Source organism: Actinoplanes sp. NPDC089786 (assembly GCF_040684855.1).
Taxonomy (GTDB): domain Bacteria; phylum Actinomycetota; class Actinomycetes; order Mycobacteriales; family Micromonosporaceae; genus Actinoplanes.
Map to the genome: position 1 here is coordinate 1 of NZ_JBFBGU010000032.1, position 56,975 is coordinate 56,975.

The window sequence follows — 56,975 nt, forward strand, 5'->3', positions numbered from 1 at the left end:
GGAACTACGTCATCCATCCTGGACCGATCCCAGAAACCCTACGAGACCAGACAATCAACCTCGAACCGACCAGCTAATTCATCGTCAGGCCCTAAGCGCAACGAGCTGGACCGGCATCAGTGTCAGCCCGTGGCCGTACCCTCAGGCCCGGCCCTGAACCGCGGTATTCGCGTCGAACCAGCCGCCGGGGTCGTCCATCGGGCCGAGCTTCAGCCCGTCCAGCAGTTTGAGCGCCTCCCGATCGGAGAGCCGGTCGAAGCTGACGACGTCGATCCGGGTCCGTCCGTCGCCGGTCCACAGGTAGCAGAACCCGTCCAGGCAGCCCGACGCACCGACCTTGTGCTGCGTCCCGAGGGCCACCGAGACCAGGAAGTTGTTCTTGATCGGGCTGCGCGCGCCCTCGCTCTTCGGATCCCAGGGCCGGAGCAGGCCGGTCGGCTTCGGCGCGGGCCCGGCGAACACCACCGCGGCGGGCTGGGCGTCGCCGTACTGCGCCGGGCTGGCCGCACCGGTCTCGACCTGGGTGCCGACCTCCACCGCCTGATAGCCCTTGGGCACGTAGGTCAGCCGGAACGGCAGCCGGGCCACCACCGACCCGCCGGTGCGCAGGCCGCCGGCCAGGGAGCGCAGCTGGTCGAAGGACGGCTGACCGTCCCGGACGGTCTGGATGGTCGCCCACGCGTTGTCGGCGTACTGCCAGGCGAGCATCCGATCGGTGTTGTTCGGCGTGGTGGGGTAGGTCTCGTCCCATCGGGCCGGGCGGCCGCCCACGGTGACCCGCTCGGTGCCGTCGAGGCCGGCCGGGTCGAAGGCGCCCGGCCGGTAGACCGTCAGGGTCCCGGCCGGTTCGTCGCCCAGCAGCACGTTCGCCGTCTGGTACGCGGTGGAGACCGAGGTCGGGTCGGTGACCCGCAACCGGCCGCCGGACCAGCCCCGCACGGTGAACACGAACGCCGGCCCGGAGGCGATGGCCCGGGGTGGCGTGCTGGGCGGCCGGGACGGCGCGGCCGTGGTCAGCTGTTCACCGGCCCGTCGCGGGCCGTCCCAGGGTGCGAGCGCCAGCACGGCGCCCGCGCCGACGAGCAGCAGCAGCGCGGCGGCCGCGGCGGCGGCGGCCACGCCGAGCCGGCGGGTCCGCCGCCGCGGGCCCGGGGCCGGCCGCAACGGCTGGACCTGCCCGGTGACGAAGTTCTGGAGTTCGAGCCGATGGGTCGGCGGGCCGAGGCCGGCCACCGCCGCGGACACGTCGGCCGGGCGGTTGCGCGGAAGCAGCAGGTCGAGCAGCTCCCGGGCGGTGGGGCGCAGCCGCGGATCCTTCTGCAGGGCGCGTTCGAGCAGCCCCCGCAGCGACGCCGGCACGCCGGTCAGGTCGGGCGGCTGGGTGAGGATGCGGACGGCGGTGCCCTGCACCGAGTCGGTGTCGAAGGGCGCCCGGCCGGTCGCCGCGTAGGCGACCACCGCGGCCCAGGCGAAGACGTCGCTCGCCGGGTCGGCGGGGGCGCTGCCGACCGACTCGAAGCGTTCCGGCGCCATGTACGCGACCGTGCCGACCATCTGGCCGGTGCGGGTGTGCGCGCTGGTCATCTCGAGCCCACGCGCGATGCCGAAGTCGATCACCTTGACGCCGCCCATGGCGAAGAGCACGTTGTCCGGCTTCAGGTCGCGGTGGATGACACCGGCGCCGTGGATCGCGGCCAGCGCGGTGGCCGTACCCAGCGCCACGCTGTGCAGGTCGGCCTGGCCCATCGGCCCGTGCTCGGCCACCCGGCGGGTCAGGCTGGGGCCGTCGACGAACTCCACCACCAGGTACGGCGGGTCGTGGTCGGGATCGGCGTCGAGCACCGCGGCCGTGCAGAACGGGGGCACCTGCCGGATCCGGCTGATCTCGCCCCGGAACCGGCCCCGGAACTGGTCGTCGTAGGTGAGCTCCTGGCGTAGCACCTTGACCGCGACCAGCCCGCCGGCCTCGTCCCGGCCCAGGTAGACCACGCCCATGCCGCCCTGACCGAGCCGGGCGACCAGGGTGTAGCGGCCGATCCGGCGCGGGTCGCTCTGGCGTAACGGGAACTGCACGGAACGTCGTCCCAATCGCTCGGGGCCCAGGTAGGCGCGCCGGTATCCTAGCAGCGATTGAACACGTTCAATCGCGGCCGGAAACACTTGCGTGGCCAGCGGCATGTTGGGGTGTGAGAGAGATCCGAGAACGACCTCAGCGGGAGCGCTACGTGGAGGTGTACGCCTCCACGTACACCGACCTCGTCCGGTTCGTGGTCCGGCGCCGGCCCGCCACCGACCAGGCCGAGGACATCGTGGCCGAGGCCTTCGCGGTGGCCTGGCAACGCCTCGGCGACCTGCCCGGCGACCCGGGCGAGGCCCGCGCCTGGCTGTTCGGCATCACCCGGCGGCTGCTGATGGCCCAGCATCGGGCCGACCACCGCGGGCAGGCCCTGTCGGTCCGCATCGCCGGGCAGGTCGCCGTGGCCGGGCCGACGCTCGAGCACGACGACCTGGTCGCCACCTCGGTCGATCTGTCCAAGGCCTGGACCAGGCTCACCGCGATGCACCAGGAGGCGTTGAGCCTGTCGGTCTGGGAGGGGCTGACCGGGTCGCAGGCGGCGCAGGTGCTGGGCATCTCGGCGGTGGCCTACCGGATCCGCCTGAGCCGCGCGCGCCGGCTTCTCAAGCACCACCTCGCACACCCGGTCGGCGAACCCTCGGCCGACGGTCGCCGGATGCCCGCCAGCAGCGAAAAGGGACTCGCGTGATGAACCTCGACGATCAGCTTCGACGCCACGACCCCGCTCGCGACGTTCCCGCCGGCCTGGGCCGCTCGCCCCGCGCGGTGGCCACGCTGGCCCGATTGACCGCGAACGACCCCGGCGGCCGGTCGTCGTCCGCGATGTCCGCCCGCCCGGCCCGCCGCCGGCTCCTCCGGTACGCGATGGCCGCGATCGTGGCGGCGGCCGGTGTGGTCCTCGCCCCGATCCTGGGCACCGACGACGACGCGGCCCTCGCGACCTGGGACGCCAAGCCCCATCCGGTCACGGCCGAGGAGGCGGAACGCTACGCGAAGGACTGCGCGAGCTGGACGCAGGTCGGCTACCCGCCCCAGATCATCGAGGTACGCGGGACCTGGGTGATGACCTACCTCGCGTCCGCCGGCGGCGAGGCCCAGTGCCTGCGGTCGCTGACCCGTTCGGCCGAGTTCCCCGACGGTGAGGGCCAGGCGCAGTCCAGCCCGCTGACCCAGACGCCGGCCGCGGACGCCCTGGCCACGGTCGGTGTCATGGAGACCTCGGGCGGGGTCACGAACACCCAGTTCCTGGTCGCGGGCAAGGTCGGCGCCGAGGTCACCGCGGTCGTCTTCCGCACACAGGGCATGCGGGTGCAGGCCACGGTCAAGAACGGTCGCTTCACGGCCTGGTGGCCGCGGCGGAAGCCGGCCAGCCTCTACGGCCGGCTGATGGACAACACCGGGTGGAACGGCTCGCCCAATCCCAAGGTGACGATCACCCTCAGCGACGGCCGGACCATCACCAAACCGGTCAAGGAGTACGACGTGAACCACTGAGCGCGGGACGTGACGCACGTCCCAGTTCCCGGGGCGAGTGCACAGAATCGGGACGGCGTGCGTCACGCGTGCGTGAGCTTTACTCGTACCAAAGCACTGATCGTCGTGGGAATTCTCGCCCTGGCCGCGATCGTCGTCGTGGTGGTCACGCTGGTCCGCGACAGCCAGAGCGACAGCGCGGCCGGCCAGGACTGCCCGCCCGGCATGGTCCAGGCGAACGTGACCCTGCCCGCCGCGGCCGACGAGGTGAAGCTCCGGGTGCTCAACGGCACCCGGACGGCCGGCGTCGCCGAGCGGGCCAGCGAGGAGTTCAAGAACCGCGGGTTCACCACGCAGCCGCCCGCGGAGAGCAAGAGCAGGTACGCCAAGACCGCGATCGTCCGGTACGGGCCGAAGGCGGTCGGCGACGCCCAGTGGATCCGGGCGTTCTTCCTCGGCGAGGCGGTGCCGCAGTACGACCCGAAGCGGACCACCGACGTGATCGACATCGTGATCGGCGACCAGTACCGGCAGCTCGCCACCGACACCGAGGTCAACCAGTCGATGGCCCAGCTCAGCGAGCCGAAGCTGCCACCGGGCACCTGCGCCGCGCCAGGTCAGCCCTCCAGGTAGGCGAGGACGGCCAGGATGCGCCGGTGGTCGTCCTCGGACGGCCTGAGCCCGAGCTTGGTGAAGATCTGGTGGCTGTGCTTGCTGACGGTCTTCTCGGTGACGAACATCCGGCCGGCGATCGCGGCGTTGGAGTGGCCCTCGGCCATCAGCGCCAGGACCTCGTGCTCACGTGGGCTCAGCTCCAGCAGCCGCGGGTCGGTGGAGCGGCGGGTGAGCAGGGCGCTGACCACCTCGGGGTCCATCACCGTGCTGCCCGCGGCGACCTGCCGCACGTTGGTGACGAACTGGCCGACGTCCATCACCCGGTCCTTCAGCAGGTACCCCACCGCGCCGGCCCGGTCCGACATCAGCTCCCGGGCGTAGAGCTGCTCGACGTACTGCGAAAGCACCACCACGGGCAGCCCCGGAATCCGCCGGCGGGCCTCGATCGCGGCGCGCAGGCCCTCGTCGGTGAAGGTCGGTGGCAGCCGGACGTCGACGACCGCCACGTCGGGCCGATGCGTGGTCAGGGCCCGGATCAGCGCGGGACCGTCGTCGACGGCGTCCACCACCTCGCAGCCGTTGGCCCGGAAGATCCGGATCAGGCCCTCGCGGAGCAGGGTGAGGTCTTCGGCTACGACGACGCGCACGGCAGCGACATCCTTATCTCGGTGGGCCCGCCCGGCGGGCTGTCCACGGTCAGCGTGCCGTCGAAGGCCGCGAGCCGGCGGGCGATGCCCCGCAGGCCGGTGCCCCCGTCGACGGAGGCGCCCCCGCGGCCGTCGTCGGTCACCCGCACCGTCAGGTTCCCGGTCGGGCCGGCCTGGTGAGGGGCGAACTCCACGGTGATCCCGATGTGGCCGGCCCCGGCGTGCTTGATGGCGTTGGCCAGGGCCTCGGTGACCGCGAAGTAGGCCGCTGACTCGACCGGCGCCGACAACCGTTCCGGCAGCCGGGTCACCACGGTGGTCGGGATCGGGTTGGCCAGGGCCAGGGCCCGCAGGGCGCCGTCCAGGCCGCGGTCGGCCAGGACCGGCGGGTGGATGCCGCGGACCAGGTCACGCAGTTCGGTCAGCGCGCCGGCGGTCGACTCGCGGGCCTCGGCCAGCAACCGCGGCACGGCCAGGGGATCGTCGTGCAGCAGTTGTTCGGCCAGGCCGAGGCTCATGCCCAGGGACACCAGCCGGGCCTGGGCCCCGTCGTGCAGGTCCCGTTCGATCCGGCGCAGCTCGCCGGCCTGGGTGTCGACGGTCTCGGCCCGCGAGGTCGCCAGCTGCTCGACCCGGGCCCGCAGTCCCGCCTGCTCGGTCGAGCCGAGCAGCGCGCGGATCACCCGGGCGTTGAGGTTCGCCAGCCGCGGCGCGGTCGCGTACCAGAGCACGAACAACACCGGGCCGAGCGGGACCAGCACGAACGACTGGGTGACGCTGTGCAGCCGGAAGGCGTCACCGAGCGGGGTGCGGAACACCTCGGACGGGGTGAGCGCGTAGACCAACGGGTAGAGCAGGTAGAAGAAGCCGCCGAGGAAGAGCAGCAGCGACAGTCCCGAGGTGAACCAGCCGGTGACCGCGTTGGCCACCAGCCAGGCCCAGTCCCGCCAGCTCGCCGGGTCGCGCACGATCGCCCCCAGCCGAGGCAGCCATCCGCCGTCCGGCGCCGGAATGTAGGGCCGGGGCACCGGTTCGCCCAGCCGGTCGGCGGCCCACCGGCGGTGCAGGTCGGCGAACCAGCGGACCAGCACGGTGGCGAGCAGCGTCAGCGGGATCCCGGCGCCCAGCGCGACCGACGGCACCGAGGTGATCCAGAGCGTGGCCAGCCCGGCGCCCACGACCGAGCCGGCCAGCAGCGCCACCGACCCGCCCAGCAGGCTCATCCGCAGTTTCACGGTGTTGATGATGACGGGTCGGCCGGTGCCGGCGCGGTGGGGTTGACTCCACCCCCCACGGGATCCAGCCGCAGTGTTCCCGGCTCCCGGCCCGCCCAGGCTGGTGCCATGAAGCTGAAGCTGAACCCCTTTCCGGCGCTCCTGGCCGTCATGGCGCTGACCGCCTGCGGAACTCAGGCCGTACCCGTCTCGGCCGACCAGACCCATGCTCCGCCGACTTCGCTGGCCACGCTGGCCCAGCAGGTCGTGGACGCCGGCGCGCCCGGGGTGATCGTCCGCGTCGACGACGGCCGCGGGAAGGTGGTCGAGATCGCCCGGCAGGCACCCTGGACCAGGGCCGATCACACCATGGCGGCGAGCGACCGGTTCAGGATGGGCTCGAACACCAAGACGATGGTGGCCACCGTCGTCCTGCAACTGGTGGCCGAGCACCGGGTCCGGCTGACCGACCCGGTCGAGAAGTGGCTGACTGGCCTCATCCCGAACGGGAACGCCATCACCCTGCGGATGCTGCTCAACCACACCAGCGGCCTGTTCAACTACACCTTCGACCCCGAGGTGCTGCGGGCGTTCACCGGCCAGGACACCCGGGCCTGGACACCCCGGGAGCTGATCGCCGCCGGCGTCCGGCACGACCCGATGTTCGCGCCCGGCGCGGGCTACTCGTACAGCAACACCAACTACGTCGCGCTCGGCCTGATCGCCGAGAAGGCGACCGGGCGCCACCTGGACGACCTGATCCGGGCGCGGATCACCCGGCCGCTGCGCCTGACCGACACCTACCTGGTCACCGGGGCGGACACGCCGAGGACGCGCGGCCTCGCGCACGGCTACGAACCGGACGCCGCCCGCATCGGCCCGCTGCTTCCCCCGGGCGTACCCGCCGGAACCGCGTTCGCCGGCCCGGCCCGCCCCGCCGGGTACGTCGACACCACCACCATCAACGCCAGCACCGAATGGGCCGCCGGCGGCATGATCTCCTCGGCCCGGGACTGGGCCCGCTTCGACCGCGCGCTGCTGTCCGGCCGGCTCCTGCCGGCCGCCCTGCTGAAGGAGATGCGGACAACCGTCGCCGAGGAGACCGAGTTCCCGAACCGCCGGTACGGGCTCGGGCTGGAGCAGGTGACGACTCCCTGCGGGACCGTCTGGGGTCACAACGGCCAGGTCCCCGGCTACTCCGGCGAGACCTACACCGACGCCACCGGCCGGCGAACGGTCGCGGTGCTCACCACCACGATCTTCGGCCTGGCCGTCCCGAAGGCCGGCGCGGCCAACAAGGCCCTGGTGGACGCCGCGGTCTGCGCGATGCTCGATTAGCAGCGGGTGGCGGCGGCGTCCAGCTCGCGGTTCTTGTGCAGGGAGCTCAACCGGAGGCGGCGGGACTCGGCGCAGTACTCGGCCGGCGCCAGGTCGTACTCGGCGTGCAGCACCGCCTTGCCGGCCTGGATGAACGGCTTCAGGGCCTGGCACTCGTCGAACGCGGCGCACTCCTCGTTGACCGTGAAGTCGAAGTCGCCGACCAGCTCGGCCGCCTGATCGACGTCGTTCTTCAGCGCGACCGACAGCCCGCGTTCGTGGGCCAGCCGCGCGACGAAACGGTTGAACCGGAGCTGATGGGCGGCGGTGAGCGGGAAGCCGGTGTCGGCCTCGTACCCGTCCATCAGGTCTGGTTCGACCGCGTCGAAACCCTTCGCCGCGCACATGTCGAATCGCTTGGCCAGCACCGGTTCCAGCTTGGCCGGGTCGCGGATGTCGAGCCACCGCTCGCCGGGCCAGCCGTTCGCCCGGCCCAGCAGCTCGCGCGGCCAGTCGCGGTAGTCGGGGCGGAAGTCCTCGGCCGCGCCGACCTCCACGTAGCAGACCGCTTTCCGGCCGCGGCGGTGCAGGTCGGCGACGACGGCGGCGCTGTTGAGGAAGCCGTCGATGTCGTAGACCGCCGCGTCCACGCTCAGGTCGAGCGGAGTGGTCAGCTGCCACTGCCAGGTGATGCCGGGTGCCGGCACCCAGCGCTTCGCCGGCTTCCGGGACGGAGACGCGGAAGGAGAAACGGAGGGAGACCGAGAGGGCCGCACCGTAGGCGTGGGTGACGGGGAAGCCGCCGGGGAAGGAGAGGACGGCGGCGGGGAGACAACCGGCGGCGAGGAAGCGATCGGCTGCGCGGCGGTTCCGCAGGCGGCAAGCACAAGCAACGCGACCAGCGCGATGAGGAGGCGACGGACGGTCATCGGGCGAGCGACTCCAGATAGGTGGGTACGCCGTCCCACGGGTTCACCCCGGTCCGGTCGGTCACGTAGACGACGCCGGCCCCGGCCTCGGCGGCGCGGGACAGGGCCGCCGGCAACAGCGCCGACGGGGTGTCGTAGACCAGGTGCCAGATGCGTTCGGCCGGCATCGAGCGGATCCAGGCGGGCACCTGGATCTCCCGGTGCCAGGCGTACGGGCCCTCGAAGGTCACCAGCGCGTCGGCGAGCTCACCGTACCGGGGGTGCGGGTGGGCGCCGTGGTTGAACACCACCGTGCCGGCGGTCCGCCGCCGGATCTCCGACAGCACCACGTCGTACCAGATCAGCAGATCCGGAGAAGTGGACACGCGGTCGAGGAACAGGCCGCTGGTCGGATACCAGTCCTGCCAGCGGTCCACGTCGGCGAGCACCTCATCCGGGTCACGCCGCCCGTAGTCGGTGTCGACGTAGCCGAGCAGCGGCCGCCCGGTCGCCACCCCGGCCGCGATCAGCGACCGCTCGGGTGCCGGGCCGGGCCCGTTGAACGAGTTGAGGATCACCGCGCGGACCGCGGATCCGTGGGTGGCCAAGGCTTTCCAGTCGGCGCCGGCCACGGCGGGATGGAAGTACGCGGGTACGACCAGAGCGCTCATCAAGCCGCCACGAGGGAGCGCACGGAATCCGAGAGGGAGTACTCGGGCCGGAAGCCAAGCACCGACCGGGCCAGCGTGATGTCCGCCTGCTGCCAGGTGACCGCGGCCGAGCGGGCCGAGCCGATGGTCTCCTCGATCGGCTGCGGAACCCCGGTCATCCCGGCCGCCAGGGCCGCCAGGTCACGCAGGGCGGCGGCGCGGCCGCTGCCGATGTTCACGACGCCGGGCAACGCGCCCGTGACCCAGCAGGCGACCTCGACCGCGGCCGCGACGTCCCGGACGTCCACGAAGTCGCGGTGCCCGTCGAGCGGGCCGAGCCGGATCGCCGGGTCCCGCAACGCGGCCACCAGCCGTCCCGGCAGCAGCGTCGACGGCGTACCCGGACCGATCGGGTTGAAGACCCTCAGCACGGTGGCGGTCAGGCCGTCGCGGCGGGCGGCGAGGACCAGCTCGGTGCCGGCCAGCTTGCTCATCCCGTACGCCGAAACGGGTTGGGGGGTGAAGGTCTCCCCCACCGAGCGGCCGTCGGGCACCACGCCGTATTCCGCCGCCGAGCCGAGGTGGACGAGCCGGCACCCGATCGCGGCGGCCGCCGTCACCAGCCGGGCCACCGCGACCACGTTGCCGCGGGCCAGCGACGCGGGCGAGCCGTCGATCGCGCCGGCGCAGTTGACCACCACGTCCGGGGCCAGGTCGCGCAGCCGGGCGGTCAGGCCGGCGTCATCGAGGTCGAGCCGCAGGGGCCCGGACCGCCCGGCCGCGATGACGGTCACCGCGGGGTCGGCGGCCAGGCGCGCCCGCACCTGACCACCGAGGAACCCCGAGGCGCCGATCAGCAGACAGCGCATCAGGCGGCCAATCGTTCCCGCAGCAGGATCGGGCCCAGCACCCCGAACTCGGCGTTGGCCCGGTCGTAGTCGTCCGGCCGGCCGATGTCGAGCCAGTTGCCGTCGAACTCGTACTCGGCCGGCCCGCTCCCCTGGGCCAGCATGTCCAGCACCAGCTCGTCGAAACCCAGGGGCAGGCCCGGGGTGTACGGGCGGAGCGCGCCGGCCGACATGCCGTACACGCCCATGCTCACCCGGTAGTCCATGGTGGGCTTCTCGGTGAAGTCGACGATCCGGCCGCCGACCGAGGTCAGCACCCCGAAGTCGATCTTCACCTGGCGGGCGTAGGTGGCCACGGTCAGCTCGGAGCCGCCGGCGCGGTGCCGGTTCAGCAGGTCGGCGTAGTCGAGGTCGGTCAGGATGTCGCCGTTCATCACCACGAAGTGCTCGGGCAGCCGGTCCCGCATCTGCAGCAGCGGGCCGATGGTGCCCAGCGGCGACTCCTCTTCGGCGAAGTCGACCCGCTCCATGCCCCACTGGCTGCCGTCGCCGACGTAGGCCCGGATCAGGTGCCCGAGGTGGCCGATGGCCAGCGTCACCGAGCGGAAGCCGCAATGCGAGAGCTGACGCATGATGATTTCCAGGATCGAGTACTGGTCGCCGATCGGCACCAGGGGCTTCGGCAGAGCCGTCGTGTACGGCCGCAGCCGCACCCCTTTGCCACCGGCCAGAATGACTGCGTGCATGGGTGTTCTCCTCAACGCGCGTAGGTGCCGGGGCGGTACTTGGCGAGGTTGGCCGGGTCCAGGAACCAGTCGATGGTCAGCTTCACCCCGGAGGCGAGGTCGTGGGCGGGGGCCCAGCCGGTGGCCGTCCGCAGCTTGGTGTTGTCACAGACCAGCCGCATGACCTCGGAGTTGGCCGGGCGCAGGCGCTCGTTCTCCAGGCGGACCGGCACCGGGCGGCCCATCAGCGCGCAGATCATCTCGGCCGTGGCGCCGATCGAGATCTCGTCGCCGGTGCCGGCGTTGAACGACTCGCCGACGACCTGCTCGGCCGGCGCGGTCCCGACGGTGGCGAAGGCCTCGGCGGTGTCGTGCACGAACAGGAAGTCGCGGGTCGGGTCGAGCGCGCCCAGCCGGATCTCGTCCGCGCCGGCGGCGATCTGGCTGATCACCGTGGGGATGACCGCGCGGGCCGACTGCCGGGGCCCGAACGTGTTGAACGGCCGCATGATCACCGCGGGGGTGCCGAAGCTGGCGTGGTAGCTGTCCACCAGCTTGTCGGCGCCGGCCTTGCTGGCCGCGTACGGCGACTGCGCCTGCACCGGGTGGGTCTCGCTGATCGGCACGGTCCGCGCGGTGCCGTAGGTCTCGCTGGTCGAGGTGTGCACCAGCCGGTCACAGCCCTGCTCGCGGACGGCCTCCAGCACGTTCAGGGTGCCGATCACGTTGGTGTTCACGTAGGAGCGGGGCGCCCGGTAGGAGTGCGGGATCGCGATCAGGGCGGCCAGGTGGTAGACGGTGCCCGCCCCGCTGATCAGGTCGCGGACGGTGTCCTGGTCGGTGACGTCGCCGGCGACCACCTCGACGTTGGCCATCACGTCGGGGCTGAGCGTGTCCAGCCAGCCCCAGGTGCCGAGCGAGTTGTACTGGGCCATGGCCCGGACGTGGTGGCCCCGGGCGACCAGGTTCTCGACCAGGTGGGAGCCGATGAAGCCGTCGGCACCGGTTACTGCGACCGTCGTCGTCACGATGTTTCTCCTTGGGGGACGCTGTCTTTCGGGGGACTTCAGAGGTGGAGCTGGGCCCGGCGCAACGTCAGGTGGGCGTACGCGTAGAGGGCGATCAGCAGGCCGGCCGCGGTGCCGGCCTGGATGGTTTCGGGGGACGCGAAGGGCATCAGGGCCAGGCTCGCCACCAGGGCGGCCAGGCAGGCCAGCACGACCGGGCCGCGGATGCCGAACGACATCAGGAGCAGGGCCAGGAACAGCGCCGGCCCGATCAGGGCCGGTTCGGCCCGGGGCAGCTCGCCGGTCAGGACGGCCCCGGCGGCGAGCAGCACGGCCAGGACGGCCACGTAGGTCGCCGACGCCCGGAGGAGGGCGGCGTTGGCCCGCCGGCGGAAGACCCGGAAGGTGCGGCTGACGGCCATCGCGTGGTGGGTCGCCGCGCGGTAGCGGTAGAGCAGCCATTCGGCCGCGCCCATGCTGACCGACAGGGGCAGCAGGACGGCCAGCGTTCCGGTGGCGCCCGGCTGCGGGTCCAGCGCCCGCAGCGCCGGCGTGAAGATCAGCAGTCCGCCGACGACCGCGCCGAACGCCACGGCGGGGAGCGCGGCGGCCAGTTCGGCCCGGGCCGGCCGCTCGGGTCGGACACCCCGCACCGACCAGCCCGCGACGACGACCGCGGCCAGCGGGGCGGCCGGCCCGGCGGCGAGCGCCGCCAGCAACCACCACTCCCGGCCGAGGACCAGGGCGACGGTGGCGGCCAGCACGTAGACCAGCTGACCGGCGGCGATCAGCGTGACCACGGCCGGGACGCCGAGGGCGAACCCGAGCGCGGCCACGACCGCCACCGCGGGCACTCCGACGGCCAGGGTGGCGCCGCTCAGCACGGCGGCGGCGCCGTTCCGGCCGGTCCGGCTCAGCCGGGCGTGACCCAGGTGGGCCAGGCCCTGCCCGGCCGACCAGGACAGCAGCACCGACACGACCAGCAGCACCGCGGCGCGCGGGCCGGTGATCCGGTCGGCGACGGTCAGGTAGGCCAGCGCCGGGAGCCCGAACAGCACACCGCGCAGCACGTGGGTGACCGGCTTGGCCCGCCACGGGCCCTCGGCCGGCACGTTCGGCTGCGGCTGCCGCGGCGTCTGCCGGAACAGCCGGTCGGCCAGGTCGAAGACGTCCTCGGCGCCGTGCCGTTCGCGGGCCGTCACGTCGGTGACCCCGTCGGCCTCCAGCACCGCGGCCACCTCGTACGAGTCGACCGCCGCCTCGGCGTGGGCGCTGTTCATCGGGCCTCCGCCGGTTCGAGGACCTCGGCGGCCGCCTCGCGCGACATCCGGAAGACCAGGTCGTGGTAGATCGCGTCGTAGCTGTCCACCGCCTTGTCCACGGTGAAGTTGGCCAGCGCCCGTTCCCGGGCCCGCCGGCCCAGGTCGTGCCGCCGCGCCTCGTCGCGCAGCAGCTCCAGGCAGGCGGCGGCCATCGCCGCGGGTTCGCGCGGCGGCACCACCAGGCCGGTGTCGCCGACCGCCTCGCCGACCCCGCCGACGTCGGTCGACACCGTGGCCCGGCCCGAGGTCATCGCCTCGATCAGGGTGTACGGGAACCCCTCGGAGATGCTCGACAGCGCCACCACGTGACCGGCCGCGTAGGCGTCCCGGATCTCCGCCACCCGGCCCTCGAAGGTGACCGACCCGGCCAGCCCCAGCTCGGCGACCAGCGCCTCACAGCTCGCCCGGTAGGCCTCGCCGCCGGCCGGCACGCCGCCGAAGACGCGCAGCCGCGCCTCCGGCAGCTCGGCGCGGACCAGGGCGAAGCTGCGGATCAGCGTCTCCAGGTCCTTGATCGGGTCGATCCGGCCGGCCCAGGTGATGGTGGGCGCCGCCGGCTCGGGCCCGGCCGCCGGGAAGTCCTCGGGGGCCACGCCGTTGTAGACCGTCTCGATCCGCTTCGGGTCGGCGCCGAACCTGGTCTCCCAGCGGCGGTTGTACTGGTTGCCGGGGGCGATCAGGTCGGCGTTGCGGTAGGCCGTGACGCAGACCAGCCGCAGGAAGGCGGCGAGCGTCGCCTTGACCGGCCAGCTGTAGCCGGCGGCCCGCAGTCCGAGGTAGCGCTCGCGGAGGTAGACGCCGTGCTCGGTGAGCAGCAGCGGCGTGCCGTGCCGCCACCTGGCGGCCAGCCCGGGCAGGGTGGCCAGGCCGTTGGTCACCGCGTGGGTGAGGTCGGCCCGCGGCGCCGGCTGCAGCAGCGGGCGCAGCGAACGCTCGATGACGTCCACCGCGGTCAGCGCGTCCAGCACCGACGGCGCGGCGACCTGACGGAGCGCGGTGTTGGCCGGCCACGCGTCCATCAGCCAGCCCGCCGCCTCCTGGCCGTAGGGCGCCAGGCTCGCGCCGTCCGCGCACTCGGCCATCTCGCGCAGCGCCGCCGCGAACTCCTCGCCGGAATCCTTGGCCACGAGCGACAGGATCATTCTGCGGTACGCCGAGACGAGCCGTTCCGCGTTCCCGCCCCGGCCCGGCCGTGGCCGCCGCGTGAACGGCGGCCACAGCGCGATGCCGTGGACGGTGACGTTCGCCGGCAGCTCCCAGGCCGCCGGCTCGGTGCCGGTGGCCTGGATCGCGTACACGTCGAACTCGTGGTTCTTCAAGCCACGCACCAGCTGGTCACACCAGACGCTGACCCCGCCGAACGCCTGGGGGTAGGTGCCCTCGGTGAGCATGGCGATCTTCACGGAAGCACCAGGTCCACGGTGCCGCCGGCGGCCGGGGTGGTCCAGGCTGAGCGCAGCCCGGCGTACGCGTCACCGAAGACGGCCGTACCCCGCTTGGTCCCGGTGATCGCCGTGACCGGCACCACGACCGACGCCGGCGCCTCGATGTGCACCGCCTTGTCCTGCACGTAGCCGGTGACCTGGCCGCCCGCGACCGCGGCCCGCCAAGCGTTCTGCCGCTGGAGTTCGAGACCGGCCGCGCTCATCCGCGGGTTGACGAACGGCGCGTTGTCGGCCACCAGCGACCGGTACCGGGTCAGGATGCCGTCCATCATGGTCAGCAGGATCCGGTCCTCGGCCAGGTTGCCCTGGTGCGCGTAGTACGGGCGCGGGTCGTTGTTCAACATCCGGCCCAGGGCCAGCCGGGTCTCCAGCGGCACGATGTAGTTCTGGAAGCCGGTGGTCGTGTTCAGCGGCGCGATGCAGGTGGTGGTGGCCGGGTTGTCCTCGCAGATTCCGCTGCCGCCGTCGGCCCGGGACGTGTAGATCCAGTTGTACTCGTCGGCCATCTCGGTGCGCCGGCCGGCGTTGAAGTACACCGTCATCGGGTACCGCGGCACGGTCAGCGCCGAGCCGACCTGGATCTGGTCGGGCATCCGGGAGTTGTCCGCGGCCAGCCACTTGATGCCCTGGCCGGTCAGCGCCGGGGCCAGGTTCGGGTTGGTCTGCGGCTGCTGCGGCAGGATGTAGAGCCCGGAGTGCTCACCGGTGACCAGCTCGGTCCGGTCGATCGGCAGCTTGCGCACGGCGTTGCCGGCCCAGGTGACGTTCTTGCTGATCTCCGAGGTGATCAGGGCCTGCGTCGCCCAGCTGTTCGTGCACCTCCAGGGAATGACCGTGGTGTCCCGCACACAGCCCAGGTACTCGTGGTTCCAGGTGTGGTTGGTCCACCGGAAGTTCCCCTTCGACAGCAGGAACGCCAGGGTCAGCGGGTCCAGGCGCAGGAACGCGGCCGACGAGGCCTCGGCGCTGCCGTTCCCGTTGAAGACCATGTCGAAGACGAAGTTGCGGCTGGTCTGCCAGGACGAGACGGCCGACACGTCGGCGGCGCTCATCCGGATGTCCTTGGTCGTGATGCCGGCCTTGCAGTCCTCACCCGGGGTGCAGTTCCCGGTGGTGCTCCACCGGGCGTCGCCCATGAAGACGTCGTCCACCTGCACCGACAGGAAGTTGCGGCTGAGGCCGAGGTGCACGCCCCCGGTCATCCAGGTGACGATGCCCGGGGCGAGCAGCCGGAACTGCTGCTGGGCGCTGTTGTAGACGAAGTTCAGCGACAGCTGCCGCCGGTTGCCGGCCCTGGACTCGGCGACCAGCGTGTTGCCGGCCGACCCGTCCGGCGCGGTGGCGGTCAGCAGGGACGTGGTGGTGGCGTCGGCGGTTTTCTCGGCCGGGGCAGCGAGGTAGCCGTACGACTCGGCGACGGCCGGCGAATTGTCCTCGAACGGCACCGAGCCCTTCAGGTAGCCGAAGACGCCCTTGCCCGCCGCGGTCAGGGTCGCGGTCACGCCGTCCAGCGAGCCGGCCCAGGTCGGCGTCTGCATGCCCACCCCGGCGCCCGGGTAGACGTAGGCGTTCACCTGCGGGATGTCGAACTTCTGCTGGTACGCGGTGAGCGCGGCCAGCTCGGTGGCGTTGCCGAGCGCGTCCGGACCGGGCATCACCACGGCCTGGAAGTGGGCCCGGTCGATCAGCCGGCCGGCGCTGGTGACGGTGTCGGCCAGGAACGCGGCGTCGATCGCCGGGCGGGCCGCGTCACCGAGGTTGACCTCCTGGTAGGGCACGCCCTCGGACTTCAGCTCGGCCGCGATCGCCGAGGTGGCCGGCCCGCCGTCGGTGACGACCAGGACCTTCAGCTCGACCCGGCTGCCGGCCGGCGCCGCCGCGAACGACGGCGTGACGACCAGCGCCACCGCCGCCGTCGCGGCCACCGCCGTGATCACTGTGGAGCGCCAGACGCGCACCATGTTGCCTCCCAAGATGTCCGATCCAGGGGGCAAACGCTAAGTGACCGAAACGGAGATTTGAATACCCTCTCGACATATGCGGACCGGCCCGGCAAACACCACGAGTCACGCTCCGGACAACCAGCTCAATTACTCCGCGTAATAACGGTCATTATTGCGGAGAGTTACGTGGCGGGTCGGCCGTTCGGTGGCCGGAAATGCCCGGACGGCCCACGGTCGAACGGTTCGCCACGACCGGCCGCAGGGCTCTGGCCGCCTCGGCGAGAAGTGATCTCGTCAGGTCGACATCACTGAGGGTGATCTGGCTCCGGTTCAGCTGCTCTCAGTGGCGCGGTGTTCGCCCGGCGCCCGGCCGGCCGCCCGAGCTCGCCTGACCGCCCGGGGCTCGATCGAGTCCGCCGCCATCGTCACCACCTGTGACTTCAACGTGTGCGCGCGCTGGGCCGACCAGCACTGGTCCGCCTGACCGCGGCCGGGTCCGGGACCCGGTGGGATCGCGCGGGAGGGCGAGCGGGCACGGACGTGGAGGCGTAGCGGAGCGAGCCGACCCTCGGCGGGAGCAGCGGTCGGTAGCACCCACGAAGCTACGACAGTCGTTCGATCTTCGATCATTTCGCCGCTGTGGTCAGGTCGAGCGTGGCGGGCGGGGTGGCGAGGCCGTTGGCCTGAAACACGACAGGATCTCCTCCCTAGGCGTCCTGCTGCTCCCGGGAGCTCGAGCGGCGGCGGATCAGGGCGCGGGCGGCCGGCAGCACCGCCACGACGAGGAGACAGGCGAGCAGGACGCCGGAGATCGGGCGGGTCAGGAAGCCGGCCGGGTTGCCGTCGAAGAGCAGCAGGGAGCGGCGCAGCGAGGTCTCCAGCAGGGAGCCGAGCACGAAGGCGAGCACCAGCGGGCCGGGGTCGAACCCGGCCTTCTTCATGAGGTAGCCGACGACGCCGAAGAAGACGACCAGGCCGATGTCGAAGACGTCGTTGCGGACGGTGTACGCGCCGATCAGCGTGATCAGGGCGGTGATCGGCGCCAGGATCGCCGGGCGGACCCGCAGGATCCGGACGAAGAGGCCGACCAACGGCATGCTCATGATCAGCAGCAGGACGTTGCCGAGGTACATCGAGTTGACGACGCCCCAGAACAGGTCGGGGTGCTCGGTGACCAGTTGCGGGCCGGGCGTGATGCCCTGGATGAGCAGCGCGCCGAAGATCACGGCCATCGTGGCGTTGGCGGGAATGCCCAGCGACAGCAGCGGGATGAACGACGAGGTGGCGGCCGCGTTGTTGGCCGTCTCGGGCGCGGCCACCCCCTCGATGGCGCCGTGGCCGAAGCGCTCGGGGTGGCGGGACCGGCGCTTCTCCAGCGCGTACGCCGCCAGCGAGGAGAGCACGGCGCCGCCGCCGGGAAGGATGCCCAGGAAGAACCCGAGGACACCGCCCCGGCCGATGGCGCCGGAGGCCTGCCGCAGATCGGCCCGGCTCGGCCAGATGTCGTTGACGGCGGCCGGCGCCTGGGTCGCGCGGTGGCGCTCTTCCAGGTTGTAGAGGATTTCGCCGAGACCGAACAGACCCATGGCGATGGGTACGAAATCGAGCCCGTCGGCCAGCGACAGGTTGCCGAAGGTGAACCGTTCCACGCTGATGAAGTCGTCGCGGCCCACCGTGGCCAGCAGCAGACCGGTGGCGGCGGCGATCAGGGCCTTGAGCTTGCCGCTGTTCGAGACGGTGGCGACCAGCAGGATGCCGAGCAGGGCGAGCGCGGCGTACTCGGGCGGGCCGAAGTCGAGCGCGAACCCGGCGACGAACGGCGCGACCAGGGTGAGCGCGATGATCGACAGGGTGCCGCCGACGAAGGAGCCGATCGCGGCGATGCCCAGGGCGGTGCCGGCCCGCCCCTGCCGCGCCATGGCGTGCCCGTCGAAGACGGTGACCACCGACGACGCCTCGCCGGGCAGGCGCAGCAGGACCGAGGTGATGGTGCCGCCGTACTGGGCGCCGTAGAAGATGCCGGCCAGCATGATGATCGACGTGACCGGCTCGAGGCCGAAGGTCATCGGCAGCAGGATCGCGATCGTCGCGGCCGGGCCGAGACCGGGCAGCACGCCGATGAGCATGCCGATGACCACGCCGAGCAGGCAGTAGAGCAGGTTCTTCGGCTCGAGGACGACGGCGAAGCCGTCGAGCACCGGGGACAGGGTGTCCAACGGTTCTCCGATCGCGGGTCAGAACAGGTGCGGGATGGTGACGCCGAGCGCTCCGACGAACAGCAGGTAGAACGCGGCGGTGGCGGCCAGGCTGACGACGGCCGAGAGCCCCCACGACTCCCGGCCGAGGAAGCGCAGCCAGACGAAGGCCAGCAACGCGGTCGGGATCTCGAAGCCGATGACGCCGACCACCACGACGAAGACCACCATGGTGGCGGTCGCGGCGAGCACCAGGAGCCCGGCCCGGGTGAACCGCTCGGCGTCCGCGGTGCGCCGGGCCCGCGTCGCCAGGACGACGCCGAGGACCGCCAGAACGGCGCCGACGAGCCCGGGCCACAGCCCGGGGCCGGGCGCGGAGGGACTTCCCAGCCCCAGCCGGACGGCGCCGGCGACCGCCGCGCCACCGAGGACGACGACGATCGCGGCGGTGACGAGGGCCGTCAGCGGTCCGGCGGCCGGCGGACGCTCGGGCTCGGTCACGACGTGCCGCTCAGATCGATCTTGTACTGCTCGGTGAGCTGCTTGTACGTGTCTCGGGACTGGTTCCACTGCTGCCGGAGCGTGGCGCCGTCGACCTCGTTCGGGGTGAGCATCCGCTGGACGTTGAAGTCCCGGTAGGTCTGCTCGGCGAAGGCTTTCCGGAACGCCGCCCGCAGCCGGTCCAGCACCTCCTTGGGGGTGCCCTTCGGGGCCACGATCGCCCGCGACTGCTGCACCAGGGCCTGGTAGCCGGCCTCCTGGGCGGTGGGCGTGTCCGGCATGTAGGCCGGCCGCTTGCTCGCGAACGTGACGATCGGCGTCACCTTGCCCGCCTTGATCTGCGCCTGCCCCTCCCCCAGCTGCACCGAGGCCACGTCGACCTGCCCGCCGAGGACGGCGGTGAGCGCGGAGGCGCCGCCGTTGAACGGCACCGCGGTGGCGTTGATGGACGCCTGGGCGAAGAGCAGTTCCTGGCTGAGCTGGCTGCCGGTGCCGACGCCGGTGGTGGCGAACTTGATCGGCCGTTTGGCGTCCACGATGTCCTTGACCGTCTTGAATCCCGTCTCCGGGTTGGCGACGAGGATGTAGTCGTCCTGCGAGACGCCGGTGACCACCTCGTAGTCGTTGATGTCGACGGCCTGGTCCGCGGCGACGGCCAGTGGGGTGATGTAGGCCAGCGACCCGTTGAAGACCATCAGCGTGTAGCCGTCGGCCTTCGCCCCGGCCAGTTCCTTCGCGGCCACCCCGCCGTTGGCGCCGGCCTTGTTCAGCACGGTGACCGGCTTCGTCAGGTCGGCCGAGGCCGGGTCGGCCAGGGCGCGGGCGATGAGGTCGGTGCTGCCGCCCGCGTCCTGGCCGACGAGCACGCTGACCGCCCGCTCGGGGAACGACGAGCCGGCTTCGCTCGTGGAGTCGTCGAGGTTGCCGCCACACGCGCTCAGCGCGAGGACGGCGACTGTGGAGGCACCCAGAACCCTGCTACGCATGGAGTCTCTCCAGAATGTGAGGCGGGTCACGAGCGTATGACCGGGCATTCATGCCTGTCCAACTCTCTTATGGCATTGATTGATACCTTTCTGGCATGACATACACCCTGGATCAGCTCCGTGGTCTGGTCGCGGTCGCCGAGGAACTGCACTTCGGGCGGGCCGCCGCCCGCCTGCGGATGACCCAGCCGCCGTTGAGCCGTCAGATCCAGAAGCTCGAGGCCGCGATCGGCGTGCACCTGCTCGACCGGGACAACCGCCGGGTCGCCCTGACCCCGGCCGGCGAGGCGTTCCTGCGCGAGGCCCGGCGGATCCTGGCCATCGCCGAGGCGGCGCCCGGCCTGGCCCAGCGGATCTCCTCGGGCACCCGGGGGCTGGTGCGGGTCGGGTTCACCGCGGCGTCGACCTTCGGCATCCTCGGCCGGCTGCTCAACGAACTCGAGCGGCGCCTGCCCGAGGTGCGCGTCGAGCTGTTCGAGATGGTCACCCGGGAGCAGGTCGCCGCGCTCGCGGCCGAGGATCTCGACCTGGGCCTGGCCCGGCCGCCGTTCGACCCCGACCTGTTCGACTCGCGGCTGCTGCACCGCGAGGCGCTCCTGCTGGCCGTGCCCGAGGGTCATCGGCTGACCGGTCTCGACCGGCCGGCCGCACCCGGCGACCTGGCCACCGAGCCGCTGATCTTCCACTCCCAGCAGCGGGCCCGCTACTTCTACGACCTGGTGGTCAGCATGGTCCCGCTGGCCCAGGAGCGGGTGGTGCAGAGCGTGAGCCAGATCCTCACCATGCTCTGGCTGGTCTCCGCCGGTCGTGGCCTCGCCTTCGTGCCGGCCTCGGCCACCCTGCTCGGCATTCCCGGCGTGGCCTTCGTGCCGCTGGCCACGCCGATCCGCGAGCCCGTCGAGCTGCACCTGCTGTGGCCGCGCCGATCGCCGAACCCGGCCCTGGCCAAGGTGCTGAACGTGCTCGATGCTCTGACGGTATGACGCGATGCGCAAACACTCTTGGACACGCATCGTGGCGGCTGCCTACCGTGACCGGGGTGACGCCGACTCCGCCCGATGAACTCGCCGCCCGTCTCGCCACCGGTCTGCTGTCCTTCCCCGTGACCCACTTCGACGACGACCTCGCCCTCGACGAGACCCGCTACCGCGACCACCTCGCCTGGCAGGCCGGGTTCGGCGTCGCCGGGCTGTTCGCGGGCGGCGGCACCGGCGAGGGCTTCTCGCTGACCTCGGCCGAGATCGACCGCGTGGTCCGGGCCGCGGTCGGTGAGGTCGGCCATCTGGTGCCGGTCGTCGCCCCCGCCACCGGCGGCACCGCGCAGGCCTCCGCACAGGCCGAGGCGGCCCAGCGGGCCGGGGCCGCGGGACTGCTGCTGCTGCCGCCCTACCTGACCGAGGCGACCCAGGCCGGCCTGGTCGCCCACATCAGCGCGGTGTGCCGGTCGACCGAGCTCGGCGTCATCGTCTACAGCCGGGCCAACGCCGTCCTGGACGACGTCACCGTGGCCGAGCTGGCCGACCGCAACCCCAACCTGGTCGGGCTCAAGGACGGCGTCGGCGACATCGAGCGGATGACCCGCACGTACGCCCGGCTCGGCGACCGCCTCATCTACATCGGCGGGCTGCCCACCGCCGAGACCTTCGCGCTGCCGCTGCTCCAGCTCGGCATGAACACGTACTCGTCGGCGCTCTACAACTTCGTGCCCGAGTTCGCGCTGCGCTTCTTCGCCGCCGTCCGGGCCCAGGACCGCGTCACCGTCTACCAGCTGCTCAACGAGTTCGTCATCCCGTACCTGGACATCCGCGACCGGGCCCGCGGCTACGCCGTCTCGATCATCAAGGCCGGCCTGACCGTGGTCGGCCGGGACGGCGGCCGGGTCCGGCCACCGCTCACCGACCTGACCGGCGCGGACCGGGCCGACCTGGCCGCCCTGGTCGACAAGGTGCGGGTGGCGACATGAGCGCGCCGGCGCCCACCGTCGCCCGCGTCGAGGTCATCCCGGTCGCCGGGCACGACAGCATGCTGCTGAACCTCAGCGGCGCCCACGGGCCGTTCTTCACCCGTACCGTCGTGGTGGTCACCGACAGCGCCGGCCAGGTCGGGGTGGGCGAGGCGCCCGGCGGGGAACCGATCCGGCGCACCGCCGAGGCCGCCGGTGAACACCTGATCGGCCGGTCGATCGCGCGCTTCGGCACGGCGCTGCGCGAGATCGGCGCCAGCTACGCCGTTCTCGACGAGCGGGGCCGCGGGCCACAGACCTTCGACCAGCGGGTCGCCGTGCACGCCGTCACCGCCCTGGAATGCGCGCTGCTCGACCTGCTCGGCCGGCATCTCGGCGTGCCCGTGGCGGAGCTGCTCGGCGACGGGCAGCAACGCGCCTCGGTCCCCGTACTCGGCTATCTCTTCTATGTCGGCGACCGCACCCGGACCGACCTGCCCTACCTGGCCGAGCCGGCGCCGGCCGACGACTGGGAGCGGCTGCGCCGCGAGCCCGCGCTCACCCCGGAGTCGATCGTGGCGCTGGCCGAGGCGGCGCAGGCCCGCTACGGCTTCGCCGACTTCAAGCTGAAGGGCGGTGTGCTGGCGGGCGAGGAGGAGATCGAGGCGGTACGAGCGCTCGCCGCACGCTTCCCGGCGGCCCGGATCACCATCGACCCCAACGGCGGATGGCGGCTGGCCGAGGCGGTCGCGCTGTGCCGGGACCTGCACGGCGTGCTCGCGTACGCCGAGGATCCGGTCGGCGCCGAGGGCGTCCTGTCCGGGCGGGAGACGATGGCCGAGTTCCGCCGCGAGACCGGGCTGCGCACCGCGACCAACATGATCGCCACCGACTGGCGCGAGCTGGCCCACGCCGTACGCGGGCAGGCCGTTGACATTCCCCTCGCCGACCCGCACTTCTGGACCATGCGCGGCTCGGTCCGGGTCGCGCAGCTGTGTCACGACTTCGGGCTCACCTGGGGCTCGCACTCCAACAACCACTTCGACATCTCGCTGGCCATGTTCACCCACGTCGGCGCGGCCGCACCCGGCGAGATCACCGCGCTGGACACGCATTGGATCTGGCAGGACGGGCAGCGGCTGACCCGCGAGCCGCCGCGCATCCGGGACGGGCGGATCGCCGTACCCGATCGGCCGGGCCTCGGGGTCGACCTGGACCGCGACGCCCTGCGCGCCGCGCACGAGCTCTATCTCGCGCACGCCCTGGGCGCCCGTGACGACGCCGCCGCCATGCGATACCTGGTGCCCGGCTGGCAGTTCGACCCCAAGCGGCCCTGCCTGGTGCGACCGTGACCGCCGACCGGATCGCCGGGATCACGCTGTCGTCGGTGACGCTGCCGCTGACCGCCGCGATCAGCGACGCCAAGGTGCTCACCGGCCGGCAGCGCCCGATGACCGAGGTGGCGTTCCTGGTGGCGGAGATCCGCACCGATGACGGCCACGAGGGCCTCGGGTTCGGCTACAGCAAACGGGCCGGCGGTCCGGCCCAGTTCGCGCACGCCAGGGAGGTCGCACCGGACCTGATCGGCGAGGACCCGAACGACATCGGCCGGCTGTGGACCAAGCTCGTCTGGGCCGGCGCGTCGGTGGGCCGCAGCGGCGCCGCGACCCAGGCCATCGCCGCGCTCGACGTGGCGCTGTGGGACCTGAAGGCCAAGCGCGCCGGCCTGCCGCTGGCCAAGCTTTTGGGCGCCTACCGCGACTCGGTCCGCTGCTACGACACCTCCGGCGGGTTCCTGCACGAGCCGATCGACCGGATCCTCGACAACGCCACCGCCTCGCGGGCGGCCGGGATCGGCGGCATCAAGATCAAGGTCGGCCATCCGTCGGCCGCGGTCGACCTGGCCCGGGTCCGCGCCGTCCGCGAGCACCTGGGCGACGACTTCCCGCTCATGGTCGACGCCAACCAGCAGTGGGACCGCACGTCGGCCCAGCGCATCGGCCGTGCGCTGGAGGAGTTCGGGCTGACCTGGATCGAAGAGCCGCTCGACGCGTACGACGCCGAGGGACACGCCGCGCTGGCCCGCTCCCTGGACACCCCGATCGCCTCCGGTGAGATGCTCACCAGCGTCGCCGAGCACCACGAGTTCATCCGCCTCGGCGCCGTCGACGTGATCCAGCCCGACGCACCGCGGATCGGTGGCATCACCCAGTTCCAGCGGCTGGCCGTGCTGGCCGAGCACCGCAACCTCACGCTGGCGCCGCACTTCGCCATGGAGATCCACGTGCACCTGGCCGCCGCGTACCCGCACGAACCGTGGGTCGAGCACTTCGACTGGCTGCACCCGCTGTTCGACGAACGCCTCGAGATCGGTGGCGGCCGCATCCACCTCTCGGACCGTCCGGGTCTCGGCGTCACCCTGAGCGAACAGGCCCGCGCCTGGACGGTCGACCGGGCCGACATCTGAGCTACTTTCCGGTGCGGAGAATCTTGCTGACGGCGCCCGAGCTGACCGTCAGGGACCAGCCGGTGGTCGTGGCGACCAGGTCGGCGCGGGTGATCTTCGGGCCGCGGGGCTGCGGGCAGGGCTGGCCGACCGCGGGCGCGACGGAGGTGCCGGAGATCCCCGCGTACGGGCCGGTGATCCGGAAGCCGGTCGGCACGGGCTGCCGGTCGTACCCGGTGGGCCCGCCCGGACGGCCCGCGCGGACCACGACGTCGGTCAGGTCGAACCGGCCGAACTCCCGCTGGTGGGCCACCGGGAACGGCGCCTGGCCACACCGGACCGAGTACGTGTCCCTGGTCCAGAAGTCGTGGCCGAAGACCAGCCCGTCGGCGCGGGCGGCCAGCTTGGCCTCGCTCCAGCCGAACGCCTTCCGCACGTCCGCGGCGCCGGCGAACCCGGTCTTGGCCACCGGGTCGTAGCGCAGCGAGGCGGTGGCCGGGACGGCGTACCCGAGGCCGGCGATGAGGGTCGCCCCGGCGACGGTGACCTGGACGATGCGGCGCGAGACCATCTCTGACCCTTCGATTGCGGCTTCCTACCGCGATCAACGATCATGGCGTCCAGACGTCGCGCCCGAAATATCCTGCCCAAACGGACCATGAGCACGGAGAGTGATCACCCCTAGGCTGCCCTCATGCGTCTTCTCCTGGCTGTCTTCCTGGCCGTGACCAGCGCCGGACTGGTGGCCACACCCGCGGTGGCGGCCACCGCGGGGCCGACGATCTCCGCCCCGGCCAGCACAGCCGGTTACCAGACCGTCGCCATCACCGGCACCGCCACGCCCGGCGCGACCGTCGAGCTGTACGAGTCCGCCTACCAGTTCCACGCGTTGCAGCCGGCCCTCTACTGGCAGGACGGGAGCAACGCGCCGATCACCACCACGGCCGCGGCGAACGGCTCGTACCGGATGACGCGCTGGGTCGACACCGGGTTCGAGTTCGCGGTCGTGGTCGACGGCGTGATGTCGCGGACGGTGGTGGTCCGCAACCGGGTGGTCCCGATCCTGACGGTGGTCTCGGGCAAGGCCGGCACGGTCACCGCGAGGATCGTCGAGACACCGGCCCAGCCGTGGCTCACCGTGCGGATCGAGCGCAAGAACGCCGACGGCACCTGGTCGGCGGTGGCCCGCGGATACACCCTCGAGCACGGCGTCTGGTCCGTGGTGGTCAAGCAGACCTCGCGCCGGACCTACACCTACCGCGCGTGGGTCGGCGGGGACACCGAGTCGGCGCTGCTGGCCGCGTACAGCACGGCCCACGCCGTCAAGATCCGGTAGTCGCCCGTCACCGATGGGCGCATGTCACGGATGACATGCGCCCACCGGCGCGACCCGAGGAGAGCGCGGGCGCTGATTGCCAGACCCCCGCTTGCGCGGAGGTACCGATTCGAACGGGTGAGAAGGAAGCGCCCGCATGGCCTCGGATGTCGTCACTATGCCGGGATCAGCTCGCTGAGCCGATCCAGGGTGTAGGCCTCCGATCCGTCCGGCAGCCCGTCCGGAGCGTCGAGACCGATGAACATGACCGGCTCGTCCGGCGCCCGGCCGTCCCACATCGTCACCTCGGCCCGCGAGCGCCAAAGGTCGACCAGGTAGGACACGGTCAGGTAGCGGCGTTCCATCAGGGCCCGCACGCGGTGGGCGGTGGTGAACGTGTTGTCCTCCACCCGGTTGAACGACGGCCGGCCGCGCAGGTAGAGGTGCAACCACACGGCCTGCCAGCCCGACTCGCCCCGGGCGAACACCATCGGCAGGGCGACCCGGCCCGGGCCACGCATCTGCGAACGCGCCCGCACGGTCCGCGCGTCGAACGGGGCGCCGGCCTGCTCGGGCGTACGCGTCTGGTAGCCGAACATCGACTCGGCCGCGTCGTCGAACGACTCGCCCGAGTAGATGTACACCTGCGGGGCCACGTAGCTGCCCCGCACGGTCAGCGGCACGTCGATGAACTCGGTCGCGCCGTCGGCCGCGTCGGTGATGTCGCCGGAGTGCACGACACCGTCGTGGCGGTAGTTCGTCCACGACACCTGGCCCGCCGTCTGGAACTCGTCGTCGAGCAGCAGCACCGACAGGTCGTAGTCGGTGCGGCGGTCGCTCTGCCGCCAGTAGGTGAAGAACCGCAGCACCTCACCGCTGACCGGCGCCCGCGAACCGCGCGGCAGCACCGCGAACCCGCCCTCGGCGGCCTTGCCGGACAACGGCAACGCCACGTCGAGCACGTCCGGGTCGACGAGCAGCGGAAGCGCCGGCTCGGGCAGCCGGGCGCCGATCTCGGCGTCGAGCCGCGCCGACACCTCGGCCAGCAGTTCCGGCGGCAGCGTGGGCCGCAGGTCGGGACCGACCCAGGCCCGGCGCGAGCGGTTCACGTACATCCGGGCCGACGCCGGCGTCATCCGGTTGGCCACATGCTCCCGCAGCGAGCAGAGCACCCGCCCCGATGCCGTGCCGAGCGCACCCGACACCGCCTCGAGCACCGCGGCCCGCTCGGCCATCGGCGCCAGCCGCAGCAACCGGTCGGCCGACCGCAGCAGCAGACCGGGCGCCGCCGACAGCACCGACGCGGCCTGGCCGATCGCGCCGGCCCGGAACGCCGCCTCGGCCCGGCCGGACAGGCTCCGCAGCCGCCGCTCGCCACGCGCGACCGCGAACACCTCACGCGCGTGCGGCCACTCGGCGTGCTCGTGCGGGTGGAGCCGCTCCCCCAGCCGCTTCCACCGCTCGGCATACCGGGCGACGTCGGCGAGCTTGGCCGGGCTCGTACCCACGACCTCGTTCAGCGCGGCCAGCAGCACCCGCCGCTCCCGGCGCCGGAACCCGCGGAATCGCGTCGGCGTCGCCAGCGAGACGTCCCCGCCGGAGACGTGGCAGGCGAGGCGCAGCACGTCGGTGGTGCTGTCCACGGCGACCAGCGGCCGGCCGAGGACGAGCCGCACCCCGTTGAGCACGGCCCGGTTCTCGCGCACCGGCACCTCGGCCGGCTGCTCCGCGTCCATGCAGGCCACGGCGAGCTCGCCGAGGATCGCCAGGTCGGCCTGGCCGAGCGGGGTCGTGCTGCCGGCCAGGGCCGCGTACAGCCGCGCCGCCTCCGCCTCGGCGCTCTCGCCGAGACGCAGCAGCGTCAGCCGGTCACCGGCCGAGGCGACCAGGGCGTCGTGGACGGCCAGCAGCTCGGCGTACGTGTGCTGATAGGCGCCGTACCCCGGCAGGTCGAGCAGGTTCACGCCACCCGCGGCGAGCGCGTCGCGCAGCTCCGCGTCGGTTGCCGGGTCGCCGCCGGCCGGCACCGCCGCCCGCAGCCGCTCCACCCAGAACTCCATGGTGTCGGGCACGTCGTGCGGGAAGCCGATGAAGTAGGCGTTGTGTCGCACGTGGTCGCCGACCAGCTCGCGCACCGCGGACACGACCGTGGCGGCGAGATCCATCGCCGGTCCCGGCGCCAGCCCGCCGACGTGCTCGAGCAGCGGCCGCGAGGCCGAGAACCCGGCGTCGAGCAGCGCCGCGTCCAGCTGCCGGGCCACCGCCGCGCCGTCGCCGGACGCGCCCGCACTCGCCGGCACGCGCAGCGTCTTCTGAATGATCAACTTCTCCAGCATGTGAACCTCCGTTCCGCCGGACGTCGTCGTGGACAGATGGTGTGGGCCGCCGGGGACTCGAACCCCGAACCTTCCGATTAGAAGAGTGAGAAGGAAGCGCTCCCATGACCGCCGAGGCGGAAAGCGGACGCGCTACACAGTCGAATGCTCTGCCAGTTGAGCTAACGGCCCCTGCGATGGATCATCGCAGGGGCCGGGTCGCCGGAGCCATCGAGTTTCGCGGCACACAGGTCAGTCCACTCCCCATCGCCGGTGGTGGAAGTGCAGGACGCGGTCGCCGAACTCCGACGCGATGAACTCGGTCGAGGTGACCACGACGCCGGCGCGGGTGAGGTCGCCGCCGGGCGCGTGGGCGCACCCAGGCCTCGTAGAGCTCGGCGCCGGCCGGGATCGTGGTCAGCGCCGCCCTGAAGTCGCCGGCCGGACGGTCAGCGTGTGCGCGTGTCCCCCGGCGACCTCACCCGCCTCGAAGAGGACCACCTCGTGCCCGGACCCGTCCAGCATCCACGCCGCGCTGAGCCCGGTGATCCCGGCCCCGACAATGGCGATCCTCACCCATCACCCACCCGCGAAGTCTCCCGCCCTGATCGACGCCGGCCACCATCCGAGCGTCCGATGGGGACATCCGTACCCGGAAGTCTTCCCCGGACAGCTGAACCTCAGCCGACCGGCGTGCGCCGGCGGATCACCGCCAGCAGCAGCAGGGCGACGACCGCCACCGCGGCGAGGACGCCGAGCGCGAGCGGCCACCGCGACGAGGGCTCAGCCCGGTCCTGAGCCACCGATGCCGGGGCGGTCTGCGCCGCCCGGGCCCGCACCTCGACGGTCACCCTGGTGGTGTTCGGGGCCAGGGCCTGGACGGTCACCTTCCACGTCCCCGGGGCCAGGATCGGGCCGCTGGAATAGAAACCCTGCCCCTCGCCGGACGGGGCGAGCTGGACCGGGCCGACGGTCCGGCCGCCCTCGGCGGTGGCGCTGAGGACCAGCCGGACCACGGTGTCCAGGCGGTGGCCGTCGGCGTGGACGGCCTGGACGGTGACGCCGGTGGCGCCGTCGCCGGCCACCTCCAGCTTGAGCTTTCCGTCGTGGGCCCGGGCCGGGCCCGCCACCGGCAGGATCGCCAGGAGCAGGCCGGCCAGGACCGCCGCCGCCAGGCGTCTACCCACGTGGCTTGACCCGGGTCGGGTCCCCGGCGAGCCGACCGGCGACCTTGGCCGTGCCGCCGAGCCGGGCGATCATCGCGTCGGCGTCGCGGGCCAGGGTGGCGCGGACGTCGGCGTCGGTGACCAGGGCGGCGTCGCCGGCCAGGGCCTTGAACGCGGTCAGCTGCTGCACCGCCCGCTTGTCGTTGCCGGCCGCCTCCGAGGCGCGGACCGCGTCCAGCTTGGTGGACAGCTGCTTGTGCGCCTTGGTGGAGAGCCGGCCGGTCGCCTTGAACCGGTCGAGCAGGTTCTGCATGTCGCGGAACGAGGTGGCGTTGAAGAACCTGACCGTCGTCGCGGTGACGTTGCCCGCCTTGTCGGTGGCGGTCGCGGTCAGCTCGTGCAGGCCGAGTGGCAGCTCGTACAGGGCCAGAAGAGCGCCGTTGGTGTACGCCCGTCCGTCCAGCGTGGCCGAGGTGGTCGCGATGCCGGAGGCCGGATCGACCGCCTGCCACGAGATCCGGACGTCCTGGCTGTCGCCGTAGAGCTGGCCGTCGGCCACCCCGGAGACCAGCAGGGTCGGCTTGGCGCCGTCGATCCGTACGATCGCCGACTTGAGGGTCTCGGCGTTTCCGGCCTTGTCCGTGGCCCGGTAGAGCAGCTCGTGCTGCCCGTCCCCGGCCACGTCGACCGGCGCGGTGTACGCCGTCCAGCCGCCACCGTCCAGCGACCACTCCAGCTTGCCGACCCCGGACCCGGCGTCGGCCGCGGTCAGCGTGATCGGGACGGCGCCGTTGTGCCAGCCGTTGTCGTTGGCCGGCGCGAACTGGGCCGTGGTGACCGGCGCCGTCCCGTCGATCCGCACCGCGACCGACTTGGCCGCCTCGACGTTCCCGGCCTCGTCGGTCGAGCGGAACCGCACCTCGTGCGTCCCGTCGCCGCTGACCGCGATCGGAGCGGTGTACGCGGTCCAGGCGGTCGCGCCGTCCAGCTGGTATTCGGTGCCCGCGACACCGCCGGCGTCCGTGGCGGTCAGCGTGACCGTGACCGGCCCGGTGTGCCAGCCGCCGACCGGCGTCCCGGACACCGCGGCGCTGGTCACCGGGGCGGTGGTGTCGGCGTTCCCGGAGGTGAGCCGGAAGTAGTCGAACGCCGCTGTCTTCGAGGCGGTCTGGGCCGCGCCGAGGGTGAACAGGCCGGTCTTCGGCGCCGCTCCCACCGCGGCGTTGGTCAGCGACCCGAGCGACGTCCACTCGGTGCCGTCGGCCGAGTAGGCGGCGGTGTAGGTGGTGCCGGCCTTGACCAGTTTCAGGTGCCACACCGCCGAGGTCAGGTTGCCGGCCTGCGGTTGCGGGTCCTGCACGGCCCCGCCGATCTCGCTGCGGAACTCGAGCCGCCGGCTGACCGGCTGCCCCGCCGTGTTGTCGGCGACGAGGTCGAGCTTGATGTAGTTGTCGTCGTCGCCGTACACGAGCAGCCCGGCCTGCTGGTACTGCTCGTTCAGCAGGCTGCCGTCGACCTTCGTCTGCACGGTCCAGTCGCCGGCCGGCGCGCCCTGCAGGATGAAGTTGGCCGGCCCGGTGTTGCCGGTGCCGTAGATGTCGCCGTTGGGCACGTCGATCCGCAACGCCCCGTCGGTGACCCGGTAGGTCGCCGGGTCCTCCCGGACGATCGCGTCCCACCGGCACTTGTCGAGCGTGGCGCCGGTGAACTCGTCCGACGGCACGACCGGTTCCGCCGGGGCGTCCGGGGTGAGGTGGAACCAGTCGAAGACCGCGTCCACGACCGGCGCCTCGGTGCCGCCGTTGAGGGCGAAGAGCCCGACGCGCGGGTTGGTGATGCCGGCCAGCGCGGCCGCCCGGCCGACCGGGGTGAAGGTCTGGCCGTCGGCCGAAGCCTCCGCCGTCAGGTTGGTCCCGTCGCTGGTCACCCGCAGGTGGATCACGTCACCGGCGGGCGCCGGGGTGCTGTCGCCGCCCTCGTTGCGGGGCGTCCCGGCGGTCTCCCGGATGAACTCGGCCGTCCGCGCGCCGTTGAAGAGCAGGTCGAGCTTGGCGTAGTTCTCGTCGTCGCCGTAGACGATCAGGCCGGCCTGCTGGTAGTTCGCGGTCACCGGGACGGTGATCCTCGTGGTGGCCTGCCAGGCCCCGCCGGGCGCGGGCTGCACGACCAGGTTGGTGGCGTCGTTGCGGGCGCCGTAGAGGTCACCCACGGCCGTGGGCAGCCGCAGCGCCCCGCCGGAGACCGAGAACGTCTGGTTCTCCCGGACCACCGACCACCGGTCCCGGTCCAGCGCGGTGCCGAGGAAGTCGTCCGAGCGCGCGCCGAGGCAGGCGGTGTTCGGCGCGTCCACCTTGATGGGCACGTTCGTGTACGCCTTGGCGCCCCGGCTGTCGGTCACCGTCAGCGTCGCGGTGACGTTGCCGGGCACCCGGTAGGTGTGGGTGGCGTCCAGGGTGTCCGCCGTGCCGCCGTCGCCGAAGTCCCAGGCGTACGTCAGCGGGGTGTCGCCCTCGTCGTCGGTGGCCGTGCCGTCGAACGCGACGGCGAGCGGCGCCGTGCCGGTGGTCGGGGTGGCGACGGCGCTGACCTTCGGCGGCGCGTTGTCGGTGACGCCCTTGCCGAGGAAGTCCATCCAGTTGACGTTGATCAGCGAACCCGCCCCGCCGGCCGGGTCGCGGACGACGAAGAACAGCGACGTCGCGCCGGAGGCGGGAACCGGGGTGGTGACGTCGGCCCAGTTCTGCCAGCCGCCGGTGCCGGGCACGGTGGCCGTGGCGACCAGGGGCCCGTCAGCGGCGTTGGCGTGGATCTCGATCCGCCCGCCGGCGACGTCCGAGGCGACCCGGAAGCGGATCGACTCGATGCCGGTCAGGCTGGCCGGGTCGAGCGACCACCAGTCCCCGTCCTCGATGAAGCCGATGTTCTGGCCGCCGCCGGCCGGGTCGCTGGTGGTCTCGCGCTGCACACCCGGGTCGCCGCCGCCGGTGGCGCCGGCCACCCGGCCGGTGCCGGTGAAGTACTCGGCCTGCTTCCGCTTGGGTTGCAGCTTCTCGATCGCGCGCCCGGTGAGCGGCTCGGCGCCGCCGGCCCCGCCGTTGTCGGTGTAGGTCGCCTCGAAGAGGGCGAAGACGTTCGCCTCGGCGCCGTGCCCGGAGGCGAGGGCGGTCTGTACGGTGCCGGTGCAGCCGGTGTGCTGCTCCAGCGGGTGGGCGTGCTCGTCATGGCCGAGCAGCACCTGCAGGCGTACCCGGTCGCAGTGGATCTCGCCGTCTTCCGGGTCGTTCACCTTGACCGTGTACTTGATCTGGTCGCCCCATTCGAAGAAGCCACCGGCGGGCGGGAACTCGATGGTCACCGTCGGCGCGGTGTTGCCGACCGTCACCGGAACGTTGGCCACCGCGGTGCGCCCCTTGGGGTTGGTCACGGTGAGCTGCGCGGTGTAGTTGCCGGCCGTGGTGTACGTGTGGCTCGGGTTGGCCTCGTCCGACGTGCCGCCGTCACCGAAGGTCCAGGCGTAGGTCAGCGCGCCGCCGTCCGGGTCGCGGGATCCGGCGCTGGAGAACCGGGCGGTCAACGGCACCGGCCCGGAGGTCGGTGTGGCGCTCGCCGCCGCGATCGGCGCGCGGTCACCGGCGATGTAGTCGATCCGGTAGACCCCGGAGTCGTCGTTGTTCCCGCCGAAGCCGGTGCCCCACTCGATCATGTAGAGCGCGCCGTCCGGACCGAACTCGAAGTCCATCGGACGGTTGAAGCTCATCCCGGTCAGCACCTGGTTGATGTCGACCAGGGACCGGCCGTCGGCGGTGACCTGCATCGAGTACATCTTCGACTGGTTCCACTCGCCGAACATCGCCTTGCCGTCGAAGTAGGCCGGCCACTTGCGCGCGGAGTTCAGCGCGGCGTCGTAGCGGTAGACCGGGCCGCCCATCGGGGCGCCGCCGCCGCCGATCTCGGGGAAGCGCGGGTTGCCGCTGTAGTCGTAGTCCACGGTGGCGCTGACCACCGGCGGCAGCGCGGTCAGACCGGTGTTGTTGGGCGAGTTGTTCACCGGCGCGGCGCAGTCGAACTTCGCCCCGCTCGGGCCGGACGGGAACTGGTAGTCGTTGTACGCGTAGCCGGCGCCGGTGCAGTACGGCCAGCCGTAGTTGCCCGCCCCGACGATGTTCCACTCCACCGTCCCCTCGGGTCCGCGGTTGGGGTTGGCCGCGCCCGCGTCCGGTCCGTAGTCGCCGACGTAGAGGGTGCCGGTGGCCGGGTCGGTGCCGATCCGGAACGGGTTGCGGAAGCCCATCGCGAAGATCTCCGGGCGGGTACGCGCGGTGCCCGCCGCGAAGAGGTTGCCGGCCGGCACGGTGTAGGTCCCGTCGGCCTCCGGGTGGATCCGCAGCACCTTGCCACGCAGGTCGTTGGTGTTGCCCGCGGTCCGCTGGGCGTCGTAGTCCTGCCGCCCGGCCCGCTCGTCGATCGGGGTGAAGGCGTCCGACTCGAACGGGTTGGTGTTGTCACCGGTGGCGAGATAGAGGTTGCCGTCGCGGTCGAAGGTCATGCTGCCGCCGGCGTGGCAGCAGGTGTTGCGCTGGGTGGTGACCTGGAGGACGACCTTCTCGCTGGTCAGGTCGATGGTGTCGCCGGTGACGGTGAACCGGGACAGCAGGTTGCGCGCCACCCCGTCGTTGCGGGCGTAGTAGAGGTAGACCCAGCCGTTCTCGTCGAAGCCGGGGTCGAGCCGGAGGCCGATCAGGCCGTCCTCGTTGCCGGTGAAGACATCGAGATCAATGGCGGTCACCGTACGCCCGGTGTCGGGTTTGACGATCTGCACCCGCCCGTCGCGCTCCACATAGAACACCCGGCCGTCCCCGGCGATGTCCAGCTCCATCGGGTTGCTGGTGTTGGCGTCCAGGCTGACCTTCTCGAAGCTCGCGGTCAGCGAGGCGCCGCAGTCGGCGTCCAGCACCCCGGCCGCGGTCTGGATGCCGCCGAGCAGGTGGGCGAGGAACTGCGGGTCGGCGTACGACTCACTCGTGTGCCCGCCGCCGGTGTACCAGGCCCGTCCCCCGTCGTAGTCCTGGCACCAGGCGGTCGGGTGGTCGGCGCCCATCGCGCCGGCGCCCGGGGTGTAGCTGGTCTCGTCCAGGCTGGCCAGCACGTGCACGTCGGCGCGCGGGTTGGTCTGGAAGTTGTACCACTCGTCGAAGCGCGACCAGCGTTCCGGCAGCTCGGCCGTGGACGGGTGGGCCGGGTCCTCGACCTTGACCGTGGCCTGCTGGTTGGCCGGGTGGCTGGCGAAGTAGGCGCCGACCAGCTTGCCGTACCAGGGCCAGCTGTACTCGGTGTCCGAGGCGGCGTGGATCCCGGCGTACCCGCCGTCGGCCTTGATGTAGCGCTCGAAGGCGGCCTGCTGGCCGGCGTCGAGGACGTCCCCCGTGGTGGAGAGCCAGATGACCGCCCGGTACTTGGCCAGGTTGGCGTCGGTGAACGCGGCACCGTCCTCGGTGGCGTCGACGGTGAACCCGTTGGCCGCGCCGAGCTGCCGGATGGCGGCGATCCCGGCCGGGATCGCGTCGTGCCGGAAGGCGGCGGTCTTGGAGAAGACGAGGACGGAGTAGGGGTCCGCGGCGGCGGGCGCCTGAGCCGCCGCCGGCCGGACGCCGGGCCCGCCGATGAGGACGGTCGCCAGCAGGGATAACGACAGCAGGGCAGCCGTGAACAGGCCGCGCGCAGGGTGGCGGGACACGTGATCTCCTCGTCCGGGGTGGACCATCGGTCGCTCGGGCCAGCCCGTCGGGAGGCGTCCCGTGTCTCGACATCGAGATTTGTTTATTGCCTGTACAAACTTCAGCCGCGGCCTCTGTGTCGGGCAAGAGTTCAACATGTAACAGTTTGATAACCGGGCGTCACATAGCCGACCGTCCTAACCGGAACGGCCCAATTCGATCGACCATCTTGACGCCTAGCATGTCTATGCCTAGTGTTCCTGGGCGTGGATATCCGCGGTCATCTCGACCTCCTGCTGCTGTCGGTGCTGAACGACGCCGGCCCGGTGCATGGTTACGCCGTGATCAGCGCCCTGCGCGACCGCTCGGAGGGCGCCTTCGACCTGCCCGAGGGCACGGTCTATCCGGCCTTGCAACGCCTGGAGCGCGCCGGCCTGGTGGCCAGCCACTGGGACGAGGCCGCACCCCGCCGGCGCCGCGTCTACCACCTCACCGACGAGGGCCGCCGCGCCCGCGCCGCCAAGAAACAGGAGTGGCGCGGCTTCGTGGTCGGCGTCCAGTCGGTGATCGGCCCGATGACCGCCGGCGGCCACGCGTGACCGCCGCGCTCCCCCACGACCGGGGCCAGGGGCTCGTCGACACCTACCTCGACGAGATGTTCGAGCTGCTGGCCGGAACCGGCGCCGAGGGCCGGCGGCTGCTGGCCGAGACCGAGGACCACCTCACCGAGGCGGTCGCCGAGGGCCGCGCCCGCGGTCTCGACGCCGAAGCCGCCGAACGCGACGCGATCAACCGTTTCGGCGCGCCGGCCGTCGTCGTCCGCCGGCTGCCGACAACCAGAATCGTGGTCCGCCTCGACCTGCGTCCGCTGCTCGTCGGGGCCTGGGCGTTCACCGGCACCTTCCTGACCTGGTACGGCCTCAGCGGCGCCCTGACCTGGCTGCTGAGCTGGCCGTGGACCCGCCTGCTCATCGCGACCGACCGGTTCGGCTCGACCATATGTGCGATCCCTCGGCCAGGTGGCTGAACCTGGACGAATGCCTGGGGGCCTACCAGCAGGAGGTCGCGCTGGTCCCCTACGCCGACAACGACTTCCCGTACCTGCTCGCCGGCGGCGCCGGGCTGCTCCTGCTGCTCGCGTTGCTGTTCGCCCGGCGCCTGGGCGACCTCGGCACCCCGCCGTGGACACCGCCGCGCCGCGCCACGAGCCTGGTGTTCGCGATCCTGTTCGGCCTCGGCGGGCTCGCCATGACCATCGAGGGACTCCACGGCATCACCCTCGACGTCCAGTACTACGTGCTGGGCGAGGTCACCGCCGGCCTCCTGGCCGCCGGCATCGGCGTGGCCGCGCTGCGGCACGCGCGCCGCTCCTGAAACCTGGTGAGGCGGTACGCGTCTCCGTTGGGGTTCGAGTCCCACGCAATCGGCTCGGAGCATGAGCCCAGCTGGGCGGCTCCAGCTCTGATCGCCCAAGGCCGCAAGCGCCGCTATGTCCTCACGCTACGTTCGCAACCTGCGCACGCGCTCGGCGGCAGAAGAGAATGCCGGAATGGTCGGTGATCGACGACGCTGCACGCGGATGGAGCGGATGGAGCGTTCCGGCCGTTCGACATCGTGATCTCATACGGGGACCTCGCCGAGGCGCGGCGAACCGGCGTCCAGGTGAAGGTCGCCCCGACATAGCGAGGCGCTCGGGAGGCGAAGTGTCACAGAGTGTGCCAGTGCCGGTTTGGTGGTTCCGGACTGACCGCGGTGCGCGGGCAACGCGCCCTGACCCGCGGCGGAGACCGATGGAAGGTCAGGCCGCGACGTTGACGTTGACTCCCGCTGTGACACTTGCCGAATGACCGAGATGGCAGCGCCGACCGCCCCGCCCACCCCGGACGGCCGGCGGCGGACCAGCCGCCTCGTGGCTTTCGCCGTGGCTGGGGCCGTGATTGCGCTCGGGATATTCCTCTGTTGGCCCCGAATCAGCACAATCAAGACGTTCACCCAGCCGCCGTCGGTGACATATGCCGACGGCTCCACCCACACTGCGGTCCTCAAACGGGTGAGAGCGCCGATCGCTGTTCTCGGCCTGACGGACACCATCGACTTCGCGCCGAACCACTACGAGATCTACCTCGGCCGCGACCCGGGCGGTGACTACGGCCACCACCTACGGCTGGACGCTACCGGAATGGACCCCTCGGACATGACGGTCGAATGGACCCCGGAAGGCGCCTGGCTCACCTTCCCACCCACCGGTCACCGGATCTTCGTCCCAGCAGACACCTTCGTGGGCGGCCGCTGACAGCAACCATCCGGGCCGGCCTCATTGGCCGCGAGCCGCGATCACCGCCAGGGCGACGACGGGATCCTCGCCCGCCGACGCGGCAGCGCCCGGCCGCATGCAGCCAACCCGCCGCTGGTCTCACCGACTGCCCCGCAACCCCCCGACGAGGCGAAGACCAAGAGCCTGAACGCGTCCGGACGTCGCCACGGTCTTGAACCTCGGCCTCGTCCGCTGCGGCGCTGCTCAGAAGGGAGGCCGCCGACCGTGGACGGGACTGACCGACTCCAACCGTCCGGCCAGAGCGAGGACGGCCTCGTCCTCGCCGCGCCGCCCGACCAATTGCACGCCGATCGGCAGTCCGTCGGCGCTGGTGCCGAACGGCAACGACACGGCGGGCTGTCCGGTCAGGTTGAACGGCACCGTTGCCCGCATCACCGCCCGGGCGGGCACCAGTGTCTCTCCGATCTGCTGGCGAGCTTGAGCGTGCCGTGGCGCGGGGAACGGGGCGACCGGGCAGATCAAGAGGTCGTACGCCGAGAACCAACGGTCCAGAGCGTCCCGCAGCAGGTCGCGCTCGTGCTCGGCCGCGAGGCGATCGCCGTCGGCGACGTCGCCGACGGCGATCGTCTGCGCGGTGACGGCGTGGAGCTCCGATTCCCTTCCCGCGGTGATGGATCTCAGGTACGGGACGATCTCGGCGGTGAACAAGATCCTCGAGAGCCGCGTGCAGTCGTTCTGCGCCAGCCAAGGAAGGGCGGCGGGCTCGACGCGCAGACCGAGATCGGCAGCCGCGGCGGCGGCCGCGGTGACGGTCGCCTGTACGTCGGGATGAATCGGTCCGAACGCATCGATGTTCCAGCCGATACGCGAGATCGGGCCAGGTCGGCCGGCCGGCGGCACCGAGGCGTACCGATCGTGGCCGTCCGGCCCGCTCAAGCAGGACAACGCCAGACGCAGATCCCGTACGCTGCGGGCCATCGGCCCCACGTGCCACCATCGCTGAAGTACGGGCGGGAAGTGACCCGTGCACGGCACCCGCCCGTGGGTCGGCTTGATCGCCGCGATACCGGTGTCGTGCGCCGGGCCGCGCACCGAGATCGCGACATCGCTGCCTAGACCGAGCGGTGACAGGCCGGCCGCGATCGCCGCCGATTCGCCTCCGCTCGACCCGCCCGGGGTCCGCCGCGGGTCATAGGGATTGAGGGAACGTCCGGCTACCAGATTGTCGGTCTCCGTCCAGTACGACATCTCCGGCAGATTCGTCTTGGCCAGCAATACACCGCCCGCCGCTCGGATCCTGGCCACCGCAGTGGCATCGGCAGCCGGCACGTACTGCGAGAAGATGCGCGAACCACGGGTGGTCCGTACATCAGCCGTATCGAAGGAATCCTTCACCGTGAAGGGAACCCCACCCAGCCGGCCCCGTGGCCGCCGCGCGGCAGCCGCGAGGGCTTGCTCGCCGAGAACGGTGACGAACGCGTTGACGCGGTCACCCACGACTTCGATCCGATCCAGGTGCGCCTGGATCACCTCGACCGCAGTCACCTCGCCGACCGCGATCAGGCGCGCCAGCTCGGTGGCGTCGAGCCAGGTCAGATCCGTCGAGTCCATCAGCGGATCAGGCGGAGGCGCCGGTACGCCCTGAGCATGCGGCGCTCGGGGGCCGTACTCCCAGCGGGTTCGTCATGACCGCACTCCTTCGCATCGGGCCTTCGCCGGTCTCGTTCCTGGCCCATCGAGAACCAGTGATCCCGAGCCTGAGACGCCCGCAAGTCTGACACCACGCGGCAGCTGAAGTGCCCCGACCTTACCCAGTACCGCGAAGTGGTTCGGCGTGTCCCGCCACAGCACCAGGCGGCTGCGGTTGCGACAGGGCAACAGCGCTGCCCTTCCGTGGTAGCCGGCTTCGCCCGGTGCAAGGTTGCCGGTACGGCAGGGCAATGTGGCCGTGAGCGCCACCACCCGGCTCTTAGGGTTTGTCGCATGGATCCTCTCCACCTTCTGGCTTCCGTGCCCGGCGTCAGCGGCGGGACGCCGGTCTTCGTGGTCGCCGGCGCGCAGCTGACGGACGGCAAGCCGATCGAGTCGCTTTCGTTCCGCAAGGGCGAGCGGCTGATGGCGGTGGGCCGGTGACGGCGATCCCCGACGACGCCCGGGTCGCCGTTATCGGCGCGGGGTTCGGTGGACTGTGCATGGCGGTCGCCCTGCGCGACGCGGGCTGTACGTCGTTCGTGGTCTTCGAGAAAGCCGGCGAGGTGGGCGGCATCTGGCGCGACAACACCTACCCGGGCTGCGGCTGCGACGTGCCCTCCCACTTGTACTCGTACTCGTTCGAGAAGTACCGCAGCCGGAACGTGCGGTTCCCGGGGCAGCCGCAGATCCTGGACTACCTGCGCGGTGTGGCGGACAAGTACGGGTTGCGCGGGCACCTGCGTACGAGCACGGAGATCGTGGCGGCCGAGTACGCCCAGGAGACCGCCTCGTGGACGCTCACGACCGCCGCTGGTGAGCGGATGGTCTTCGACGTCGTCATCTCCGCGGTCGGCCAGTTGCACCGGCCGCACGTCCCGGTCATCGCCGGGCAGGACAGCTTTGCCGGCCGCGCCTTCCACACGACCGGGTGGGACCACGGGCTGGAGCTCACCGGCAAGGACGTCGCGGTGATCGGCACGGGCTCCAGCGCGGCCCAACTGCTGCCCATCGTGGCGGAGCGGGCCAGGCACGTCGACGTCTACCAGCGGACCCCGAACTGGGTGATCCCGAAGCCGAAGGCGGAGTTCGGCCAGGTCACCCGTTGGGCGCTGGGTCGTGTCCCCGCCCTGCACGACGTCGTCCGCGCCGGCACCTATCTCGCGGCGGACCTGGCGCTGTCGCCGGTCATCAGCCGGGGATGGTCGTTCCGGCCCGCGCGGTGGGCGGCGCTCGCGCATCTGCGCCGCCAGGTCCCGCAGGCCGAGCTCCGCCGCCGGTTGGTGCCGGACTACCCGATCGGATGCAAGCGGATCGTCATCGACAACGGCTTCTACCCGTCGTTGACCCGGCCCAACGTCGACCTGGTGACCGACGGCATCGAGCGGATCACGCCGAGCGGGCTGCGCACCGGCACCGGTGAGCAGCGGCGCGCGGACGTGATCGTCTACGCCACCGGCTTCCGGGCGACCGAGTTCCTCGTACCCATGAAGGTCGTGGGCCGCGGCGGACGTAGCCTGGACGACCAGTGGTCGGACGGGGCCGACGCCTACTACGGCATGGCTGTGCCCGGCTTCCCGAACTTCTTCCTGGTGCACGGGCCGAACACCATCCTGGGCCACAACTCCAACGTCTTCATGATCGAATGCCAGGTCAGGTACATCATGAAGTGCTTGAGCCTGCTGCCCGGCGCGGTCGAGGTGACCGAGGCGGCAATGGCCGGCTACGACCGCTGGCTGGCCCGCCGGATGCGCCGGACGGTCTGGTCGGCGGGGTGCTTGAGCTGGTACAAGACCCCTACCGGCCGGGTCACCAACCCATGGCCTGCCGCCACCATGCGCTACTGGTGGCTGACCTCGCGCAACCCGCGCCCGGCGTTCACCCGACGGGCACCAGGCTAGTCAGTCGTCTGATGGCTTTGGGGCGCCTTATCGGCTAGGAGAACGTCGTTCGAGACTATCGAGCGCCGTTGCGTATACGCCGACGCGTGTGAATGATCGCCAAAAATCCTACGCAAAGCATGAACACACCTATACCTGCACACATCAAGATCGCAGTCCACAGAGGTTCATGAGGAATCGTGGCGCGAGTCGGCTCGTCCGGGTCGTACTTGACAACGACCTCGGCGCCTGCGTGAACTGCGGGGCCTCCCCGGATGCGTTCAGTGAATTCGTAGAGTTCGTTGTCCGGTGTACGGAAAGAGACATGATAGGTGCGGAATCTTGCGGAAAGCGACTGTGTCGTTCCTTCTGTCACCGTGCCGGTCGCCTCGGCATAATCGGGATACCCCTGACCTTGCCAAACCATGTTCACGGCCGCGCCCAGGAGTACGACCCCTACTCCTACGATGATCGCCCCCATGACGAGCGAACGTTTCACCGCGGACCGTCCGGATGAACTCGTGCCGTGATCGTCGCGGGTGCGGCCGTTGACCACTCGGATTTTGGGCACACGCCGATATCTCGGGGAAAGCGGCTGATGTGTTCCTTCACGAAGACCTGAGTCTCGAAATCCAGCTTTTCCGCTGCCATGCTTCCTGTCCCTGCCATTAGCTCAGTTCATGGGCCGGGTGACGAAATCCCGCAGCTTCCGAGGCGCCGTGCGGCGCCGCCCGCCCTGGCTCGTCAGGCCAACGCGCTCTGAGGCCCGGTCACCAGGCGACGTTTCCGTCGGGGCCGATGAACTGACCGCTGGGACCTTCCCGCCCGAGGCCGACCACGCGCGCGATCACCGCTGCCGCGGCCGGGATCGGCTGGCCGACCGCTCGGCCCATCATGTCCGTGCGGGTCAGGCCGGGATCAACGCAGTTGATCCGGATGGCGGGGTAGGCCTTGGCGTACTGAACGGTGAACATGTTGAGGGCGGCCTTGGAAGCGCGATACACGTCCGCCGGGTAGGCGTTGAACTCGTCCGCCGGATCGGCCGACTTGGTCAGCGAGCCGATGCTGCTGGTCACGTTGACGATCCTGGGTTGCGTCGACGTGGACAGCGCCGGCAGGAAGGCCGTGCTGACTCGTATGGTCCCCAGGACGTTGGTGTCGAAGACTCCTTGCACGAGTGCGGCGGTGAGCTGCCCGATCGGGGTCGGCGCTTCGAGCACCCCCGCGTTGTTGACGAGGACGTCGAGCTGTCCGACCGTGGCCGCGGCGGCTGCGACGGAGGCGTCGTCGGTGACGTCGAGCCGCACAAAAGTTCCGCCAAGCTCGGCTGCGGCACGCTTGCCGCCTTCCTCGTCGCGGCACCCGAGCCAGACGTTGTCGCCCCCGGCGATCAGCGCCCTGGCTGTCTCGTATCCGATACCGCGATTAGCACCGGTGATCAGGACCGTTGACATTGTCGTTTCCGATCCCTTCGTCACTGGTGGCGGCGTGGCGGCTGGAGTAGCCCCGCGCTATCCAGGCCGTCGCGGTAGGGGTGATGCGTCGAGGCCGCCGCGGGCTGCGGCCTGGCCGCGGTGGCGGCGGGCGGCGCGAGTGGTTTGGCCGCGGTGTACAGCCATGCCGTGAAGAAGTCGTCGAGCTGCCGGCCGGAGGTCTTCTCGGCGAGCTCGATGAACTGCTCGGTGTCGACGTTGCCGCCGGCCCGGGAGGTTGCCCAGGTGCGCAGGATGCGGAAGAACGCCTTGTCGCCGACGGTGCGCCGCAGGGCGTGCAGCGTCATCGCGCCGCGGTCGTAGATCGGGCCGGCGAACAGGTTGTCCGGGCCGGGGTCACCGACGACAACTGTCCAGAAGTCGGAGTCCGCCGGGATGCCGTCGTAGAGCCCGTCGAAGGTCTGCTGGGCGGTGGCTCGCCCCTCGTGCTCGCTCCACAGCCACATGGCGTAGTCGGCGAAACCTTCGTTGAGCCAGATGTCGCGCCAGCGCTGCAACGCCAGACTGTTGCCGGTCCACTGGTGGGCCAGCTCGTGCGCCACGATGCTGGTGCCCTGCGGACCGAACTCCGGCTCCGGGCTGGTGAAGATGATCGGCGGGTACACCGGCCGGGTCTGCGTCTCCAGAGCGAAGTTCAGATCCTGGTTGTCGACGATGCCACCGCCGGTGGAGAACGGGTACGGACCGAACACACCGGACAGGAACCGGATGATCTCAGGCTGGCGGGCGAAAGCCGCGGCCACGTTCGCGCCCTCGGTGGCCGGAAGGTCGCCGACCGTACCGGCGATCCACGTGTTCGGATTGGCCGGGCTACCCGCGGGCGCGTCCGTCGCCATCCAGCCGTCCATCGGGTCGCCGTCCGCCTCGAACGACGTGCTCCCGGCTCCGGTGCTCACCGTGATGTCGTCGACCACGACACCGCGCAGGGCGCCGCGGCGGTCGGCGGCATAGGTCAGCGCGAGTTCCACCTTCTTGCCGGCGAACCGGGCCAGATCGACCGCCCAGTGTTCGTAGCCGTTGCTGCGGCCGGAGGCGGCCGACCACATGCCGGACGTTCCCGAGGGCGTACAGGTGTCCCCGGACGGTGTCAGATAGTGGTTGAGGAAGGGATGCGCGGCCCGCAGATCCCGGAATTGGCAGGCGAAGCCGACGTCCTCGGCAGTGTGACCGTTGGTGTCCGGCAGGGTTGTCCAGTCATCGGCTCCCACGGTGTGCGCCTCGACGAAGAAGAAGTCGAGGTCCTTCTCGGTACTGCGGTCCACCCAGAAGTCGGCCGCGGCCCCGCCGGCCGGCACCTCGATCGTCCTCACAAGCCGCTTGTACGCCGAGTTGCCGGACTGGCTGATCGCCATCTGCTGCCCGGAACGGGGCTCTTCCCGCCGGGACAATGACGGGTCGATCGCGTCCCAGTAGCGGACTCCCCCGGCGCGGTACGACTTCAGGTCGAAGTTGCCCACCGCCAGCGTCGACAGGTACGAGGCCATCGGCTCGCGGGCGTCCCAGCGCCAGGTGGTCCAGCCCGCGCGGGTGGCCTGATCGAGCAGTTCCCCGTTCGCGACGGCGGTCACCCCCTGCGGCACGGTGACCCGGAAGGTGTACGCCGCCTTCTCGACCGGGTGGTCGTTGACGGGATACCACAGCGCCGCGGAGTGCGGCTGCCCCGCGATGATCACCCCGTCCGCGGTGGCGAACGCACCGGAAACAGCCCCGTCCGCCTCCTCGAACGTCTCCGGGACACCGTCGTAAACGACCCTGGTGGTGAAGGCGCGCCCGGCCGGCAGACCCCGGCGCGGGGTGACGGTCAGCTCGCCGCCGCTACGACTCCAAGCCGCCGCCCGGCCGTCCACGGTCACCGACCGCACCGTCAGTCCACGCAGGTCGAGGTTGAACGCGGACAGATGCTCCGTCGCCCGGGCCAGGATCGTCGCCGTGCCGGCCAGCACATCGCTGGCCGGCGTATATCGCAGATCCAAACCGTAATGCCGCACGTCGTAGCCGCCATTGCCATCGAGCGGGTAGTACGGGTCGCCCACCCCGGCCGCTCCGGGATGGGCCGGGTCCGGTCCACCGGGAGCGGCCCCGGCCGGGGCAGCGGTCACCGCCACCAGCGCGACAGCAGACGCCAGAGCTGCACTGCGAAACATACGGAATGTTTCCTCTCAACTACGTCGAGCAGGGCCGGCAGGACACCGGCTTCACCTCAGAGGCTGTGGTGCAAACAGGATCCTGAAAATGGCTGCCTCCCGGCCGAGGTCGGCGGACTGTCCGCAGCCCACAGTTGATCTCCCTCGCACATTGCTCTCAGGAAGTGGGCAACCGCCGGAGACACATCACGACGATCTTGGCGAGACATCTTGCTGTACACATCGACAAGACGCGCGACTACCAAGCGCTATAGGCATCTTGACCACAAGTCAGGATTACCCAGCCGTGCAGGGCCCCGACCGGGTACGTCGAGGAATCTGCGTTCCACATTGGTACACCGTCGGCTTTCGCGGCGGGCCAGAAGGGTGCCGTGCAACCGAGTTTGCCGGGCGTGGTTACGTTCCCTCGCATGGTCAGCGCATCGAGCACCTCCGCCCATCCGAACCGTTTCCTGTTGAGGGTGGCCTCCTGGGTTGTCGCTGTGGTCCACGTCGGCTGGCTCTCGGTCGCTGTGCTGTACGCCCTGTCGTTCGTCGTGTTCGGTAGCGAAGGCGTACGTAACGGCGACCTGAGCGTCGGTGAGTGGCTGGGTGATCTGGCCGTGGCGGCCCTGGTCCTCACCACCGCCGCCGCCGGACTGACGGCCGCCGTGATCAGCGGAGTGCGACCCAACGGCCGATGGCTGATCAGCGGACTACTGTGCACGGCCGTCGGAGTCATCGCCGCAGTGGCGCTGTTCGCTCTTGACCGTTGATCCGGCCGCCGCGGCACTCGCATTCGTCGATGCATTGCCCGCTCGCGGTCCGCACAGCCATGGCGGGGAGAATTCATGGCGCTGCCGGCAACGGATATTCCACCGTGGAGCGCTATGTGCGATGCCGTCGAGAGCGTCAGTCTCGGGGCGGCGCGGGCCCGGCGACCGTTCCTGACCCTGGAGATGCACTCGATCGACGATCGCCACGAACCGCCGGTCGACTCCCGGCTGCCGGACAAGGGCCGGAAGGGCTGGTGGGGTCCGCGAGCGGCTGCGCACCAGAGTCGATCACAGCGTACCCTGGTCGTTTATTATCAGAATTTGATTGACCAATCAATGGCCATTGGAGTCGAATGTCAAACGCTTCCTCACACCGCGACCTGGGCGCCATGCGCAGACGACTGCTGGAAGCTGCCATCGAGGTTGTCTCTGAGCAAGGAGTCACTGCGAGTACAGCGGTCATCGCCAAGCGCGCCGGCGCCGCCCAAGGGTCGGTGTTCCACCATTTCGGCACCAAGGACGGAATGCTCGAGGCCCTGTTCGTCGCACTCAAGCACGAGCTACGGGAAGCGGTCCTGGAAGATCTCGACGCAGACCTGTCCGTCGATGACGCCATGAGCGCGATCTGGGACCGGTGGATGCGGTGGGGAACCGAGAACGCGGTGAGACGACGCGCCCTGCTCTCGATCTACAACAGCGACATCCCTTCTCTGCCGACCCGCGATCGCGTTGCCGACGACCTGGGCTCAGGAGTGGCCGTCTTCCTCGAAGCGAGCCGGCATGGGCCACTGGCCGGGCAGTCCATCCACTTCATCGGTCCTCTCGTCGCCGGTCTCGCCAACTCGATCATGGATTCGATGCTCGCCTTCCCCGCTCAGGCCGAGGAATACCAACGGGTCGGATATGCGGCGCTGCGGTCGATGCTCGGCATGCAGAACCGCGCGTGACGAGCGCCGCCCAGCAACAGCGATACCCGCGGCTGATCGCCGGTCGCCTGCGCGGTCTCCGCGAAGGCAGGACAGGATCGCCGACCCGAGAGCCGAGGCGCATCGCAGCGTCTCGTAAACGCCTACTGGACAACGCTCGACTCCCATGATTGAGTGATCAATCAACACCACACCCGTCGGGCCGGCAAAGGGATCACTCTTGACGCGGACAAGGAGAGCATCGTCGTGAGCGTTCGCCTCCGGGAAGGTGCGATCCGAGCCGTTCCGCGATCGAGGTCGAGCAGTTCGCGGCCGCCCTTGAGCGCCGCTTCCCGACCGTCGACGTGAGGTGTGATGACGCCGCAGGATGATGGCGGATCCGCCCGAGATGTGGAGACGTATCTGCGGCAGCTGATGGCCGTGGCGGCCGCAGCGGGGCGTGCGTCCGAGCCGGTCGACCTGGCCGCGGCGCTGGCCGAGGCTCAGCGAGTGACCGCCTGGGGACTCCGGTCCGTCGTCGCGATGGGGCGGGCTCGGGGTTTGAGCTGGCGGGAGCTGGCGGACGCGCTGGACGTCCCGGCTTCCTCCCTGCATCGTCAGTACAGCAAGGGCACCTCGATTACGACGTCCTATGACAGCGTCGGGATTCGGCCGAGTGAGGCCGGGCCGCAGCCGGGTGACGTGCCTGCGGTGTTCGACCGCTTCGTCGGCCGCGGTCGCGAGCTGGCCGCGCTGCCCGAGCTGCTGCGGCAGCACCGGCTGGTAAGCCTGGTCGGGCCGGCGGGCGTGGGGAAGACCCGGCTGGCCGGGGAGATCGCTCACCGCGTCCGAGCCGGATACCCCGGGGGTGTGTGGTGGGTGCGGCTGGCATCCGTGTCGCGGGAATGGCTGATCGGTCCGGCGGTGAGCACGGCGGCGGCACTCACCGGCGCGGGTAAGGACGCCCGCCAGGTCGTCGCGGAGGCGACCAGGGGCGGCGCAGTGCTGCTGATCCTGGACAACTGCGAGCACTTGTCGGCCGGCGTGGCGAGCATCACCATGGACCTTCGCGAGGCCGCACCGGAGCTGCGGATCCTTACGACAAGCCGCGAGCCGCTGCGAGCCCCGGGCGAGGCGATCCTGCCGCTGGCGCCGTTCCCGCCGGCCGGCGGAGCGGGCCGGGCCGCGCGAGTGGCCGACGCGGTCCGGCTGTTCGCGGACCGGGCGCGCGCCGTCCGGCCCGACTTCGACCTCGACGCCTCGGCCGAGGACGTCGCCGACATCTGCGACCGCCTCGACGGGCTACCGCTGGCGATCGAGCTGGCCGCCCGCCAGAGCGACCTGCTGACGCCGGACCAACTGCTGCGCCGGCTGGCGGAGCCGCTCGACGTACTGGTCGACACCCCCCGCGGAGCGGCCGGCCGCCACCACAGCCTCCGCGAAGCGATCGCATGGAGCTACCACCTGCTCGACGAGACGGCGAAGGCGGTGTTCGCGCGCCTCTGCGTGCTGCCCGGCGGCTTCGACCAGCACACCGCCGCCGCCGTCACCCGCGATCTGGAACTCGACCGGCCTCAGCTGTGGGCGCGGCTCGCCGACCTCACGCGCAAGTCGATGCTGGTCGTCGACGCGCAGACGGCGGGCCGTTTCCGGATTCTGGAGTCGCTGCGGGCGTACGGTCTGGAGGCTCTCACCCGGGCCGGTGAGCTCGCGCCCACCCAGACGCGGCTGATCGACTGGCTGATCGCTTACGAGGGACAGCTCGCCGGGCACCCGTGGGGCGACGAACTGACCATCCTGATCAACCGGATCGCCGCCGAGCGGGACAACATCCGATACGCCGCCGACGTCGCGGCGGTGCTGGCCCCGGAGCGCCACCCCAAGCTCGCCCTCCTGCTCGCTCACCTGCTCTCCACCCAGCAGGAGATGACCGAGACGAAACGGCTCCTCCTCGGACTGCTCGATGGCCCGCAAGCGTCGACCGCGGACCGGGCGCGGGCGCATTGGATGCTCGCGATGAACACGGCACGGGTCGGCGATCACGCGACGGCCGCCGGCCACGCGCACGACGCGGTCCGGTTGGCGCGGACGCTCGACGACCTCGACGTGCTGGCCACGGCGCTCAGCGGCGTCATGATCACACGAGGGCTGATCAACGACCCGGCCGGTGGAGCAGAGGTCGGCGCCGAGTTGATCGCTCTGCTGCGCGCCAAGGGCCGGATCGGATCACTCGGGCGTGCTCTGAACATCCAGGCCTGGCTGCTGGTTGCCGGCGGCGACACCGGCGCCGCCCACGAGGTCATCTCGGAGGCCATCGCGATGTACGAGGCGCGGGCCGACCAGGCGCTTCCGCCGGCGGCCCGGTTCGCCAACGAGTGGGGCACGACTCTGCTGCACACGGCGGCGATCATCGACATCGTGCGGGGCGAGGATGCGACGGCCGCCGGGTACGTCACCGCGATTCTCACCTCCGAGTTCGAGCATCACAACGCGGTCGGGGGCGCGCTCAAGTGCGCGGCGATCCTCGCTGCCCGGCGTGGCGAGAACGAGCGTGCTCTCCGCCTGTCGGCCGGGTCGGAGGTGGTGGGCTTCCGCAGCGATGCGTTCGGCGATGACCAGCTGGCAGCCGCCACGCGCGCAGCCCGGAGGGCCGTCGGCCCGGTGAAAGCCAACGCAGCCGTCGCCATGGGACACGCCATGACCGTCAAGCAACTGAAGGAACATGCGATCAGCGGCGTGCTTCCGACCGACACCGGCCCCGCCGACCTTCTGACGCCGAGCCAGCTCCAGGTCGCGCTCGCGGTCGCGCGCGGTCTCACCAACGCCCAGATCGCTGTCGAGGTCGGCATGGGCAAGCGCACGGTGGCACACCATCTGACGAGCATCCGTACACGATTGGATCTCAACAGCAGAGTCGACGTCGCGGCGTGGGTGATCCACACGGGTCTGGCCGAGGCCCAGAACGGCCGCTGAGGATCACGCTCGACCACGCGCTGTCCCAGTCTGGGACAGCACACCACCACGATGGCCTGCCCCGCGGTTCACTTGAGCATCTTCGACGCCTTTGGTGGGCGAAGGGCAACGTGGAGTAGTTGCGCCGATGGGCGATGCCCGGCCGATACGACCGTGCCACGATCCCCGTGATCGAGTTTCCAGACCTGTCGGCCGATCGGCCGGTCTTGGGAGACGGCGTCGGGGACGCCGGGCATCGAGCCGAGGGGGCCGCGATGACAGGTACGACCCATGTGCACACCGGCCAGGGCATGAAGGGCAACGGCGGCCATCAGATCCGGGTCGTCGTGAACGGGGAGGCGGTCGAGGCTGCGGTCGATGATCCGCGGCGCTCGCTGCTCGACTTCCTCCGGGAGGATCGCGGGCTGACCGGGGCCAAGTTCGGCTGCGGTCAGGGCGGCTGTGGCGCCTGCACGGTGCTGGTCGACGGGAACCGCATCCTGTCCTGCCTGACGCTCGCCGTGATGGTCGACGGTTCGCAGGTGACCACCATCGAAGGGATCGGCGAACCGGACCGGTTGCACCCGTTGCAGGAGGCGTTCATCGCGCACGACGGGTTCCAGTGCGGCTATTGCACGCCCGGGCAGATCTGCTCAGCGATCGGTATGGCCGCCGAACTGGAGCGCGGGTTGCCCAGCAAGGCCGCCGACGAGGTGGCCGCAGACCCACAGTGGTCACGGCCGGAAGTGCGGGAGCGGATGAGCGGGAACGTGTGCCGCTGCGGTGCCTACAATGGGATCGTCGAGGCCATCATCGAGCATTTCACCGCGCCGGACCGGGTCCGATCGTGAGGCCGTTCACCTACCTGCGATCAGACGACGTGGCCGCCGCGGTCGAACTCGCCGCCGGCGCGGGTGCCCGGTACCTGGCCGGCGGAACGAACCTCGTCGATCTGATGCGCCAAGGCGTGGAGACGCCCGAAGTGCTGGTGGACGTACGGTCGTTGACGCGGCAGATCGAGGTCGAGCCGGACGGCACCCTGGTCCTCGGAGCCGGGGCCACCAACACCGCGGTCGCCGAGCACCCTCGCGTACGCGCCGACTTTCCGTTGATCTCCCGCGCCATCCTCAACGGGGCCACCGGGCAGATCCGCAACATGGCCACGGTGGGTGGCAACGTCCTGCAACGCCCACGGTGCCTCTACTTCTATGACACCGCGTCCCGGTGCAACCGGCGTGAGCCGGGCGCCGGCTGTGACGCCCTGGACGGGGGTACCCACAATCACGCAGTACTCGGCCACTCCCCGCACTGCGTCGCCACCCATCCGTCCGACCTGTGCGTGGCCCTGGCCGCCCTGGACGCCCGCGTCCATCTGCACGGACCCGGCGGTCCACGAGTCGTCGACCTGACCGACCTGCACCGGCTACCCGGTGACGAGCCCGCACGGGAGACCAACCTCGAACCGTACGAGCTGATCACGGCGGTTTCCGTGCCCCCGGCACCGTGGGGGCGCCGTTGCGTGTACCGCAAGGTCCGTGAGCGGGCCAGCTATGCGTTCGCGCTGGTGTCGGTGGCCGCTGTACTCGACGTCGACCGCGGCGTCGTCCGGCGCTCGCGACTGGCCCTCGGCGGCGTCGCCGCGAAGCCGTGGCGGGCGCGTGAGGCCGAACGGGTGCTCGACGGGCAACCGGTCAGCCCGGAGTTGTTCGAAGAGGCCGCGCGGACAGCGCTGAGGAACGCGGTTCCCTTGCGCGACAACGCCTACAAAATTCCGCTGGCCACCCGGTCGGTCGTGGCGGCACTCACCCAGCTCGCCGAAGAACCGCAGGAGGCGCCGTGACTCTGATGCAGAGAGCGTTCGAGATGGCCGCGCGGCTGCTGCCGGACCGCCGCCCCGACCCGCTGCTGAGCCGGACCGACCTGGTGCAGGGAAAGGCGATGGCCCGCCGCGACGGTCCGCTCAAAGTCAGCGGCCGCGCGCCTTTCACGCAGGACGTCGTCGTGCCCGGCCTCACCCACGCCGCATTGGTCTGTGCGACGAGGCCGGCCGGTCGGATCGCCGAGATCGAGGTGGCCGAGGCGGAGGCCGCCCCGGGCGTCCTGCTGGTCATGACCCATCACAACGCGCCGCCGATGAAGGCGCCGCGGCTGCTGATCACCCTCAAGGGCGCCTCGTTCACCCGCGCGCCGGTCATGCAGGACGACCAGATCCGATGGAACGGCGAGCCGGTCGCGGTCGTTGTGGCCGAGACCGCCGAGCAGGCCCGCCACGCCGCCGACCTGATCCGGGTCCACTACGACACGAGCGGACCCACGCCGATCGTCGATTTCACCACCGAGCAGGGCCGTGCCCGGCGCGCCGCGAACGTACAGGGCGAGCGGACGCGGATCGCCAAAGGCGACGTGGACCGAGCGCGGCAGTCGTCCGATCACATCGTCGATCACGGCTACCGGACCGCGATGCACTACAACGCCGCGATCGAACCGCACATCACGGTGGCCCGCTGGGACGACGCCGAGCACCTCACGGTGTGGGACGCCACGCAGGCCATCACGCACACGCAGATGACGTTGGCCGACGTGTTCGCCGTACCCGTCGAGAACGTCCGGGTGATCGCGAAGTTCGTCGGCGGTGCCTTCGGCAGCAAGATGGTCTGGAGCCACCAGTTGCTCTGCGCCGGTGCCGCCAAGCTGCTCGGCCGGCCGGTCCGCGCGACGCTCACCCGCGAAGAGGTCTTCCGGGTCACCGGCGGCCGGACACCGTCGTCGCAGCGCGTCACGCTGGCCGCCAACGCCTCCGGCGGGTTGGCGGCGCTGAGCCACGAGGGCACCACGGCGATCGGGGCGCAGGACAACGGGTTCGCCGAACAGTTCACGTTCCCCGCACGCAACCTGTACGCCTCCGACACCTTCCTGGTCGACCAGCACGTGCTGGAACTCCAGATGCCCGCGAACGCGTCGATGCGCGCACCGGGCGACTCGATCGGCTCGTTCGCCCTGGAATGCGCGATCGACGAGATGGCGGAGCGGCTGGGCGTCGATCCGATCGTGTTCCGTACCCGCATCGAACCGGACCGCAACCCGGCCACCGGCCGGCCGTTCTCCGCCCGGCACCTGCTCGAGACATTCGCCCGCGGCGCCGACACGTTCGGCTGGGATCAGCGCAACCCCGTACCACGCTCGACACGACGCGGGGAATGGTGGGTGGGGCACGGCGTGGCCGGCGCCAACTATCCCTACATCCGCATGCCGAACGGCAAAGCCACCATCACGGTATGCGCCGACGGGCGGGCAATCATCCGGACCGCCGCGCACGAGATGGGAATGGGCACCGCCACCGTCCAGGCCCAGCACGCGGCCGACCGGCTCGGCCTGCCCGTCGAGGCGGTCACCTTCGAATACGGTGACAGCTCACTGCCGGCCGGCATCCCCGCCGGCGGGTCCGCGCAAACAGCCGCGATCATCGCATCCGTCACGGCCGCCGCCAAACAACTCGTCGAGATCCTCCTCAAGCTCGTTCCCCGCGGCGGCGCCCTGACCGGCGCCCGGCCCCGCGACGTCGAGCTGCGCGACGGCGGACTGTATCGCCGCGACGGCGGCTCCGGCCTCCCCTACTCGACGCTGCTTGGCGGCGCCGGCCGTGACGAAGTGACCGCCGAAGGAACCGAGTCGCTCCCACTGGAAATGATGAAGTACTCGATGCAGTCCTTCGGGGCCCAGTTCTGCCAAGTCCGGGTCAGTGACGTCACCGGCGAGATCCGAGTCGACCGTTGGCTCGGGGTCTTCGACACCGGACGGGTGCTGAACCCGACCACCGCCGCCAGCCAGTTCCGCGGCGGCATCATCATGGGTCTGGGCCAGGCTCTCACCGAGGAGGTCGCCGTCGACAGCCGGACCGGACGCATCATGAACCCGTCGTTGGCGCACTACCACGTCCCCGTACACGCCGACGTCCCCCACATCGACGTCGACTGGCTCGGCCATCCCGACCCCATGGCACCGATGGGCGGGCACGGTGTCGGCGAAATCGGCATCACCGGCGTCGCCGCCGCAGTGGCGAACGCCGTTCACAACGCCGCGGGAATCCGGCTCCGGAACCTGCCCATGACCCCCGCCCTAGTGCTGCCTGCTCTGCTCGAGACCGCCCCGGGACCGGCATGACGAACACACGGCGTCTCAGCGAGACGCCGCGCGGCCGCGTGCGGGACGTTCCGGTTCAAGCCGCGACGGGGTGGTGAAACGACGCGTCGACGGCCCGCCGGGCGGCCTGCATGTGTCCGCCCGGGCCGCGGGCACCACGCTTTGTCAGCGGCATGTGAGGATGCCGGCGGCACATCGGCTCGCTCATGCGCTCTGCCGCTGGCTACGTTTCGGTCATGGGCCTGGGCTGCGGTTGACGAAGCCGGTCTCGTAGGCGACGACTACCGCTTGCACGCGGTCCCGCAGGCCGAGCTTGGTGAGGATGCGCGCGACGTGGGTTTTCACCGTTGTCTCGGCCACCACCAGCTCGGCCGCGATCTCGGCGTTGGAGAGACCACGTGCGATAAGCCGTAGGACGTCGAGTTCACGCCCGGTCAAGGGCGCCAGTGCCGGCGGTGGTCCGGCCGACTGGGCGGGCTCGACGAAGCGTTCGACCAGCCGCTGGGTGATCGACGGCTCGATGAGAGAGTCGCCGGTGGCCGCGGCGCGAACGGCGGCGATCAGGCGGGTCGATGGTGCGTCTTTCAGGAGGAAACCGGCCGCGCCGGCGCGCAACGCGCGGTAGACGTACTCGTTCTGGTCGAAGGTCGTGAGGACGACGATCGTCGGCGGGTTGGGGTGCCGCAGGATCTCCTCGGTGGCCGACAGGCCGTCGAGTTCGGGCATGCGGATGTCCATCAGGATCACATCGGGCTCGGTCAATTGGGCCTGGCGGATCGCCTCGGTGCCGGTGTCGGCCTCGGCAACGACCTCGATGTCGCCCTCGGCCTCCAGGATCACCCGGAAACCGGTGCGGACGAGGGTCTGGTCGTCGGCGACGAGTACCCGGATCTTATGGGACACAACTGACAGTCTGCCGGTCCCGCCGTCGCCGCCGGGTCATCCCTAAGGACGATGGCGGGTCGGAACATCCTCCCTGAGCTGGACGAAGGCTACGCGGGCCGAACCCTACCGTCAGGGCATCTCAGCGATCCGCGGCGAAAGGAAAGAACGATGAACGGAGTTCTCAAGGGTGTCCGGCCCCTCGACTACGTGCTGGCCGGCCTGATGACTGTGCTCGGTGCGTTGCTGATGTGGGAGAACATCGCCTCGCCGGACGACGCGGACCTGGCCCACCCGGTCTCCACGCATTCGTGGGTGATCCTGCCGGTCTTCCTGCTGGTGACGCTGCCGGTCCTGTGGCGCCGCCGCCACATCCTCGCGGTCATCGGCTGCACCATCGCCGCCTCGGCCGTCCACCTGCTCGCCTTCGACTGGCTGACCCGCTGCGGTGTGGCGCTCCCACTCTCGTTCGCACTCGCGTACGCCGTGGCCCGTTACGCCGGGAACATGAGGAACCAGCTGATCGGCGTCGCCGGAATTGTCGTTCTTCAGGTGGTCGTGCTCATCCACGACTCCTCGATCGGCCCGATGGGCGACGGGCTCGTCATCGCACTCCCGGGTGCCGCGCTCTTCTACGGCATCGGTCTTCTGGTCCAGAATCGGGTCACCAGGAAGCAGCAGCTCACCGCCGACGCGCCGGTCCACGAGCGCGCAGCCGCCTGAGCGGGTCCACGGGTGGGAAGGAGCGCGGCGATGAGTGAGATCTTCCGCGGGGTGAGGATCGGCGACTGGTTCCTCGCGGGAGCCCTCACCGCGCTGGGCGCGTTGCTCATGTACTTCGACGTCACCACCACCGACGCCGAGGTCACACGGAGTATCGCCGACGGCTCGATGGTCCACCCGTTCGATTCCCATTCGCTGTGGATGATTCCGGTTTTCGTGGGCGCCACGATTCCGGTGCTCTGGTGGCGGCGCAGCGTCCTCGCCGTCACCGCTGTCGCCGTCGGTCTCATGGTGGTTCACGACCTGCTGTTCGGTTGGGTGACCCGCTGCGGCGCCGGCCTGCCGCTGATCTTCGTGCTGGCGTTCCTCGGGGCACTGGCCTACCCGCGTACGAAAGCCTGGCTCGTCGTTGGGCTGTGCGCCGTGTTGACCGTGGCCGTGGTGGTGGTCGATGCGACAACCGGTCCGGACGTGCTGGCGCTGGCCCTGCCGATCGTCCTGGTCGTCTTCGGGATCGGCCGGGCGGCCCGGCACCGCAGCGCCCTGAACCACCAGCTCAAGATCCGGGACGACGAGCTGCGGCAGCTGCGCGACGAGCGCGCCGCGCTGGCGGTCGCGGACGACCGGGCGAGGCTCTCCCAGCAGCTCGACGGGCTCCTTCAGGAACGGCTCGCGCAGCTGACCACGGCGGCCGAGTCCGCGGACGGCCTCGCTCCGGCACAGGCGAGAACGCTGTTGGAGGCCATCGAGTCCGGCAGCCGGCAGACGCTGGACGACATGCGCGAGATCGTGGGGCTGCTCCGCGGCGGCGAAGTCGACCTGGCGCCGGCCCCGACGGTCGCCCACCTCGACGCGCTGCTTGCGCGGCACCGGTCGGCGCGCTCGCGGCTGACCGTGACGGGCGACTCCCGGTCGCTGCCGGCCACCGTGGAACTGTCGGCCTTTCGCATCGTCGAATACCTGGTCACCGTGCTCGCCGACCGGGCCGACGCGCCGATCGAGGTCGCCGTGCGATTCGAGGACGACGCGCTCGAGATCCGCGTCAACGGTCTGGTGGGGCGGGGCGGGGACCTGAAGGCGGCGATCGCCCGGGCCAAGGAGCGCGCCAAGCTGCTCGGCGGCTCGGTCGACGTGAAGGTCGCCCGGGGGTACGCCCGGGCCGTGGCCCAGCTTCCCGTGGTCGGGTGATCCGTGGTGGTGGGCTTGCGCCGACTCGAGCAGGCGGGGATCGTCCTTCTGGTCCTCGCCACCGTCGCGTTGCCGACGGCGATCCACGGCTGGCCTGCCACCGTTCTCGGCAATGTCTTCGTCGCCGCTGCCGTGGCCAGTGGCCTGGCACTGCTCTGGTGGCGGAGCCACCCGCGCGTGGTCGCGGTCGGGGGCGGGGGGCTTTGGCTGGCGGCAGCGTGCCTTGGTGACTACGGCTGGTTCCCCGACCTCGCGCTCGTGATCATGGCCCTCCTCGCCGCGGTCACGGCCCTGGGCTGGCGCGGCCGGGCCGCCTGGGTAACCGGCGCCGGCCTGGCGGCGTACCTGGTTGTTTTCTGGCTGGTTCTCGCTACCAGCCCAGTGGCCGTGGTGATGTTCAGCGTGCCGGGCTTCCTAGCCGGCACAGTCTTCCGGCTGCGCCGAGAGGCGGCGGACGAACTCGCTCAACGCGGCCGGGAGCTGGAAGAGGAAAGGGAACTGTTCGCCGACCTGGCCCTGCGCCACGAGCGGGCCCGGATCGCCGCCGAGCTGCACGACATCGTCGGGCACGCCATCAGCGTCATGATCATCCAGGCCGCGGCCGGGCAACGGCTGGTCGACAACGACCCGGCCCGGGCCAAGCAGACCTTCGCCGCCATCGCGGAATCGGCCCGCCAAGGCAGCGAAGACCTGCAGCGGCTCATCGAACTGCTCGGCGGAACGGAGATCGGCGGACCCGACCTGTCGCTCATCGAGGAGGTCGTGACACGGGCGGCGCGCAGCGGTCTGGACGTCTCGTGCCGGTTCGAGGGCGATCGTGACGGCGTGGCCGCACCGATCGCCCACATCGCCTTCCGCGTCGTCCAGGAAAGCCTGACCAACGCGATGCGCCACGCTCCGGGCGCGGCCGTCCGAGTGCGTGTCAACGGCACCGGCCGAGACCTGACCGTGAGCGTGGAGAACGACCGGTCGACCCAGGAGCGGCCGGCCATGTCCGGTACCGGCCGCGGACTGACCGGCCTGCGCGAACGGGTCCACGAGCAGGCCGGTCGGTTGCTCGTAGGACCGACCTCGTACGGCGGATGGCACGTCGAGGCAACCTTCCCGAAATAGGCCGCGCGGTTGCGCGAGCCTGGCCGGGCCGGCGGCAGCGGGAATCGGGTCCCGGCGCCGCCGCC

At 71.1% G+C, this 56,975-nt stretch carries 50 protein-coding genes and 1 tRNA gene; 25 read left to right on the forward strand and 26 right to left on the reverse strand.

The annotated features are described in order from the left end of the window. Window positions 1-141: 141 nt before the first annotated feature. On the reverse strand, window positions 142-2,073 hold the full coding sequence (locus AB0O15_RS43495; RefSeq protein ID WP_364332480.1) for a serine/threonine-protein kinase: 1,932 nt from the start codon (window positions 2,071-2,073) through the stop codon (window positions 142-144). Between the two features lie 113 nt (window positions 2,074-2,186). On the opposite strand from AB0O15_RS43495, the gene AB0O15_RS43500 reads away from it, so the two are divergent. From AB0O15_RS43500 to AB0O15_RS43510, 3 genes are all read left to right on the forward strand, one after another. After that, a complete protein-coding gene (locus AB0O15_RS43500) occupies window positions 2,187-2,765 on the forward strand; it encodes an RNA polymerase sigma factor (RefSeq protein ID WP_364332483.1) in 579 nt (192 codons plus the stop codon). Further along, the gene (locus AB0O15_RS43505; RefSeq protein ID WP_364332486.1) at window positions 2,765-3,571 is read left to right on the forward strand and encodes a hypothetical protein; all 807 of its coding nucleotides are present in this window, start codon (window positions 2,765-2,767) and stop codon (window positions 3,569-3,571) included. The genes AB0O15_RS43500 and AB0O15_RS43505 overlap by 1 nt, the downstream gene beginning before the upstream one ends. Before the next feature lie 105 nt (window positions 3,572-3,676). Continuing rightward, window positions 3,677-4,183 carry a LytR C-terminal domain-containing protein gene (locus AB0O15_RS43510; RefSeq protein WP_364332489.1) on the forward strand — a complete coding sequence of 169 codons (507 nt, stop codon included), beginning with the start codon at window positions 3,677-3,679 and terminating at the stop codon, window positions 4,181-4,183. On the opposite strand, the gene AB0O15_RS43515 is transcribed toward AB0O15_RS43510, so the two are convergent. Together AB0O15_RS43515 and AB0O15_RS43520 are read right to left on the reverse strand one after the other, a co-directional pair. Further along, a complete protein-coding gene (locus tag AB0O15_RS43515; RefSeq protein WP_364332492.1) occupies window positions 4,168-4,812 on the reverse strand; it encodes a response regulator transcription factor in 645 nt (214 codons plus the stop codon). The genes AB0O15_RS43510 and AB0O15_RS43515 overlap by 16 nt on opposite strands. Further along, on the reverse strand, window positions 4,797-6,047 hold the full coding sequence (locus AB0O15_RS43520; protein WP_364332495.1) for a sensor domain-containing protein: 1,251 nt from the start codon (window positions 6,045-6,047) through the stop codon (window positions 4,797-4,799). Before AB0O15_RS43520 ends, AB0O15_RS43515 begins: the two co-directional genes overlap by 16 nt. Before the next feature lie 108 nt (window positions 6,048-6,155). Here AB0O15_RS43520 and AB0O15_RS43525 point away from each other — a divergent pair, with 108 nt between their 5' ends. Next, on the forward strand, window positions 6,156-7,364 hold the full coding sequence (locus AB0O15_RS43525) for a serine hydrolase domain-containing protein (RefSeq protein WP_364332498.1): 1,209 nt from the start codon (window positions 6,156-6,158) through the stop codon (window positions 7,362-7,364). On the opposite strand, the gene AB0O15_RS43530 is transcribed toward AB0O15_RS43525, so the two are convergent. The 8 genes from AB0O15_RS43530 to AB0O15_RS43565 all read right to left on the reverse strand — a co-directional run bounded on the left by AB0O15_RS43530 (window position 7,361) and on the right by AB0O15_RS43565 (window position 16,209). Continuing rightward, window positions 7,361-8,050 carry an endo alpha-1,4 polygalactosaminidase gene (locus AB0O15_RS43530; RefSeq protein WP_364332501.1) on the reverse strand — a complete coding sequence of 230 codons (690 nt, stop codon included), beginning with the start codon at window positions 8,048-8,050 and terminating at the stop codon, window positions 7,361-7,363. The genes AB0O15_RS43525 and AB0O15_RS43530 overlap by 4 nt on opposite strands. A 218-nt stretch (window positions 8,051-8,268) precedes the next feature. Further along, on the reverse strand, window positions 8,269-8,922 hold the full coding sequence (locus tag AB0O15_RS43535) for a spherulation-specific family 4 protein (protein ID WP_364332504.1): 654 nt from the start codon (window positions 8,920-8,922) through the stop codon (window positions 8,269-8,271). Beyond that, window positions 8,922-9,770, reverse strand: a complete 849-nt coding sequence (locus tag AB0O15_RS43540) for an NAD(P)-dependent oxidoreductase (protein ID WP_364332507.1) — start codon at window positions 9,768-9,770, stop codon at window positions 8,922-8,924. The genes AB0O15_RS43535 and AB0O15_RS43540 overlap by 1 nt, the downstream gene beginning before the upstream one ends. Next, a complete protein-coding gene (locus AB0O15_RS43545) occupies window positions 9,770-10,495 on the reverse strand; it encodes a sugar phosphate nucleotidyltransferase (RefSeq protein ID WP_364332510.1) in 726 nt (241 codons plus the stop codon). Before AB0O15_RS43545 ends, AB0O15_RS43540 begins: the two co-directional genes overlap by 1 nt. 11 nt (window positions 10,496-10,506) lie before the next feature. Then, window positions 10,507-11,502 (reverse strand): SDR family NAD(P)-dependent oxidoreductase, encoded by a 996-nt coding sequence (locus AB0O15_RS43550; RefSeq protein ID WP_364332513.1) that lies wholly within the window; start codon window positions 11,500-11,502, stop codon window positions 10,507-10,509. 38 nt (window positions 11,503-11,540) lie between these two features. Then, window positions 11,541-12,761 carry a hypothetical protein gene (locus AB0O15_RS43555; protein WP_364332516.1) on the reverse strand — a complete coding sequence of 407 codons (1,221 nt, stop codon included), beginning with the start codon at window positions 12,759-12,761 and terminating at the stop codon, window positions 11,541-11,543. Beyond that, window positions 12,758-14,206 carry a GT4 family glycosyltransferase PelF gene (gene pelF, locus AB0O15_RS43560; protein WP_364332519.1) on the reverse strand — a complete coding sequence of 483 codons (1,449 nt, stop codon included), beginning with the start codon at window positions 14,204-14,206 and terminating at the stop codon, window positions 12,758-12,760. The genes AB0O15_RS43555 and pelF overlap by 4 nt, the downstream gene beginning before the upstream one ends. Continuing rightward, window positions 14,203-16,209 (reverse strand): hypothetical protein, encoded by a 2,007-nt coding sequence (locus AB0O15_RS43565; protein ID WP_364332522.1) that lies wholly within the window; start codon window positions 16,207-16,209, stop codon window positions 14,203-14,205. Before AB0O15_RS43565 ends, pelF begins: the two co-directional genes overlap by 4 nt. 325 nt (window positions 16,210-16,534) lie before the next feature. Here AB0O15_RS43565 and AB0O15_RS43570 point away from each other — a divergent pair, with 325 nt between their 5' ends. Further along, window positions 16,535-16,675, forward strand: coding sequence for a hypothetical protein (locus tag AB0O15_RS43570; RefSeq protein WP_364332524.1), 141 nt, complete (start codon window positions 16,535-16,537; stop codon window positions 16,673-16,675). 223 nt (window positions 16,676-16,898) lie between these two features. On the opposite strand, the gene AB0O15_RS43575 is transcribed toward AB0O15_RS43570, so the two are convergent. Genes AB0O15_RS43575 through AB0O15_RS43585 form a run of 3 tightly spaced genes read right to left on the reverse strand, consistent with a single transcriptional unit; the run spans window position 16,899 to window position 19,873 of the window. After that, on the reverse strand, window positions 16,899-18,407 hold the full coding sequence (locus AB0O15_RS43575; protein WP_364332527.1) for a tripartite tricarboxylate transporter permease: 1,509 nt from the start codon (window positions 18,405-18,407) through the stop codon (window positions 16,899-16,901). An 18-nt stretch (window positions 18,408-18,425) separates the two neighbouring features. Next, window positions 18,426-18,887 (reverse strand): tripartite tricarboxylate transporter TctB family protein, encoded by a 462-nt coding sequence (locus AB0O15_RS43580; protein WP_364332530.1) that lies wholly within the window; start codon window positions 18,885-18,887, stop codon window positions 18,426-18,428. Continuing rightward, window positions 18,884-19,873 (reverse strand): tripartite tricarboxylate transporter substrate binding protein, encoded by a 990-nt coding sequence (locus AB0O15_RS43585; protein WP_364332533.1) that lies wholly within the window; start codon window positions 19,871-19,873, stop codon window positions 18,884-18,886. Before AB0O15_RS43585 ends, AB0O15_RS43580 begins: the two co-directional genes overlap by 4 nt. A gap of 95 nt (window positions 19,874-19,968) precedes the next feature. On the opposite strand from AB0O15_RS43585, the gene AB0O15_RS43590 reads away from it, so the two are divergent. From AB0O15_RS43590 to AB0O15_RS43605, 4 genes are read left to right on the forward strand one after another with little or no spacing between them, the layout of a single operon-like run. Beyond that, window positions 19,969-20,856, forward strand: a complete 888-nt coding sequence (locus AB0O15_RS43590) for a LysR family transcriptional regulator (RefSeq protein ID WP_364332536.1) — start codon at window positions 19,969-19,971, stop codon at window positions 20,854-20,856. A 56-nt stretch (window positions 20,857-20,912) separates the two neighbouring features. Further along, on the forward strand, window positions 20,913-21,836 hold the full coding sequence (kdgD, locus tag AB0O15_RS43595; RefSeq protein ID WP_364332539.1) for a 5-dehydro-4-deoxyglucarate dehydratase: 924 nt from the start codon (window positions 20,913-20,915) through the stop codon (window positions 21,834-21,836). Further along, window positions 21,833-23,167, forward strand: a complete 1,335-nt coding sequence (locus AB0O15_RS43600) for an enolase C-terminal domain-like protein (protein WP_364332542.1) — start codon at window positions 21,833-21,835, stop codon at window positions 23,165-23,167. Before kdgD ends, AB0O15_RS43600 begins: the two co-directional genes overlap by 4 nt. Beyond that, entirely contained in the window at window positions 23,164-24,282 is a 1,119-nt protein-coding gene (locus AB0O15_RS43605) for a mandelate racemase/muconate lactonizing enzyme family protein (protein WP_364332545.1), read from the forward strand. Before AB0O15_RS43600 ends, AB0O15_RS43605 begins: the two co-directional genes overlap by 4 nt. Window position 24,283: 1 nt before the next feature. Here the strand turns inward: AB0O15_RS43605 and AB0O15_RS43610 are convergent, their stop codons facing one another. After that, window positions 24,284-24,832, reverse strand: coding sequence for a hypothetical protein (locus AB0O15_RS43610; RefSeq protein WP_364332548.1), 549 nt, complete (start codon window positions 24,830-24,832; stop codon window positions 24,284-24,286). Between the two features lie 123 nt (window positions 24,833-24,955). Here AB0O15_RS43610 and AB0O15_RS43615 point away from each other — a divergent pair, with 123 nt between their 5' ends. After that, window positions 24,956-25,597: a hypothetical protein gene (locus tag AB0O15_RS43615; RefSeq protein WP_364332551.1), complete on the forward strand. Its 642-nt coding sequence runs from the start codon at window positions 24,956-24,958 to the stop codon at window positions 25,595-25,597. A gap of 155 nt (window positions 25,598-25,752) precedes the next feature. Here the strand turns inward: AB0O15_RS43615 and AB0O15_RS43620 are convergent, their stop codons facing one another. The 5 genes from AB0O15_RS43620 to AB0O15_RS43640 all read right to left on the reverse strand — a co-directional run bounded on the left by AB0O15_RS43620 (window position 25,753) and on the right by AB0O15_RS43640 (window position 34,791). Further along, the gene (locus tag AB0O15_RS43620) at window positions 25,753-27,912 is read right to left on the reverse strand and encodes a hypothetical protein (RefSeq protein ID WP_364332554.1); all 2,160 of its coding nucleotides are present in this window, start codon (window positions 27,910-27,912) and stop codon (window positions 25,753-25,755) included. Window positions 27,913-27,954: 42 nt separating this feature from the next. Then, a tRNA-OTHER gene (locus AB0O15_RS43625) sits at window positions 27,955-28,083 on the reverse strand. A gap of 225 nt (window positions 28,084-28,308) precedes the next feature. Further along, window positions 28,309-28,467 (reverse strand): FAD-dependent oxidoreductase, encoded by a 159-nt coding sequence (locus AB0O15_RS43630; RefSeq protein WP_364332557.1) that lies wholly within the window; start codon window positions 28,465-28,467, stop codon window positions 28,309-28,311. Window positions 28,468-28,571: 104 nt separating this feature from the next. Next, window positions 28,572-29,078 (reverse strand): hypothetical protein, encoded by a 507-nt coding sequence (locus tag AB0O15_RS43635; RefSeq protein WP_364332560.1) that lies wholly within the window; start codon window positions 29,076-29,078, stop codon window positions 28,572-28,574. Then, window positions 29,071-34,791, reverse strand: coding sequence for a ThuA domain-containing protein (locus tag AB0O15_RS43640; protein ID WP_364332562.1), 5,721 nt, complete (start codon window positions 34,789-34,791; stop codon window positions 29,071-29,073). Before AB0O15_RS43640 ends, AB0O15_RS43635 begins: the two co-directional genes overlap by 8 nt. 246 nt (window positions 34,792-35,037) lie before the next feature. Between AB0O15_RS43640 and AB0O15_RS43645 the strand changes: the two genes are divergently transcribed. The 4 genes from AB0O15_RS43645 (at window position 35,038) to AB0O15_RS43660 (ending at window position 37,064) form a co-directional block, all read left to right on the forward strand. After that, window positions 35,038-35,370, forward strand: a complete 333-nt coding sequence (locus tag AB0O15_RS43645) for a helix-turn-helix transcriptional regulator (protein ID WP_364332565.1) — start codon at window positions 35,038-35,040, stop codon at window positions 35,368-35,370. Next, window positions 35,367-35,798: a permease prefix domain 1-containing protein gene (locus tag AB0O15_RS43650; protein ID WP_364332568.1), complete on the forward strand. Its 432-nt coding sequence runs from the start codon at window positions 35,367-35,369 to the stop codon at window positions 35,796-35,798. Before AB0O15_RS43645 ends, AB0O15_RS43650 begins: the two co-directional genes overlap by 4 nt. Continuing rightward, window positions 35,771-36,145: a hypothetical protein gene (locus AB0O15_RS43655; RefSeq protein WP_364332571.1), complete on the forward strand. Its 375-nt coding sequence runs from the start codon at window positions 35,771-35,773 to the stop codon at window positions 36,143-36,145. The genes AB0O15_RS43650 and AB0O15_RS43655 overlap by 28 nt, the downstream gene beginning before the upstream one ends. Before the next feature lie 535 nt (window positions 36,146-36,680). Beyond that, on the forward strand, window positions 36,681-37,064 hold the full coding sequence (locus AB0O15_RS43660) for a hypothetical protein (RefSeq protein ID WP_364332574.1): 384 nt from the start codon (window positions 36,681-36,683) through the stop codon (window positions 37,062-37,064). Window positions 37,065-37,289: 225 nt separating this feature from the next. On the opposite strand, the gene AB0O15_RS43665 is transcribed toward AB0O15_RS43660, so the two are convergent. Next, entirely contained in the window at window positions 37,290-38,657 is a 1,368-nt protein-coding gene (locus tag AB0O15_RS43665) for an amidase (protein ID WP_364332577.1), read from the reverse strand. 372 nt (window positions 38,658-39,029) lie between these two features. Here AB0O15_RS43665 and AB0O15_RS43670 point away from each other — a divergent pair, with 372 nt between their 5' ends. Further along, the gene (locus tag AB0O15_RS43670) at window positions 39,030-39,179 is read left to right on the forward strand and encodes a hypothetical protein (protein ID WP_364332580.1); all 150 of its coding nucleotides are present in this window, start codon (window positions 39,030-39,032) and stop codon (window positions 39,177-39,179) included. Next, on the forward strand, window positions 39,176-40,636 hold the full coding sequence (locus AB0O15_RS43675; protein WP_364332583.1) for an NAD(P)/FAD-dependent oxidoreductase: 1,461 nt from the start codon (window positions 39,176-39,178) through the stop codon (window positions 40,634-40,636). The genes AB0O15_RS43670 and AB0O15_RS43675 overlap by 4 nt, the downstream gene beginning before the upstream one ends. Window positions 40,637-40,691: 55 nt before the next feature. Here the strand turns inward: AB0O15_RS43675 and AB0O15_RS43680 are convergent, their stop codons facing one another. The 4 genes from AB0O15_RS43680 to AB0O15_RS43695 all read right to left on the reverse strand — a co-directional run bounded on the left by AB0O15_RS43680 (window position 40,692) and on the right by AB0O15_RS43695 (window position 44,213). Further along, on the reverse strand, window positions 40,692-41,096 hold the full coding sequence (locus AB0O15_RS43680; protein ID WP_364332586.1) for a DUF3592 domain-containing protein: 405 nt from the start codon (window positions 41,094-41,096) through the stop codon (window positions 40,692-40,694). A 14-nt stretch (window positions 41,097-41,110) separates the two neighbouring features. Then, complete coding sequence (locus AB0O15_RS43685) at window positions 41,111-41,266, reverse strand: hypothetical protein (protein WP_364332589.1); 156 nt, start codon at window positions 41,264-41,266, stop codon at window positions 41,111-41,113. Window positions 41,267-41,385: 119 nt separating this feature from the next. Continuing rightward, complete coding sequence (locus tag AB0O15_RS43690; RefSeq protein ID WP_364332592.1) at window positions 41,386-42,069, reverse strand: SDR family NAD(P)-dependent oxidoreductase; 684 nt, start codon at window positions 42,067-42,069, stop codon at window positions 41,386-41,388. 20 nt (window positions 42,070-42,089) lie between these two features. Next, the gene (locus AB0O15_RS43695; protein ID WP_364332595.1) at window positions 42,090-44,213 is read right to left on the reverse strand and encodes a M1 family metallopeptidase; all 2,124 of its coding nucleotides are present in this window, start codon (window positions 44,211-44,213) and stop codon (window positions 42,090-42,092) included. 500 nt (window positions 44,214-44,713) lie between these two features. Here AB0O15_RS43695 and AB0O15_RS43700 point away from each other — a divergent pair, with 500 nt between their 5' ends. The 6 genes from AB0O15_RS43700 (at window position 44,714) to AB0O15_RS43725 (ending at window position 53,025) form a co-directional block, all read left to right on the forward strand. Further along, the gene (locus tag AB0O15_RS43700) at window positions 44,714-45,007 is read left to right on the forward strand and encodes a hypothetical protein (RefSeq protein ID WP_364332598.1); all 294 of its coding nucleotides are present in this window, start codon (window positions 44,714-44,716) and stop codon (window positions 45,005-45,007) included. A 389-nt stretch (window positions 45,008-45,396) separates the two neighbouring features. Further along, window positions 45,397-45,954 (forward strand): TetR/AcrR family transcriptional regulator, encoded by a 558-nt coding sequence (locus tag AB0O15_RS43705; RefSeq protein WP_364332601.1) that lies wholly within the window; start codon window positions 45,397-45,399, stop codon window positions 45,952-45,954. Between the two features lie 333 nt (window positions 45,955-46,287). Then, complete coding sequence (locus tag AB0O15_RS43710; protein WP_364332604.1) at window positions 46,288-48,885, forward strand: LuxR C-terminal-related transcriptional regulator; 2,598 nt, start codon at window positions 46,288-46,290, stop codon at window positions 48,883-48,885. Window positions 48,886-49,175: 290 nt separating this feature from the next. Beyond that, window positions 49,176-49,715: a 2Fe-2S iron-sulfur cluster-binding protein gene (locus AB0O15_RS43715; RefSeq protein WP_364332649.1), complete on the forward strand. Its 540-nt coding sequence runs from the start codon at window positions 49,176-49,178 to the stop codon at window positions 49,713-49,715. Next, entirely contained in the window at window positions 49,712-50,704 is a 993-nt protein-coding gene (locus AB0O15_RS43720; protein WP_364332607.1) for a xanthine dehydrogenase family protein subunit M, read from the forward strand. Before AB0O15_RS43715 ends, AB0O15_RS43720 begins: the two co-directional genes overlap by 4 nt. Before the next feature lie 5 nt (window positions 50,705-50,709). Next, a complete protein-coding gene (locus AB0O15_RS43725) occupies window positions 50,710-53,025 on the forward strand; it encodes a xanthine dehydrogenase family protein molybdopterin-binding subunit (protein ID WP_364332652.1) in 2,316 nt (771 codons plus the stop codon). Window positions 53,026-53,238: 213 nt separating this feature from the next. On the opposite strand, the gene AB0O15_RS43730 is transcribed toward AB0O15_RS43725, so the two are convergent. Then, a complete protein-coding gene (locus AB0O15_RS43730; RefSeq protein ID WP_364332610.1) occupies window positions 53,239-53,907 on the reverse strand; it encodes a response regulator transcription factor in 669 nt (222 codons plus the stop codon). A 150-nt stretch (window positions 53,908-54,057) separates the two neighbouring features. Between AB0O15_RS43730 and AB0O15_RS43735 the strand changes: the two genes are divergently transcribed. From AB0O15_RS43735 to AB0O15_RS43745, 3 genes are read left to right on the forward strand one after another with little or no spacing between them, the layout of a single operon-like run. Further along, window positions 54,058-54,609, forward strand: a complete 552-nt coding sequence (locus AB0O15_RS43735; protein ID WP_364332613.1) for a hypothetical protein — start codon at window positions 54,058-54,060, stop codon at window positions 54,607-54,609. A gap of 30 nt (window positions 54,610-54,639) precedes the next feature. After that, window positions 54,640-55,797 carry a hypothetical protein gene (locus AB0O15_RS43740; RefSeq protein ID WP_364332616.1) on the forward strand — a complete coding sequence of 386 codons (1,158 nt, stop codon included), beginning with the start codon at window positions 54,640-54,642 and terminating at the stop codon, window positions 55,795-55,797. A gap of 15 nt (window positions 55,798-55,812) precedes the next feature. Beyond that, window positions 55,813-56,910: a histidine kinase gene (locus AB0O15_RS43745; protein WP_364332619.1), complete on the forward strand. Its 1,098-nt coding sequence runs from the start codon at window positions 55,813-55,815 to the stop codon at window positions 56,908-56,910. Window positions 56,911-56,975: the final 65 nt, after the last annotated feature.

What these genes read in the sequence shown, in the direction of transcription:
- AB0O15_RS43505 (WP_364332486.1), top strand. Translation starts at nt 2,765, where the DNA reads ATGAACCTCGACGATCAGCTTCGACGCCACGACCCCGCTCGCGACGTT.
- AB0O15_RS43525 (WP_364332498.1), top strand. Translation starts at nt 6,156, where the DNA reads ATGAAGCTGAAGCTGAACCCCTTTCCGGCGCTCCTGGCCGTCATGGCG.
- AB0O15_RS43535 (WP_364332504.1), bottom strand. Translation starts at nt 8,922, where the DNA reads ATGAGCGCTCTGGTCGTACCCGCGTACTTCCATCCCGCCGTGGCCGGC.
- AB0O15_RS43540 (WP_364332507.1), bottom strand. Translation starts at nt 9,770, where the DNA reads ATGCGCTGTCTGCTGATCGGCGCCTCGGGGTTCCTCGGTGGTCAGGTG.
- AB0O15_RS43545 (WP_364332510.1), bottom strand. Translation starts at nt 10,495, where the DNA reads ATGCACGCAGTCATTCTGGCCGGTGGCAAAGGGGTGCGGCTGCGGCCG.
- AB0O15_RS43555 (WP_364332516.1), bottom strand. Translation starts at nt 12,761, where the DNA reads ATGAACAGCGCCCACGCCGAGGCGGCGGTCGACTCGTACGAGGTGGCC.
- AB0O15_RS43565 (WP_364332522.1), bottom strand. Translation starts at nt 16,209, where the DNA reads ATGGTGCGCGTCTGGCGCTCCACAGTGATCACGGCGGTGGCCGCGACG.
- AB0O15_RS43585 (WP_364332533.1), bottom strand. Translation starts at nt 19,873, where the DNA reads ATGCGTAGCAGGGTTCTGGGTGCCTCCACAGTCGCCGTCCTCGCGCTG.
- AB0O15_RS43590 (WP_364332536.1), top strand. Translation starts at nt 19,969, where the DNA reads ATGACATACACCCTGGATCAGCTCCGTGGTCTGGTCGCGGTCGCCGAG.
- AB0O15_RS43600 (WP_364332542.1), top strand. Translation starts at nt 21,833, where the DNA reads ATGAGCGCGCCGGCGCCCACCGTCGCCCGCGTCGAGGTCATCCCGGTC.
- AB0O15_RS43610 (WP_364332548.1), bottom strand. Translation starts at nt 24,832, where the DNA reads ATGGTCTCGCGCCGCATCGTCCAGGTCACCGTCGCCGGGGCGACCCTC.
- AB0O15_RS43615 (WP_364332551.1), top strand. Translation starts at nt 24,956, where the DNA reads ATGCGTCTTCTCCTGGCTGTCTTCCTGGCCGTGACCAGCGCCGGACTG.
- AB0O15_RS43620 (WP_364332554.1), bottom strand. Translation starts at nt 27,912, where the DNA reads ATGCTGGAGAAGTTGATCATTCAGAAGACGCTGCGCGTGCCGGCGAGT.
- AB0O15_RS43655 (WP_364332571.1), top strand. Translation starts at nt 35,771, where the DNA reads ATGTGCGATCCCTCGGCCAGGTGGCTGAACCTGGACGAATGCCTGGGG.
- AB0O15_RS43665 (WP_364332577.1), bottom strand. Translation starts at nt 38,657, where the DNA reads ATGGACTCGACGGATCTGACCTGGCTCGACGCCACCGAGCTGGCGCGC.
- AB0O15_RS43670 (WP_364332580.1), top strand. Translation starts at nt 39,030, where the DNA reads ATGGATCCTCTCCACCTTCTGGCTTCCGTGCCCGGCGTCAGCGGCGGG.
- AB0O15_RS43680 (WP_364332586.1), bottom strand. Translation starts at nt 41,096, where the DNA reads ATGGGGGCGATCATCGTAGGAGTAGGGGTCGTACTCCTGGGCGCGGCC.
- AB0O15_RS43685 (WP_364332589.1), bottom strand. Translation starts at nt 41,266, where the DNA reads ATGGCAGCGGAAAAGCTGGATTTCGAGACTCAGGTCTTCGTGAAGGAA.
- AB0O15_RS43690 (WP_364332592.1), bottom strand. Translation starts at nt 42,069, where the DNA reads ATGTCAACGGTCCTGATCACCGGTGCTAATCGCGGTATCGGATACGAG.
- AB0O15_RS43705 (WP_364332601.1), top strand. Translation starts at nt 45,397, where the DNA reads ATGCGCAGACGACTGCTGGAAGCTGCCATCGAGGTTGTCTCTGAGCAA.
- AB0O15_RS43710 (WP_364332604.1), top strand. Translation starts at nt 46,288, where the DNA reads ATGACGCCGCAGGATGATGGCGGATCCGCCCGAGATGTGGAGACGTAT.
- AB0O15_RS43715 (WP_364332649.1), top strand. Translation starts at nt 49,176, where the DNA reads ATGAAGGGCAACGGCGGCCATCAGATCCGGGTCGTCGTGAACGGGGAG.
- AB0O15_RS43725 (WP_364332652.1), top strand. Translation starts at nt 50,710, where the DNA reads ATGCAGAGAGCGTTCGAGATGGCCGCGCGGCTGCTGCCGGACCGCCGC.
- AB0O15_RS43735 (WP_364332613.1), top strand. Translation starts at nt 54,058, where the DNA reads ATGAACGGAGTTCTCAAGGGTGTCCGGCCCCTCGACTACGTGCTGGCC.
- AB0O15_RS43740 (WP_364332616.1), top strand. Translation starts at nt 54,640, where the DNA reads ATGAGTGAGATCTTCCGCGGGGTGAGGATCGGCGACTGGTTCCTCGCG.